The sequence below is a fragment of the Leeuwenhoekiella sp. CH_XMU1409-2 genome (genome assembly GCF_037029365.1).
Classification (GTDB): domain Bacteria; phylum Bacteroidota; class Bacteroidia; order Flavobacteriales; family Flavobacteriaceae; genus Leeuwenhoekiella; species Leeuwenhoekiella blandensis.
Genome location: NZ_JAYMEI010000015.1, coordinates 59,820 through 109,593, shown reverse-complemented (window position 1 = coordinate 109,593; position 49,774 = coordinate 59,820). Strand labels below are relative to the sequence as shown.

General features: G+C 40.8%; 41 protein-coding genes. 5 read left to right on the top strand and 36 right to left on the bottom strand.

Annotated elements, in window-relative coordinates; genetic code table 11:
- Positions 1-657: 657 nt before the first annotated feature.
- From WA338_RS15200 to WA338_RS15185, 4 genes are all read right to left on the bottom strand, one after another.
- Complete coding sequence (locus tag WA338_RS15200) at positions 658-1,080, bottom strand: response regulator (RefSeq protein ID WP_336094039.1); 423 nt, start codon at positions 1,078-1,080, stop codon at positions 658-660.
- Positions 1,046-3,274 (bottom strand): PAS domain S-box protein, encoded by a 2,229-nt coding sequence (locus tag WA338_RS15195; RefSeq protein WP_336094037.1) that lies wholly within the window; start codon positions 3,272-3,274, stop codon positions 1,046-1,048. Before WA338_RS15195 ends, WA338_RS15200 begins: the two co-directional genes overlap by 35 nt.
- A gap of 458 nt (positions 3,275-3,732) precedes the next feature.
- Positions 3,733-4,614, bottom strand: coding sequence for an RteC domain-containing protein (locus tag WA338_RS15190; protein ID WP_336094035.1), 882 nt, complete (start codon positions 4,612-4,614; stop codon positions 3,733-3,735).
- A 41-nt stretch (positions 4,615-4,655) separates the two neighbouring features.
- A complete protein-coding gene (locus WA338_RS15185) occupies positions 4,656-7,067 on the bottom strand; it encodes an aminotransferase class I/II-fold pyridoxal phosphate-dependent enzyme (protein WP_336094032.1) in 2,412 nt (803 codons plus the stop codon).
- 232 nt (positions 7,068-7,299) lie between these two features.
- Here WA338_RS15185 and WA338_RS15180 point away from each other — a divergent pair, with 232 nt between their 5' ends.
- From WA338_RS15180 to WA338_RS15165, 4 genes are all read left to right on the top strand, one after another.
- Positions 7,300-7,677 carry a DUF7793 family protein gene (locus WA338_RS15180; protein WP_336094030.1) on the top strand — a complete coding sequence of 126 codons (378 nt, stop codon included), beginning with the start codon at positions 7,300-7,302 and terminating at the stop codon, positions 7,675-7,677.
- A 30-nt stretch (positions 7,678-7,707) separates the two neighbouring features.
- A complete protein-coding gene (locus tag WA338_RS15175; RefSeq protein ID WP_336094028.1) occupies positions 7,708-8,613 on the top strand; it encodes a helix-turn-helix domain-containing protein in 906 nt (301 codons plus the stop codon).
- Positions 8,614-8,695: 82 nt separating this feature from the next.
- On the top strand, positions 8,696-9,133 hold the full coding sequence (locus WA338_RS15170; protein WP_336094026.1) for a MauE/DoxX family redox-associated membrane protein: 438 nt from the start codon (positions 8,696-8,698) through the stop codon (positions 9,131-9,133).
- 18 nt (positions 9,134-9,151) lie between these two features.
- Positions 9,152-9,502: a DUF6520 family protein gene (locus WA338_RS15165; protein WP_336094024.1), complete on the top strand. Its 351-nt coding sequence runs from the start codon at positions 9,152-9,154 to the stop codon at positions 9,500-9,502.
- Between the two features lie 60 nt (positions 9,503-9,562).
- Here the strand turns inward: WA338_RS15165 and WA338_RS15160 are convergent, their stop codons facing one another.
- The 3 genes from WA338_RS15160 to WA338_RS15150 are packed head-to-tail and all read right to left on the bottom strand — an operon-like array spanning position 9,563 to position 16,760.
- Entirely contained in the window at positions 9,563-12,382 is a 2,820-nt protein-coding gene (locus WA338_RS15160) for a M16 family metallopeptidase (protein ID WP_336094022.1), read from the bottom strand.
- A complete protein-coding gene (locus WA338_RS15155; protein ID WP_336094020.1) occupies positions 12,369-13,763 on the bottom strand; it encodes a RagB/SusD family nutrient uptake outer membrane protein in 1,395 nt (464 codons plus the stop codon). The genes WA338_RS15160 and WA338_RS15155 overlap by 14 nt, the downstream gene beginning before the upstream one ends.
- A 6-nt stretch (positions 13,764-13,769) precedes the next feature.
- Positions 13,770-16,760, bottom strand: a complete 2,991-nt coding sequence (locus tag WA338_RS15150) for a SusC/RagA family TonB-linked outer membrane protein (RefSeq protein WP_336094018.1) — start codon at positions 16,758-16,760, stop codon at positions 13,770-13,772.
- A gap of 2,284 nt (positions 16,761-19,044) precedes the next feature.
- Here WA338_RS15150 and WA338_RS15145 point away from each other — a divergent pair.
- Positions 19,045-19,524 carry a helix-turn-helix domain-containing protein gene (locus tag WA338_RS15145; RefSeq protein WP_336094016.1) on the top strand — a complete coding sequence of 160 codons (480 nt, stop codon included), beginning with the start codon at positions 19,045-19,047 and terminating at the stop codon, positions 19,522-19,524.
- 216 nt (positions 19,525-19,740) lie between these two features.
- On the opposite strand, the gene WA338_RS15140 is transcribed toward WA338_RS15145, so the two are convergent.
- From WA338_RS15140 to WA338_RS15005, 29 genes are all read right to left on the bottom strand, one after another.
- Positions 19,741-19,935, bottom strand: coding sequence for a hypothetical protein (locus tag WA338_RS15140; protein WP_336094014.1), 195 nt, complete (start codon positions 19,933-19,935; stop codon positions 19,741-19,743).
- A gap of 664 nt (positions 19,936-20,599) precedes the next feature.
- Positions 20,600-20,794 carry a hypothetical protein gene (locus WA338_RS15135; protein WP_273017088.1) on the bottom strand — a complete coding sequence of 65 codons (195 nt, stop codon included), beginning with the start codon at positions 20,792-20,794 and terminating at the stop codon, positions 20,600-20,602.
- 81 nt (positions 20,795-20,875) lie between these two features.
- Positions 20,876-21,070, bottom strand: a complete 195-nt coding sequence (locus WA338_RS15130; protein ID WP_009781075.1) for a hypothetical protein — start codon at positions 21,068-21,070, stop codon at positions 20,876-20,878.
- 464 nt (positions 21,071-21,534) lie between these two features.
- Entirely contained in the window at positions 21,535-21,741 is a 207-nt protein-coding gene (locus tag WA338_RS15125; RefSeq protein WP_273017090.1) for a hypothetical protein, read from the bottom strand.
- On the bottom strand, positions 21,731-21,973 hold the full coding sequence (locus WA338_RS15120) for a hypothetical protein (RefSeq protein WP_336094011.1): 243 nt from the start codon (positions 21,971-21,973) through the stop codon (positions 21,731-21,733). The genes WA338_RS15125 and WA338_RS15120 overlap by 11 nt, the downstream gene beginning before the upstream one ends.
- Positions 21,903-22,373 carry a DUF5675 family protein gene (locus WA338_RS18915; RefSeq protein WP_442913227.1) on the bottom strand — a complete coding sequence of 157 codons (471 nt, stop codon included), beginning with the start codon at positions 22,371-22,373 and terminating at the stop codon, positions 21,903-21,905. The genes WA338_RS15120 and WA338_RS18915 overlap by 71 nt, the downstream gene beginning before the upstream one ends.
- A 1-nt stretch (position 22,374) precedes the next feature.
- A complete protein-coding gene (locus WA338_RS15115) occupies positions 22,375-23,133 on the bottom strand; it encodes a hypothetical protein (protein WP_336094009.1) in 759 nt (252 codons plus the stop codon).
- Positions 23,134-24,909: 1,776 nt separating this feature from the next.
- A complete protein-coding gene (locus WA338_RS15110) occupies positions 24,910-27,303 on the bottom strand; it encodes a GumC family protein (RefSeq protein ID WP_336094007.1) in 2,394 nt (797 codons plus the stop codon).
- Entirely contained in the window at positions 27,303-28,100 is a 798-nt protein-coding gene (locus WA338_RS15105) for a polysaccharide biosynthesis/export family protein (protein ID WP_336094005.1), read from the bottom strand. Before WA338_RS15105 ends, WA338_RS15110 begins: the two co-directional genes overlap by 1 nt.
- A gap of 60 nt (positions 28,101-28,160) precedes the next feature.
- On the bottom strand, positions 28,161-29,507 hold the full coding sequence (locus WA338_RS15100; RefSeq protein ID WP_336094003.1) for an exopolysaccharide biosynthesis polyprenyl glycosylphosphotransferase: 1,347 nt from the start codon (positions 29,505-29,507) through the stop codon (positions 28,161-28,163).
- Positions 29,508-29,535: 28 nt separating this feature from the next.
- Entirely contained in the window at positions 29,536-30,297 is a 762-nt protein-coding gene (locus WA338_RS15095) for a glycosyltransferase family 2 protein (protein WP_336094001.1), read from the bottom strand.
- Positions 30,298-30,423: 126 nt separating this feature from the next.
- Positions 30,424-31,368, bottom strand: a complete 945-nt coding sequence (locus tag WA338_RS15090) for a UDP-glucuronic acid decarboxylase family protein (RefSeq protein WP_336093999.1) — start codon at positions 31,366-31,368, stop codon at positions 30,424-30,426.
- Complete coding sequence (locus WA338_RS15085; protein ID WP_336093997.1) at positions 31,365-31,922, bottom strand: WcaF family extracellular polysaccharide biosynthesis acetyltransferase; 558 nt, start codon at positions 31,920-31,922, stop codon at positions 31,365-31,367. The genes WA338_RS15090 and WA338_RS15085 overlap by 4 nt, the downstream gene beginning before the upstream one ends.
- A gap of 6 nt (positions 31,923-31,928) precedes the next feature.
- A complete protein-coding gene (locus WA338_RS15080; RefSeq protein WP_336093995.1) occupies positions 31,929-33,098 on the bottom strand; it encodes a glycosyltransferase in 1,170 nt (389 codons plus the stop codon).
- Positions 33,099-33,100: 2 nt separating this feature from the next.
- The gene (locus WA338_RS15075) at positions 33,101-33,931 is read right to left on the bottom strand and encodes a glycosyltransferase family 2 protein (protein ID WP_336093993.1); all 831 of its coding nucleotides are present in this window, start codon (positions 33,929-33,931) and stop codon (positions 33,101-33,103) included.
- Between the two features lie 26 nt (positions 33,932-33,957).
- On the bottom strand, positions 33,958-34,572 hold the full coding sequence (locus tag WA338_RS15070; RefSeq protein ID WP_336093991.1) for a DapH/DapD/GlmU-related protein: 615 nt from the start codon (positions 34,570-34,572) through the stop codon (positions 33,958-33,960).
- A complete protein-coding gene (locus WA338_RS15065) occupies positions 34,566-35,744 on the bottom strand; it encodes a hypothetical protein (RefSeq protein ID WP_336093989.1) in 1,179 nt (392 codons plus the stop codon). Before WA338_RS15065 ends, WA338_RS15070 begins: the two co-directional genes overlap by 7 nt.
- A gap of 71 nt (positions 35,745-35,815) precedes the next feature.
- Positions 35,816-37,099 (bottom strand): glycosyltransferase family 4 protein, encoded by a 1,284-nt coding sequence (locus tag WA338_RS15060; RefSeq protein WP_336093987.1) that lies wholly within the window; start codon positions 37,097-37,099, stop codon positions 35,816-35,818.
- Complete coding sequence (locus WA338_RS15055; protein ID WP_336093985.1) at positions 37,099-38,148, bottom strand: polysaccharide pyruvyl transferase family protein; 1,050 nt, start codon at positions 38,146-38,148, stop codon at positions 37,099-37,101. Before WA338_RS15055 ends, WA338_RS15060 begins: the two co-directional genes overlap by 1 nt.
- A 4-nt stretch (positions 38,149-38,152) precedes the next feature.
- Positions 38,153-39,430, bottom strand: coding sequence for a lipopolysaccharide biosynthesis protein (locus WA338_RS15050; protein WP_336094041.1), 1,278 nt, complete (start codon positions 39,428-39,430; stop codon positions 38,153-38,155).
- Positions 39,431-39,800: 370 nt separating this feature from the next.
- Positions 39,801-40,919, bottom strand: a complete 1,119-nt coding sequence (locus WA338_RS15045; RefSeq protein WP_336093983.1) for a GDP-L-fucose synthase family protein — start codon at positions 40,917-40,919, stop codon at positions 39,801-39,803.
- 36 nt (positions 40,920-40,955) lie between these two features.
- Positions 40,956-41,348, bottom strand: a complete 393-nt coding sequence (locus tag WA338_RS15040; RefSeq protein WP_336093981.1) for a GxxExxY protein — start codon at positions 41,346-41,348, stop codon at positions 40,956-40,958.
- Positions 41,349-41,403: 55 nt separating this feature from the next.
- Positions 41,404-42,516: a GDP-mannose 4,6-dehydratase gene (gmd, locus tag WA338_RS15035; protein WP_336093979.1), complete on the bottom strand. Its 1,113-nt coding sequence runs from the start codon at positions 42,514-42,516 to the stop codon at positions 41,404-41,406.
- Between the two features lie 50 nt (positions 42,517-42,566).
- Positions 42,567-43,592 carry a dTDP-glucose 4,6-dehydratase gene (gene rfbB / locus WA338_RS15030; protein ID WP_336093977.1) on the bottom strand — a complete coding sequence of 342 codons (1,026 nt, stop codon included), beginning with the start codon at positions 43,590-43,592 and terminating at the stop codon, positions 42,567-42,569.
- 1 nt (position 43,593) lies between these two features.
- Positions 43,594-44,454 (bottom strand): dTDP-4-dehydrorhamnose reductase, encoded by an 861-nt coding sequence (gene rfbD, locus WA338_RS15025; protein ID WP_336093975.1) that lies wholly within the window; start codon positions 44,452-44,454, stop codon positions 43,594-43,596.
- The gene (gene rfbC / locus WA338_RS15020) at positions 44,451-45,026 is read right to left on the bottom strand and encodes a dTDP-4-dehydrorhamnose 3,5-epimerase (RefSeq protein ID WP_336093973.1); all 576 of its coding nucleotides are present in this window, start codon (positions 45,024-45,026) and stop codon (positions 44,451-44,453) included. Before rfbC ends, rfbD begins: the two co-directional genes overlap by 4 nt.
- A complete protein-coding gene (gene rfbA / locus WA338_RS15015) occupies positions 45,023-45,907 on the bottom strand; it encodes a glucose-1-phosphate thymidylyltransferase RfbA (RefSeq protein WP_336093971.1) in 885 nt (294 codons plus the stop codon). Before rfbA ends, rfbC begins: the two co-directional genes overlap by 4 nt.
- 497 nt (positions 45,908-46,404) lie before the next feature.
- Positions 46,405-47,799 (bottom strand): nucleotide sugar dehydrogenase, encoded by a 1,395-nt coding sequence (locus WA338_RS15010; RefSeq protein WP_336093969.1) that lies wholly within the window; start codon positions 47,797-47,799, stop codon positions 46,405-46,407.
- 176 nt (positions 47,800-47,975) lie between these two features.
- Entirely contained in the window at positions 47,976-49,364 is a 1,389-nt protein-coding gene (locus WA338_RS15005) for a capsule assembly Wzi family protein (protein ID WP_336093967.1), read from the bottom strand.
- Positions 49,365-49,774 lie beyond the last annotated feature (410 nt).

Here is a 49,774-nt window from a genome sequence, read left to right as displayed (position 1 = left end):
TACTTTATCTGCATTTCTAAGAACGTAAAACCGTTTTTTATATCCGATTTTGGAGGCGCAAATATAGAACGATTATCTAACCCCACAAGCACTTTTTCAAAGTATTTTTAAATTAATTCACTACCCCCTTGTTTACAGTTGATTACATTCTTAATGTTTTTGAAAAAACTTCTGAATATACTCACATACTCAAAATAATAAAAGATCGAAGCAGCTTCTAAAAAAGCAAAATCAAGAATTTTATTGGATTTACTCGATGAACTGCACAGAAACTAATAGTTATTAGCCCAAAAAAACTTGGGTTAGGGATTGAGCGGCGTGTTTGAGCTCTTGTTGCGCAGTCGAGAAGCTTTTTAAAGTTTGCAGTAGCAGTGTTCAGTTGGCGGTTTGGTGTTTATTATTCAATAAGATCAGAGAATAAAGAGTAAAGAACAGAGATTTTAAAATATGAAAGTAGAAATACAAATATAAAGCGACCTCACTTCGAGTGGTTCTTGAACATCTTAATGCGAAAGGATGGTATCGAGAAGCTTTTCAAAATTTGCAGTAGCAGTATTCAGTCAGCAGTTTCAGTGGGCAGTAAGCAGTCAACCGCTTGAAATATTAAATAAGCAGATGCGAGGTGCTAATTAGCACTCTTATATAATGTCGATCTGATTATTGCTCTTCTTCCTTTTTATATTTCTCAAAAATTTCATTCATACGTATGGGTGAGATCGGTTTGATCACATAATCCTTCACGGTTTCCGAATAGCCCAAGGCCCGTTTCCGGTCTGCGCTGCTTACCGAGGAAGTTACAATATAAATGACGATTTCTTTTTGAGGCTTGATCAAGACAAACTCATCAAGAAAGCCCCAGCCATCCATAATGGGCATATTGAGATCCAAAAATATAATATCAGGAACTGCAGTAAGCGGTCCTGCTTGCATCAATAGCGTAAGAGCATCTATAGCTTCTTTTCCATTGGTATACACGAGAACCTCATCACAAAATGAGGCGCGTTCCATTAGTTTTTTAGCTCCAAAAATAAATATAGGATCATCATCAATAAGACAAACTGTTCGTGTATGCTTCTTCATAAGGTAAATATATAGTAAAGGTCGTACCTACGTCTATGGTACTTTCTACAGTGACCCGGCCTCCCATGGCCTCAATTTGATTTTTAGTTATAAACAGCCCGATTCCTCTAGAATCCTTATGCTTGTGAAACGTATTATACATCCCAAAAAGTCGCTCCCCATATTTTTTAAGATCCATACCTAAGCCATTATCTTCAATAGTGAGCATTATTTCCTTTGATTTGACCTCTGTACAAAATTTTATATACGAAGCCCTTTTCGTAGACCGGTATTTGATCGCATTGGAGGTGAAGTTCAGCAGGATACTTTCCAGATATGCAGGAATGGCCTTTACCACTAGGTTAGCTGGCGTTTGATCAACGATGCTTATGTTATTTTCTTTGATTACAGCACTAAGGGTGTTTGTAGTCCTCAATATGTACTCTTTTAAACATATTGTTTTTTGTATGGCATTTTCATTGGTTTGAATTTCGGTCACCTCATTCAAATGCGCAATGGTCTCCGCCAACTGTCCGGTTGCAGAATCCATCATTTGCATAAGTTCTTTGAGCTTACCATCTAGTTCCTCATTCAGAAATGCGACCAGCATATTTAAATTACCCGAATGGGACCGAAGATTATGCGAGACGATATGCGAGAAATTTTTCAACCGGTTATTTTGATCTTGGGTCAACCTCAGCACCTGCTTTAGATCATTTTCAGATTTGCGCTGTGTGCTTATGTCTGTAATTTGAGAGATAAAAAACAAGGGGACCAAGTCTTTATCTCTAACGACACTTACCGATAAAATTACCGTAACAACGCGTCCTGTTTTATGAAAATAGCGTTTTTCAATTTGGTAACTATCCCTTTCACCTGTACGTAAAGCATTTACATGACTCAAGTCTAACTCCAGATCTTCAGGATGCGTAAGTTCTTGAAAGGTCATCCCGCCCAATTCCTCTTTAGTATACCCTAAGATATCTGATATCTTTTGATTGATCTGCAACCAATTTCCTTCGGGGGATACCAAAGCCATACCAATAGGAGCATTTTCAAAACTAGATTTGAACGTCGTATCGATCAACTGCTTCTCTTGGTTTGTGGTGATAATCTCTGTAATATCGTGCATGGCCACGACCGCCCCTATGAGTTGCTCTTTTTCATCGTAAAGTTGATTGCCGGTAACCCTTACGTAGCGATTCTTGTCCGCTGTTTTGATACTGATGATCTCGTCTGGCCCCAAGACGTTTCCCTCAAGAACCTTCAACAATGGAATATCAGCCTCTTCTAAAAGGCTCTTGCCGTCGGCTTTATATAAACTGTAATATTGAGAAAGCTCTGAAGCGGAGACCGACTTAGAAGGTAACCCATGCCACTCCCTACTGGTTTTATTAAAATAGGTCAATTCTTTCTTAGCGTTACATGCTACAATGCCTACGTTAATGGAATCGAAAACCGTATTTTGAAAAGTCTGCTGGCGTTTTTGCTCAAACTGTAACTGTTTAAAATGGGTAAGGTTTGAAGTTTGCATAAGCAGACCGCCTATTTCCCCCTGATGATACCAGGGTTTTACTTGCCATCGCAAATAAAACGCGGCTCCTGTTCGGTCAAAAAACTCATCTTCCTCAGCTTGATGTATTTCGCCCTGAAGACATTTTCTATGTATTTCTTTCCAACGTTCAGGGATATCAAAAAGATCATAATGATTTTGCCCCTCAATCGCTTCAGGCAAATTGTAATCGATCAACCATTGGCGCGAAGCAGCCAAATAATTAAGCTGGGTATCAAACATCGCAATGGCACCCGGAGCTTGATCGATAAAGGTTTTTTTGATTACGGCACCCATACCGGTTTCATCTAAAGCCGTATGGTAGCCGGTCATCCATTCGGGACTGCCATCTTTCCAACTTACTACCTGCCCTTGATCTTTTACCCAAATGTAGTCTCCATTTTTTTGTCGTAAGCGCAGCGTACAAGTATATTGCTCTGTAGCACCATGACAATGCGCCTCAAGTGCACGCTGATAATTCTGCAGATCATCGGGATGACAAAGCCTTTCTTTGGTTTCACAAATCGCTGGGATATCATCTACCGAATACCCTAGCACTTCAGCCCACGCAGGACTATAATGCATTTCATGGGTAATCCTATTCCACTCCCATACACCGATACCGGCATCCCTTAAAATATGCGCGTAGCGCTGTTGGTTCATTTTCTCTAATTACAATAGCAGCTTCAAATTAAGGCATTTTTGGTAATTCTACACAAAAAAATTGATTGTACTATAAGTCAAAATACTCATAACCTCATATAAACATCTAGATTCACCCCATTCTGACTATAAATTTTATATGAAAATTCCTACGTATTGATTTAAAAATATATAGTGTCTTGATGTGTAGCACCTAGCATTTGCTGTTATCCCAATGTAAAATGAAGTATAGCAACATCTAGCTATTATCTTGGAGATATAGTCCTTGGGTAGGAATTATATCGAGAATTTTTTTTTTGAAGTCAGCAGTGGCAGTATTCAGTCAGCAGTCTCAGTGAGCAGTAGGCAGTCGTTATTGTCCTATTTGTTATTCTGGCTATTCTCGCACTGCCTGTCCCAATGCATATAGGGAATGGTATCGCGTGTTTTTAAAAACGCATCAATTCAATAAATTGCATTTAAGTGTCATCCTTCCGCATTTTATATTCCAACTTTAAAATCAGCTCTTCCAGAAACTTAGTCTTACTACCTTTTCGAGCTTTGATTTCGCCATACGTTTTATAAACCCCATCCAATTTAATATTAAAAAAATCCTCAAAAGAGGACACTATAATATTGAGATCAGACAAGCCGTGATTTAAATACTGCGACGCGTATAACGCATAAATGAGTTCAACCAATGCGGTTTTTGACCCAGACCAGAGCATGACATGATGCTTCTGAGGCAAATAAACAGCTTCACTATTGGGATTTATAGTCTTAAGAGCATCTCTTATATAATGAATAAGGCGGTACATCGCTTGTACTTGGGCCCAAAGCATATCGTGCGAACAGCTAAAATCAGGATAATCATAAGTATAGAGCATCGGGGTCATTGGAAAATTCTGCTGCGCATTGCGGGTAAAGAACTGATGATCCAGATAGGTGTGTCCTTCTTCCATATACCGTACAAAATTCATATTGCGGTTAAAGAACTTATTAATCTTACGCAACTCCTTTTTATAAAACCGGGTCTGGAAAGAAACTCCGGCCTTGGGTTTCCGCAGCTCACACGTACGCATTTCAGTAAAATAAATAAGATAACTCATCGGGCAGGGTTTGAGATGCTTAAAAAAATAAATCTCTTGAGGCACATCCTCAAAATCTTCCTGCTCTACGAGCTCCTTGAGACCAACCAGAGTTTTAGATGCTACTTCAATCCCCAGCTCTGCTTTTTTAAGGGGTTCAGGTATTACGAAAACCTGAGTTTTTAATTCTTGGTGAAAGTTTTGTAGCGCTGTAGCAAACATGGTAACATCAGTTAGACAGGTGAGTACATAAGAAGGCGTATGTATGTTCAAAGTTTAGGGGCTATAGGCATAAGCGTCAGATCGGTTAACTATTAAATGGGATGAGCCGTGCGCATCATCTCTAATTGCTCAAGAAAAAAGTTGTCATCGGTTTGCACAAAAGCCTGCTTAGGCAGTATAGTAGCCCCTAGTTTTCGCTTTTCAAAAGTAGCACTCATCCCAAAATCTACCTGCCTCATATTCAATCTCCGGGCTCTTAAAATAGTTTGATACAAGAGCTGTCTATAGATTTTAAATTCCTCAAAATACCGGTAATCCATGCCGATTAGACTGGGCACATAGGTGCCCGAATAATTTTTATAGCAAAACATAACACCCAGTAAGCGTTCATCTTCAACAGCCTTTAAAAGAATACATTCCCAATTGGGATGGCTGCGCATGGCTTCAAAAGCCTCAAGAGGATACGTAAAGGTATTCAATGCATGATTTTTGGTCTGGACCTGTAGATACAGCTCGTAGTACGTCTTTATATTTTTACGGCTAAACCGCTGAACCACTTTAGCTTTGACCAGACTTAGATAGGGCTCAATATCTTTCTTAAAATGCTTTTGTGAACGTTTGGAAAGATAGTACTTATAATCCTTGGCCTCTTTATGATGTAAATCCTGCAACACACAAGAATCGGGCATATCTATCGTAATATAGCCTTGATCCCGAATTGCTTTTGACCAGTTATAATTCAGATCAAAATCCCGCAGCACGGTCATGGAAACCTTCCAAGTATGTGCCAGATTTTCGATGTACTCCAAAAGTTGTTTTAAAGCCATTGCAGCTTGTGGGTGTTCCTCATTTAGGTACAGGTGATTTCCCTCGGTAAATAAGCAGCCCAATGATAATACCCGGGAAGTCTGTAGATAGGGATTGATTTTTCGCTGGTTTTCTAAATGCTGAGAAACCGAGGCTGGAGCCAGCATATCATTTTTCCAGAGGCTTTCGGTTAAAAAAGTCACCAATACTGGGCAATTAGCATCATCTACAATCTGTATATACCTAAAACGCCAGTTGTGCTCCGGTTTTTGATTTTGGGTAAAGCTTTGTTCCAAATAAGCAAGCCCATCCTGATTCAACATATTGGTTTTTCCAAGGGTTGAATCCCAGTGGGAGTAATCAGTCGCAGCAATAGTTTTAAATTCCTGAAATTGTAAATCCTGATTGTTGTTGGCAAAGGGTTTAAGATCTGTAAGATCCATCCGGAAGGCTTTCCCAACGCGAGAACGGGAATTGGACGTAGTCATCAAGGCGATATCATAAAAGGTCATTAATTGCTCAACCAGATGATCAATATCATCAAAAGCATTATGGTTGGAGAGGGTGATACGAAGTCCGGTGTTTTTAGCAGGCACAGCGGGAAATAATCCAAGGTTTACATAAATACCTGCTTCCATCAGGCGTTTTACAAGATAGTAACCTGTAGCAGGCAAGCCGGTTCCTATATAGAATACCGGCGAACTGTTTCGCGCGATGAGTGGCAAATGAGCTTCAACCAGTTGCTGGTTGAAATAGGCGATTCGCGTATTAAGCGCCTCCTGCAAATGATAGATCTCGTCAGATAAATGAATGTTTGCCGAGGCTATAGCTGCACCTAACGCACTAGGTTCTAACTGGGCTGAAAAAGTAAGGGGTCCCCCAAAGTTTTTGATCTTATTGTAGAACTTTTGATTAGAACAGACGAGAACGGAACCCGATGCTCCAAAGGATTTACTTAAGGTTCCAAATACCAACACATGTTCCGGGAGGGTTTGCATCTGACTCAATACATAGCCCATCCCGTTCTTACCTCTCCAGCTCATGCCATGTACATCATCAAAGTAGAGATAGAGCTGCGGGTATTTCTCAGAAAGTGCAAGCAACTCTTTAACGGGTGCATAATCGCCATACATCGAGTATACCCCATCGGCCATATACCATATTTTAGAAACTTTTGAAGCGAGTTTTTGAATCAGGCTTTCCAGCATTTCTAGATTGTTGTGGCGTACAAGCTGTACCGGTATTCCCCGTACTTTAAGGAGCTGCGCTGCATTTTGCACACTCCAATGCACCTGATGATCCAGGATAACGGCATCTTCATCCCGCACCACCGTGGGGATTACTGCCAGATGGCCCAGAGTACTGTTCTTGGTAATAATTACCGGATTTTTAAAGAGCAGCTGTAGTTTTTCTTCCAGTTCTTCATAAAGCGGATGCGAGATATAGGTTTTCGATAAGGGAAATTGGGTACCATAGCGCAAGAGGGCTTGCATAGCCCCTAATTTGATCCGGTTATTTTGTGCTAGACCTAAATACCCTGTGTTTCCAAAGTGACAGCAAGCCTTGCCTCCTACAGTAAGCCATCTGCCTGTAAGTTGCTTATCTTCGGCACGCAAATGTACAATACCTTCAGCTTTGGCTTCTGTGATCACCGTATCAACGGTATCCAAAAAATTGTTGTGTTTGATTTGAGCCATAATCAAGAAGTTTGGTTAGTTCATATCGAAGCTAACCAATTATTAACACCTTGAATATCAATGATAAACATTCATCGAGTATTACTCCTTTAAACTTTACTTTTTATCCCTGAGACTTTACTCTAACTCGAAAAACTTCAAGAATACTCCCCAATACTATAGATTAAATCCTTTATAATTAAGCATATAGCCAGCCTTTTTAATACATTTAACCTAATAAAACTTGTTCACTATGCGTCCTGATTACGAAAACGCGTATGCTGAATATCGGATTAAAACGGGAATCCTGTTTTTATACTATAAACCAGAAGTTTGCCTAAGCCTTAAGGCGGCAGAAAAGGTGGTTCAAGATCGTCTTGCCGTCCAAATGGGCGAACCCTATCCGGTATACTGCGATGTACGTTCTATTATCGATTCTGAGAAAGAGGCACGAGACTACTTATCTCAAAATGGCAATGCTTTGGTGCGTGCCCTGGCCTTTCGAATTAACTACCCGGTTACTGAAATAATGATGCAGTTTTATTTACAAAATGGTACAGATGCCATACCTACCCGGTTGGTAGTTGATATCAAAACGGCGTTTAACTTCCTAAGCAGCTTTCGAGAGTGATGATTGCTTTAAATAATTCCTTTCTTGCGTATGAACTACTTAAACACTCGTGCAAAACAAATCAAGACGATGATCTTAGAAATGGCCAAAGGTAATTTTAACTACCAAATTCCTCGTACAGGCGAAAACAATGAAACTGAAGCCATTGCAGCATCGCTCAATATGCTGGCTCAGGAATTGAGAGTCTCATACAACCCCTTTGTATTCAATGCGCCAGCTGACAGTATCTTTAAGGTAAGACACTATCTCTTTTTGATCAACCCAGAACATAGTATACTTTCTACAAATTTTGACCTTGATGCAGCGCCTACCTTCATCCATCAAAACTTTTTACACCTCTTAACGCCTCCTTCAAAAAAAACCTTTAAAAAGCGTTTAAAACAGCTGCTAAAAAAACAACACCCCAGTGTACCTTGTAGATTAGAATTACGAGCTTCAAACACGCTGAATATACCTCTAGAGTGTACGCTTTTTAAATTGCGCTACGATGCAGTAGCCGGAAACTTTCTGGTAGTGGCCTCCCGCATTCAAAGCCTTAACCCCTTACTGAAAGAGGATGCATTAAAAAAAGAATACCCGGTACGCAAGCTCGAGGCGCTCAAAAGCACGCGAGACATACAAAATATTCAGCAGGTAAAAGCTTATCTCCAAGACCATCCGGAAGATCGTATCGCCTCCTTAAAGATCTTGGGAGTACGCTTTGGTCTTAATGAATATAAACTCAAAAAAGGCTTCAAAGAACTTTATCAGACCAGTGTGTTTAAATACCAAATGCAACAGCGCTTACTTAAAGCCAGACATCTCATTAAAGTGACCACAGACCCCCTATCCAGTATCGCGTTACAAACAGGATTTAAGTCCTATGTGCATTTTGGGCAAGCATTTAAAAAAGAGTTTGGTGTAGCCCCCAGTCAGTACCGTAAAACACATCAATAATCCGGTATACTTGAGTTTCAATCCCACATACTTTACTGGTTTTTAGATAGATAAAATAACTTTAACTCATAAAGTTTTTATCATGTCTACAAGAAGACCTATCAAGCAAATTATAAGCCAGGGAGTAATAAGCTTCTTAATTTTACTATGGATCTATGCTGCTACGGTTAAGCTCTTGGAGTTTGAGCAGTTTAAAGTTCAGCTAAGTCAGGTAAGCTTTTTAAAACCGATTGCCGGGTTACTAGTCTATATCATCCCACTTGTAGAATACATCCTTGCTGCCTTGCTGCTGGTATGGCAAACACGCCGTCTGGGGTTAATAGGTTCTGCAGTATTGATGAGCGTATTTACAGTATATATAGTCGGGATGATCAGTTTGAGTCCACAACTGCCCTGCTCCTGTGGGGGGATCATCAATAACCTCACCTGGCAGCAGCATCTGCTGTTTAACATAGGCATTACTGCTTTGGCTATCACTGGTGTGTACTGTCACAGTTCCACGAATCCGCCCCATTTATAACAATAATAATATTTAATCATGCGCGTGATGATAAGGGGGAGCCGAAAACCTTCGAATTCGAGTAGGCATAATCTTTTAATACTTTTTATTATGAAAAAGTCTAAAATAATGATCCCGGTGATGACACTGGGGCTGGCAGTAGGCCTGGCTTTTGCCAATACCGCAAACCAGTCAAATGGATGGATTGACCTGAATGATACTCCAACGCAACTGGATACGGATCCTTGTGAGGGTTTGGGAGGTGAGTGTAGTGTTATTTATCAAGATGATCCTCAAGGACGGATTTTCGAGGTGTTTACAGATGAATCATTGACTACCCGTAAAGCAAGTAGTAATAATACACCTTATGTAATTCCGGGTACTCCTTAATCCAATTGGATTAAAACCGGCAAAATGCCTCCCCATAGCCGCTTCTATGGGGAGGTTATTTTAATTACTAATGTCGGGAACACCCTTCCCCATAAAAATATACTGATGCTCAGGGACCAGTTTTTCTTGTATCAAAGCCTGAATATCCCGAGGAGTCACCCCTTCTAAATAGGCTTTAACCATTTCTGCATCAGGAATTTGTAAACCCCATTTATAGTAGCGATATCCTTTATCTAAAATTGATTTACCCATTATACCCACTATATAAAATCTACTTTTAATCGCATCTAATTCCTTCTCAGATATAGGATGTTCTTTAAACCAGGACATTAACTCCTGCATGTCTTTGATCAGGTAATTTTCCATCCCCGCAACGGTAGGTATCATAATTGCGAAGTTGCCGCGCTGGAGATCAAGGTCGGTATAAGCTACGGCTTGAATAAGATACAAGCCTCTTTTTTTAACATGACGCAGTTCCCACAAGCGGGTATTAATTACATCCCGCATCAGTTGTAAGTTTAGCTGTGCTTTCCAGTCATCCCGGGCTACAGGATAGGTATACCGTATTTTAAGGTTCAGATCGGAAGGCAGTATACCGGGAATCGTATATACTTTTTCTAAAGTCCCTTGAGGTAAGGTATTTACCTCTTCCTCTTCCCGTTTTACCTGATTTATGGATACCGGCAAATTTCCCAAATAGGTTTCCAAAAGCGGTAGGACCTGCTCTTCCTTAAAATCTCCACTCAGCAGAAACACAAACTCCTGAGGATGTTGAAATAAGCGTTGATAAATTTGCTTTAATTCGGTCGCAGTAGATTGCTGTACCGCTTCATAACGTGCTAAAGCCGTTAATCCTGCGTTTGGCCCTTCCAGCTCCTTTTTACTTAGCACCTGCAAATCATTTTCTTCCCTGCCGTAAGGGGGTCTCTTATAAAAAAAATATTCGTCCTCTTTCCAATACTTAAAGGCTTCGGGATCTTCCCGGGGTGCCGACAAATACAAATGAGCCAGTTGTAACAAAGTTTCAAGACGTTCTGCCGGGGCTTTCAGTTTTATACCGGATTCTCCCTGATTTACATATAAGGCTTTTCCATAAATCATTCCCAAGTCGGTAAGCATGCGTTGCAATTCAAAATGGGTATAGGCACCCGTGCCCGAGGTATGAACCCACTCGGGTACAAGTTGGGCGTTTATAAAATCCTGTTTATTCAAGTTACTTGCACCTCCATTACGAAAGCCGTGTAACTTTAAGGGAGCACCTTCCTGTGGATAAAGTACGACCCGCGCTCCATTAGCCAGTTGTATTATTTGTCCTCCTAAAGCATCCGTATCTAAATCTTTTGAAGTAACACGAGGCAATCGGGCGATTAGGGAATCGGGTATTAACTTCGCTTTCAGTACCATATTTTCTTCCGTACCTACTCCATTTTTAGTCTGATCTAACCAACTGCGAAACTCATTCTCACTCAGCTGCAATACAGACGCAGCTTTGGGAGCCAGAATTCCTACATCATGAGGTCCGGCTTTTAAAAAGGCTTTTAATTCCGAATTTACAGTATCAGAAGACAGCTGGTTTAACCAGCGCTTCTTTAAGGCTAACTGGTCAAAATCTAGGGATTCCTCAGCTAACATCCGTTGATCATAAGTCCTCAATACCGATCCCAGAGCATTCGTATCCCTTCTATCAATAGCATTTAATTCTCTTTTTCGGTATTTGTGATACGCAGCCTCATCAACCCCCTGACTTTTAAGCTGATTAAGAGCCGCTATTACTTGCTGTAAAGCTTCCTTTTCCCTCCCAGTAAATACCCTAAAGTTCAGTCTCAAGGCTGGTAAACGCATTTCTTTATCAATTCCGAGGGTATAATTTAGCTTATACGTTTTAGCAATTTGACGCAGGTGATCCCCAATAAGATTATACAACATTTCATACATCCATTTGTGCTGTAAAGCTTTAGGTTCCGCTTTTGGAGGGATTTGGTTTCGCCAGTATAAATCGATTTTTGTTTCGGAGAGCTCCAGTTCATCAGTATCAAGCTGTTCCAATTGTATAAATTGGTTGGGGCTTTTTAAATACGCTATTTGGGGATATACCAGTTTTTTGGCCGTGGTTGCTTTTAACTTCCCGAAATAAGCTTTAATATCCTGCGCTGCCTGATCCAGGTCGGTAATAGGCCCCACCATCATCAGGGTAGCCCGCTGCGGGTGATACCAGTCTTTATAAAAAGAAGATACAGCGTCCCAATCAAAACCCTTGACGTGCTCATAATAGTACTCCGGTCGTACAGGTGGAGCATAAACTTTCGAAAGGTTCCAGAACAGGCGCTCTTCATCGTATCCTAGCGGACCATTTCTATGTATATACTCCTGATAAAAACTGCCGTGTTCTGCTGCTAGGTTTTCTGGAGTCGGTTTTAAACTGCCCCCAATTATTCGGCTTAGCAAATCCAACTCTGCAGTATAGATTTCAGAACCTACTTTATCAAAAAGGAAAAGGTAGCAGGTATGTCTGGCATGGGTATGTCCCTGCCATGGCAATTTACCGCTATGAACGGCATCCAGTAAAGCACCACCTTTGGCTGTAGCTTCATCCAAAAAAATTGCAAAGGGTAAATGCTCCAGATAATGCGAAATATCGGTTTGCCCATCGACTTCCAGCTCATGACCCGTATTTACATATAAATTCATAGATACGTTTTGTCCCTCCCAGGCTTCTTGAGAATGAATCAAATACCGCATCCCATTATCCAAAGTGCCCCTACGGACACCGGTTTCTATCGTCTCTGCTTTGGTTTGACCAAATGAAGAACTACATACCAAGAAACAGATCCATATCAGGCTTAAGAAATTTAATGATTTTAAACGTTTAATATCCTGCATTTTGAGTTAGTTTAGGGTTTTTTAATAATTCGGCTTCGGGAATGGGGTACAACAAATCGGTTTCCTGTATACCTTCCAGTACTTCCAGGGCCTGGCCGGTACGCTTTAAATCGAGCCAGCGATGCCCCCATTCACTAAAAAGTTCGTAATGGCGCTGCTGCATCACCTCTTTTAAAAGCTGTTCCTGAGTAAGTGCCGGGGTATAAATCAGTTCTTCCAGACCCGCACGTTCCCGTATGGCATTCAAATCAGCTACTGCCGCTTCCAGTTTTCCCTGCCAGATACGAGCTTCTGCCCGTATCAGGTACTGCTCGGCCAGGCGCATCAACATGGAGTATTCGCTTAAATCCCCACCACTGGCATCGTAGCGTATCTTGTATTTATAGGGATAGTAATAGGTTTCAGCAGCACTGTTAAAACTGCCAATCCAATCCTCTTGTCTTAGATCCCCGGCTTCCCATTCTTGCATTAAATTTTCGCTTAGGCTGACCGGGCTCCCGGTTGGCGTGATTCGGGTCAGCAGATTGCCATCACGGGTATGCGTAAACATGCCTCCCCAGCCTTCCGGTGATACCTGCCAGAGTGCTTCGGGGCTGTTAGCCAAAAACACGTTGTTTAGATCTTCAGGTAACTCATAAAGATCAGTCGCGGCCAGCACTTCACCGCTATAGGCCTCTGCCTGTTCCCAATTTTCCAGATACAGATGCACCCGCGCCAGCAGGCCCAGTGCTGTAAAACGGTTCGCCCCGGTACGTTCGTTATCAGGATAGCCACTATCCAATAGATCAGCTGCCCGGTTTAAATCTTCTAAAACGAGCTCGTAGACCTCAGTTTGCAAACTTCGGGCTTTTAAGGCATTAACGGTATAATCGGTTTGGGTAACCAAGGGCACATCTCCGTATAAATTGGTCAGATAGAAATAGGTAAATGCCCGTACAAAACGGCTTTCCCCTTCCAAAGCGTCTCGGGTATCCGGACTTAAGCTAGTGTTGCCCGCAACCCCCTCCAGAATGGCATTACACATATAAATGGTGTTATAAGCGCCAGACCATAAAGCCAGATTCAAACTATTTGTAGCTTCCAGTTGATGTGCGGCAAAGGCTTCCATCTCAGGTACTACATTGGTTACGGTATAGGTATCAGCAGAGAGCCCGCCCAAAAAACTAACACTTTGGTTACCTCCTGCTGCAAAGGCCGTGTTAAACAATTGGATATACACCCCGTCCATCGCCTCGCGGGCGGTGGCATCATCGCTAAACACAGTGAGACTGGTGATACGGTCATTGGGTACTTCAACCTCCACAAAAGGCTCACAGGCCCATAGGCACCACAATATCGGTAAGCTGAGGAATCTTGTATAATATTTTAAAGTAGTTCTCATAACAGATCAAAAATTAAGTTTAAGCCCCGCTGTCAGCATACGTAAAGCGGGTAAGGTGGTTCCGGGGTACTGGGGGTCTAGGCCGCGGTAAGTGGTCAGGGTAAACAGATTTTGCCCCTGTAGAAATAAGATGCAGGAGTTTATCCCCAGTTTTTCAGTAGGGAGCACATAACTAAGCCCCAGGGTACGCAGTCGTAAAAAAGAAGTGTCTGTATACAGTTTATCACTGGTCTGATATCTAAAGTTTGCCAACAGGGCACTTACTCCTACCGAGGCCTTTTGGATTTCTGCAATATCTCCCGGGTTTTGCCAACGCCGGTCGTAATCTTCCTGTAACATAGTACCCATTCTGCCGGGTGTTAATGCAGGATAATATTGCAGCCCGTCCTGTACTACAAATTCCCATAAAAAATCAAGGCTTACACGACCATAAGTAAATTGGTTCTGAAATCCACCAAAGAGGGTTCGGGTAAGATCTTGAACCACCACGCGGTCATCAGAGTTATACACCCCATCTTCATTGACATCCATAACCGTGTACAACCCCGTCTCCGGGTCTACCCCGGTATAGTCATAGAGTAACTGAATGTTAAGGGACTCCCCTACTTTATACATATTGGCATACGAACTTTCTTCTATTCCCGGAAAAGAAACCAGTCGGTTTTCAGGGATACTCACATTCAGCGAAGCCTGCCAGTTAAAACGCCCTGAGTTTAGATTTGTGAAGGCTTCAAACTCCCAACCCGTATTTTCTACCGTGGCATTCAGATTGGCCTGTACACTGGTAAAACCGGTGATAGCAGGCAGGTTATAGCCCACCAGTTGATTGGAAGAGCGGTTGCGGTACCAACTCGTATTCAGCCGTAGTTTGTCATTCCAAAAGCCCAATTCTAAGGCCAGCTCCAGCTTGCGGTTGCGCTCCCACGAATAAATAGGATTGGTCAATTGAGTGGGATACAAACCTCCCCCTCCCGGAGTGGCTGAATAGGTATCTAGATACCCGTAATCCCCTATTTGATCGCTTCCGGTAGACCCATAGCTCCCGCGTAATTTGGTAAAGGATAAAAACGGCTTTAGACCTTGCATCCAGCGTTCTTCACTCAGGATCCACGCCCCTCCTACGGCCCCAAAACTGGCAAAACGCCGGGACGGACCAAACCTGCTGCTGCCGTCCCGCCTTCCGCTAAGATTGAGATAATACTTACCGCCGTAATGGAGACCGATGCGCCCAAAAGCTGCGGCATAGGCATATTCCTGAATGCTATTCGCAATTACGCTTAGTTGCTCTGCTGCCTCCAGATTGCCCAGTAGCTGGTCATTTGCATAACCTGTACCAACGATATTGAGTGTGGTATTTTTGCGATGCTGAAAAGTGCTTCCCGCCAGAGCATCCAGATTAAACCTCCCCCAGGTATTGCGATAATTGAGTTGCGGCTCCACAATCCAAGATTGGCGCCCGGCTGTAATATGTAGGGAGCGTGAACGTGCATTCGCCCATAGTGCCGGATCATAAAACCGGATGGGTTGCTCGGTGAGCTCCTCGCTATTTAGCAGCGTATAGCCGGTACTGAGTCGCGCTTCCAGCTGCGGGGTGATGGCATAACTCAAACTCAGGTTGCTGATAAGCTGCTGTACCCGGGCTTCACTCTCCCGGTACAAAGTGGCAAGTGGATTACTCCAACTCGAGTCTTCCCAGTTTAACTCCCCGTCATCGGTATACAATGCCGGTGCATTGGGTGCCAGCGATAAGGCGGTACTTACAAAGCTGCTGCCGTCAAACTGTTGGTTATTATCACTACCAAAGGAGGTGCTGAGTTGTAACTTAAAACGTTCATCACTGCTGCGGTGATTGAGGCTTAGGTTAGCGGTAAGCTTATTATACCTAAAATCACCCGGAAAGACCGAGGTCTCCCGTTGATAACCTACGCCCAGGTTGTAGTAGGTTCGTTCGCTCCCCCCACTCACGCCCAGATTGACCCCGGTAGTTGCTGCTGTGCCACCAAACAAAGTTTCCTGCCAGTCGGTATACCGATCTGTGTCCCACAATAGCAAATCAGGGGAATTTGTTTCTGTAGGGGTTGTACCGTCATTGGCAAAGGCTTCCTGCCTTAGACTGATATAGTCTGCTGTATTAATCAGATCCAATTTACGGGGTACCACACCGGCACCGGTATAGACCTGCGCGTTGATGCGGGTCTTTTGATTCCCGCCTGTTCCTTTTTTGGTTGTGATCAGGATCACCCCGTTTGCTCCACGCGAACCGTAGATGGCGGTAGCATCGGCATCTTTGAGAACTTCGATGCTTTCAATGTTCGCAGGATTCAGGGTATTAAGCGGATCTATACCTGAGATAGTTGGGCTGGTTAGCCCGCTAAAGCTGTTAAGCGGTGCACTGTCTATAGGTACGCCATCAATAATATACAGCGGCAGGTTACCCGAGTTGCCAAAACCGTTACGCAAGCTGTTTTGCCCACGTATTTGAATCGCAGGTGCATTCCCCGGTACGCCGCTGCGTTGTACAATAGAAACCCCCGCCATCCTACCCTGCAAGGCCGCTAACGGATTAGTCACCGGCTGCCGCTCGATTTCCTCACCGGTCACCCGAGCGATACTTCCCGTTTGCTCCCTGCGCGTAGTGTTGTAATACCCGGCATTGATGGTCACCTCGTCCAAGTTGGTGATGTCCTGTTGCAGGACAATAGTAAATGTAGTTTGATTCCCTACCGGCAGTTGTAGTGTCCTAAACCCAAGATAACTGATGCTTAAGGTATCGCCAGGTAGTGCTTGAATGCTGAAGATTCCTTGCATATCGGTTTGCGTCCCCGTGTTGCTGTTTAAAAGTCGGATGCTTACACCCGGAATTGGGTTTTCTTGTGCATCGGTAACGGTACCGGATACGCTTTGTTGGGGCGTGGCCCAAAGTAGATTTCCTGTTGCCCAAAATAGGCAAACAAGTATCCACGCAGCCCCCGTAAGGCGCGTAGTCAAAATTTTCATAACTTCGTCGTGTTAAAATGAAACAATAGTTTTATTTAAGCTCACGCCTTCCCGCCGGACGCCAATCTCGAGGGAAGGCTTTTTTGCTTAGACGGCTTTGTAAAAGGCGTCATTCTAGTCCTGCCGTTAGGCAGGGTGTAGAATCTCATCCGGCATACTCCATGCCCAATGAGGTGATCCACTTTTAAAAACCAAGATTTCTCTTTCACAGACCTTGCGGTCTGCAGCTCTTTTTTATGGCTAATTCAAATGTTTTATAGTAATGTTCTAAAATTTATTTATTAAACTTTCTTTTCTCAGTATAGCAAGAAGTTTCCGTTGTCCTCTCTTGATTCCTTTCTTTTGCCTTGATGCAAAAGAAACAAAAGATCAAGGCTTATTTTTACATCCTTGAAAACTACGCAAACACCTTATCGTGCGGATGGCAAACCGCTGCGCTAAGCCATCCTCCACTGCCTATCGCTGCGGCGTTTGCTTGTTTTACTACAGATGTAAAAAGTAGGCCGTTGCCAAGAATGGAGCTAAGAATATCATTTTTAAGCCTTCTTTTTCTTCAGTATAGCATTCTCGTTGTCCTCGTCCTTAATCATCTCCTTTAACACTTTCACCAAGGTCGGAGCGGGAGCTTGAGGTTAACTCAACGTAAACCTTAACTACAAGCTATCCAAACCCGAAGGGTTAAGCTTCCTTTTGGTCAGTATAGCAAGGGGATCCCGTTAAAAATTTCTGAAGCCTTGGAAGAAATTTAGGGATACGCTTGCGGTTTTTGCGATAGCAAAAAATACCTATCCAAAAGGCGTCGTTTCTTTTGGTTCGTTTTCTTTAGACGAGTAAAGAAAATGAACAGAACTTGCTAAAGAACCTATACTTTCTAATAGCCGAAGGCTTTCTTTAAGCGACTATCTCAATTCAGGAAATTCGCGAGCTAAAGAAAATCAAAAAACATCCTATAAAAACTACTGCTAATGCACCTATGCTAATACAACACCTGTAATAGCCCGTGCTGCATGCACTGCACGCAACCCCAACCCAACTACCGCGTATTCTTAGGGAATGACCGGTAACCCACGGGTGCTTTAGCAGGATGGTGTGCTCCCGTTCGCACGTTTGTCATATGTTTTTTACTTTTAGATGATTAATACTATTTTACTTTTCAATTTGATGGACTTAACGTCCTGATTTTATAACCCAAAGGGTTAAACTAATGTCTTCCCTCGGTTCAGAATAGTCGCAAGGGCAGCGCGTTAAGAAAAGGTCTGGTAGACCTTTTTAACGAATGAGCCAGGTGGCGCGTTGGCTTTGGAATAGAATATTTTACTTCAAGTAAGAACTACTCTTAAAAAATCTTGAGCAACGACGCGGAGCTGACCAGGCGGTTTTCGCCTCTAAGGCGAAAAATTCCTAAGCGAGGGGCTCTTTTCTTTTGGTTCGTTTTCTTTAAACAGGCAAATCGACTTTAGGAGATTCACGAGCTCCCGTAAAATAAAAATCGCGCGAGTAAAGAAAATGAACAAAACATGCTATAAACCCATTACCTCTATTTTCTAACCTAAATACTAAGTAGCCTACCTCAAGGCGAGCCTCAGCATATTAAACCCTTTGGCGACGCCAATAAACAACCAAGTAGCAGCTAGAAGATCAAGGCTCACAAGACAGCATCTAAATGTATCATCCACTTTAATACATTCTTTTTAATTAAAAGGACCCAACGCAGCAAGCCAGCTCATTTCCCAAAATAGTCTTTAGGTGTATTCTTTGGGCTCGGTCCTAAATGTCTTGAGGACTGCTTTCCAAATACAGAAATCACAAAGACGCTAGAACATCCTTATCTTTGCACCAGTACTTTTGCATTTAATAAGGCTATCACTCCAGATAAAGCTGCTGTGCTTGTCTTGCGCTAATAACGCTACAAGCGTGCTAAAAACAGTACGCATTATGGCGTTATGATGTGCACCCGTTGGCACGTGTGTCATAGGCAAATTGATTTAAGGATGCCAAGGCAAACCGATTTTACTTCAGGCTACCACCAGCCGTGATAGCGATGCTCATTGGGGTTTTAGGGGAAGAATTAGGAGCTGCAGGGCTACAGGCTTTCTTTAATCACAACGTTGCTACCCGGATAGTCAGCGTTGAGCACTATAAAGGCTAAGAATCCTGTCGGCTTATGCATCAAAACAATAATGCAGCACCCTAATTATGAGGTAAATATATAATAAATCTACAAAACAACAAATAACAATTACAATATATTTTTTGTTGCCGTATAGATTGTTCAATTTGATCTATGTCAAGATATAAAGACGAACTCAACTTAGTTAAACTGGGGGCTAACCTGACCAAACAACGGGAGGCCTTAGAACTGTCTGTAGAAGATGTTTCTGAAATGACCGGTTTTTCTGCGCAAACCATTCGAAATATCGAAGCCGGTGAAGAGAGTTCCTTGTCTTATGTCATCGCCATTTGCCAAGCATTGGAGTTACACCCTACCCAAGCCTTTGACTTTCCGATTAAATTGGAACCTCGATATAAGTTATCTGCTGCGCGCGCCGAAAAAACACGGCTTACTCAACGCATCGAAGGCTTTGTCGCCGGTGACTATTTTAATGAAGGTCGCACAGCTAAGGATGTGGTCACCGAGTTGAATGAAGTCTATCATATTCAAACCACCACCTCGGCTGTCTCTGTTATTTTAAAGCGTAAAGTAAACGAACAATTACTTAAAATTGATCAAGCAGGTAAACAGCGCATCTATAAAAAGAACTGATGTTTTATTCCTGACTATTTCCTCCTATACCAGTGTATATAGGGATCTTCCCCCCAATCTATACCCTGTTCATGCGCTGCCTGTCCCAATGCATATGGGGAATTGCATCGCGTTCTCCTTCTTCTAAATTCATACTACTAAACAAACTACCCCCGTTGCCGCGCGATTGTATCGCGTACCCAAAATCTGAGCTTGAGGTACTGGAAAACCAAAATTCTAGTCTAAATAATCCAACAAATCTTCCACATTTAACCCGCAATAGGCCGCAAACTCATACACTGTTATAAACTGATGCGGCTCCTTTTTTAGATAGACCCTGATGTCTGCAAGCAATTGCCGCCCATAGCGCTCACTTTTTCCGGTGATACACTGTACATCTTTTGGAAATATACACAAGCCTTTGGTTTTCATAAGTTATCAAAGAACAAGTCAACCCGCAAACCTCCATAGAAAAAACCAGAATCTTCCGGTATACCGTTCGTAGTACCGTAAAAATTTAACAGTTAGATCATCAATAACAAACAAGGAATCAGAAGCAAGGAATCACAAACCAAGAACCCAAAACGATAAACCGAGAACAAGAAACAAGAAGCTGGATATAGTTCTAATTTTGAACTTTGAATTTTGAACTTGTTATCCATCGCTTAGGAAAAGACCTTTTTAAGCAATCGTTTCACATTCAAAGAGTACGCTTATGCACCCTTTTTTAACCGGCTACGTACTAAAGCTGCAGATGTCTCAGTATTTAAGAGCCCCTTTATTTTTTTCGCACAAAAGCACCCTTATTTTTACAAACAATTGATTACCAAAAGATTGCTTATTGTTTTGATTTATACGTACTTTAAGATGAGAGTGAGACACTTCTTCAAAGTGCGTATTTAAAGTTGGGTTACTTCTAAGCATTTGAAGTCTCACTCTTTTTTAAACCATGCTTTCACACCAGCACATTATAGAAATGATTCCACTTTTAAAGAGCCTATAAATTTGTAAGAACCTTGGACAAAAGGAATTATATAAGATGCTAAATAACCGAATTGCACGAAATTGCATCCCATACCCCTCACCAGCTATACGACTAATCCATATACACAAACAAATCTTCCACATTCAAACCACAATAGGCTGCAAACTCATGTACGGTAACAAACTGATGCGGCTCTTTTTTTAGATAAACCCTAATGTCTGCAAGCAATTGCCGCCCATAGCGCTCACTTTTTCCGGTGATACACTGTACATCTTTTGGAAATATACACAAGCCTTTGGTTTTCATAAGCGATCAAAGCACAAGCCCCCCAGCAAACCTCCCCTGTTCGTGCGCGATTGCATCGCGTACCCTTCAATAGTTACACGATTAATCCAAATACACAAACAAATCCTCCACATGCAACCCACAATAGGCTGCAAACTCATGTACGGTAACAAACTGATGCGGCTCCTTTTTGAGATATACCCTGATGTCTGCAAGCAATTGCCGCCCATAGCGCTCACTCTTTCCGGTGATACACTGTACATCTTTAGGAAATATACACAAGCGTTTGGTTTTCATAAGTGATCAAAGCACAAGTAACTCCACAAACCTCCTCAAAAAAAACCGGAATCTTTCGGTACCTCTTTCGTAGTACTGAGAAAAATTAACGCTTATCGGTATACGTTAAGAATTAAAAAGGCAAGCCTTACGATTGAACCTAGAATCAAAACACACTACTTCACCTACGCGCTGCTCGACTATCCCTTCGACAGGCTCAGGGTGACAACTCGAATGGACAAGCAGTTTACAAAGACTTAAAAGTTCATGCTAAATACCTACCTGCCGCCGACTGAGACTGTTTACTCATTCCGTATGCGTCAAAATCCTAAACCTTGAGCTTTAAACTTTGAATAGTGAATCCTTCACCCTAAAATAAGAGAGAGCAAACAGCAAACAGCAAACAGCACATAAAAAAACCCTTCTTCCAGACCTAAACCTGAAAGAAGGGTTAAATACATCAGGTAATCACAAGACTGCGATCCCTAGTTAGAGTCTCTTTGCTTTAAAAACCATGCTTTCATATGCTTGAACAATCCTTTTAAAACCAAAGAAACCACAAAGCTCACACAGGCACCTACACCCGCTAGTACTACTGCTTCAAGCAGCTTGTCGCGTTGCAGGCTGGGAAGGGCTGCGGCCACCATTCCACTCAGGGTGCCCAGTTTTAAAGAAACACTGCTACTGCGCATCGGCTTCCCTGGGCTTCGCTTCCGCTAATCCGTCTGCAACCACTGCCTGACTTACTGCAGTAGCTACACTTCCGGCAACTACCGCATAACCGGCAATACTCAGCAACACAGCAGGGAGTGCTACGGGAGCTGCGAGCAAGGCCGCACCCCCACTGGCCAGACTAATCCCTACCGTACGCAGCATCCGGAAAAAACGCGGCGTGGGTTGCCGATAACGTTCTAAGATATTCATGAGTGTTATAGGTTATCGTTAAATATACAGCCTCCTGTTCCTCCACCGCTTCACAGTAGAGGAGCAGTAAACGTTCCAGCGCAGGCTTGGCATGCATTCCTTGCGCAATACCCGTCAGCTCCAGCACCGGCACGATGCCCCCTTGCAGTTCATGAAGCCCATTCTTGTCTGCGTGCAACAGGATTTGCCTGCACCCGGGCACATCGCTAAGAGACAGATGATGCCCATACTGCTGCGACAGGCGTGGCAGTACTTCGTACCGCCCTTCAGGAATACAGGATAAGGCTTTACTACTATCCTGCCAGGGCTGCTCCATACAAAAACATACAAACCGCCCATGCACCTGCAAGACCCCATGCGTTCCCTTCGGGTAGTAGCTGCGGTGTAGTACCCACTCCATCTTAAGCCGGTTGAGCTACCTGCACTACCGCCATGGCGTTATACGCACCATTTTGAAGCGGATACATACTGCCATTGACCTCCTGATAAAACTCAATGCTTAAGGCCTGTACCACACTCCACGTACTGCCTGCTGTGATATTTACCTCCAGATCGGTAGCAGCGACTTCCGCATTTTGATAGGGTAAAATCCCGGTAGTCACGGTCTTAAAGAGCGACGTCTGTGCCTCAAAATCGAGTTCGCTTACTCCACAACTCAGCTTGTAATGCGTAGCCCCTGTGGGTGCTGCGATCTGTACCTTCGGATTGTAGGCCTCCAGCGTCAGTCCCACCGCTCCGGTAGCCCGGTCGTAGCGTACACTAAAGGGGGTAACCAGTGTGGTGCTTAACGGACTGTTGGCATTAAATTCAAAGCCGTTTAGAAACCCCAGTTCCCCATCGGTCAGGTTGCGTTCCCCGCGCACAGAGGTAGCATCGGTTTTGATGATCGCAAGCAATTGCGTAGTCAATCGGCTCACGACCTTAGGGTCTTTTGCCTGTTGCATCATGACCTGCATCGAATTGCGCAGCAGTTTTCCGCCTTTCCCGGCACGTCCAAATTCGGCCCCGTTCTCCCGGGTACGCTGAAAGGCAGGATCGGTAGCAATACGCTTGCCATCAACGCCTCCTTTAAAACGAGCCATATGCCCGTCTCCACTTTTGTAAAAGGCAATATCCCCGATAGTGCCCTTCAACTTGATAATTCCAGCTTGTTTAGCCATAGTAAAAAGATTTAAATTAGGTCACAAAGTAAACAGGCTTACACGCTGAAAACCAGTAGCGATGTACATCGGTGCCGATATTGCCGATAAAGAAGGTTTCTGCCGAATCTGCCGGTATAAAAATGCATAGTGTAAAGTCACTTCGAGTGATTCTGGAGCGCCTAAGCGCGAGAGGATTGTTCCCGAAAGCTTTCGGGAGAGAAGTTGTTCTCAGTTGACAGTCTCAGCAGGCAGTAGGCAGTCGTTATGCTGCTATTTGTTATTGCTGACTTGTTATTCTTGGGGTACGTAGAAATACGAAATACCTCACACACTGTCACTTCGAGCGCAGTCGAGAAGTTTTTTATTAATAAACAGTAGCAGTTCTCAGTCGGCAGTCACCCACATGAAATACAAAATCAGAAAAATAAGGAGATTCTCACGCTGCCCATCCCAATACTTATGGGGAATGGTATCGCGTGTTTTGGAATCGGAAATCATGTCTCGTGTGTAATACGAAAAGCACCCCTCCTTGTTGAGGAGGGGTGGCAGCAAGGCGCACATAGTGCGCAGCAGCTGACGGGGTGGTGTTGCCCCGTATGTACTAGAACCACCCCTGCCCTACTACGCGGGCTTTCCCCTCCTTTAAAAGGAGGGGAGCTTTGTTCTATTCTTTTTTTGGATCCTTGTGATGAGATGCTGAAACAATCCCGATGCTTATCGGGACAGTATGACAGCTTGTATTCATAAAAGTTAGACGCATCCATACCCAAAGGGTTTAATCTCCTTTTGGTCAGTATAGTAAGGGCATCCCGTTAAGAATTTTTGAAGCCTTGGAAGAAATTTAGGGATGCACTTACGGTTTTTGCGATAGCAAAAAATACCTATCCAAAAGGCGTCCTTTCTTTTGTTACTTTTCTTTGGAGAAGCAAAGAAAAGTAAGAAGTTAGAATCACTCAAACCAAGGATACGAGGTTCACGAGCACCCCTTAAAATAAAAACCCTGCGAGCTAAACCGAGGATACAAGGTTCACGAGCTCACGTAAAATAGAAATCAAGCGAGATAAATCGACGCTAGGAGATTCACGAGCTCCCGTGAAATAACAAACCCGCGAGTAAAGAAAATGAACAGAACATGATTTAAAGTAACTAGTATTCCAATGGTAAACTATGGCTCAGGCAGGGCAACTCCCAGTCAACTCCTAGGCATCCCCTAGGATGGTGTATGAAGAGTGTATGAAAACGCCAATGCAAACGCAGAGTTTTAAGAATTCATTAACAGCTCTGCTTTTTTGCTTTAATGCCCACCCCAAAATAAAAAAAACAAACAAAACCTATCGACTAGACGCTATAGGCTATGAGCGATCATAAAAACAACAAACAGAAAACAATAAACCTCAAACGAGCCTATCGACTAAAACCTATCGATTAACAGCCATCCACTCGAAACAGCAAACAGCAAACAACAAACAGAAAACAATAAACCCCAAACGAGCCTATCGACCAAAACCTATCGACTACAAGCTATAACCTGTTACCCAAACTTCAACCCGAAACAAAAAACTCAAAACAAGAAACAAGAAACAAGAAACAAGAAACAAGGAATAATAAACAGAAAACAATAAACCTCAAACGAGCCTATCGACTAACAGCTACATGCTAACCCTCACCCCAAAACAGCAAACAGCAAACAACAAACAACAAACAATGAACAGCAAACCACAAACAAAAAAAAGGACACTGATTACAGCATCCTTTTTTAAATCTATCGACTAATAGCTCGTAGCTATAGCCTATTTAAAAACTCTTTTTAAACCGTTCCCACAACGAAGGTTTGCTTTGCCCATAAGCATAACCATATTTATTCCCATAGCCAAAATTGGCGGTTTTTACATCATTGATCACAAAACTGATATCATGCAACTTCCCGTCGTTTTGAACATCTATAGCAAAGTTGAGCAATTTCTTTTCGGTATACCCAGCCCGGGTTACATAGAGGATCAAATCAGCATATTTACTGATCAGGAACGTATCGGCAACCAGCATGGATGGTGCGGTATCAACGATCACATAATCATACTGCTCCCGTAATTCGTGGATCATGCGCCCAAATTTAGCTTGACGTAACAATTCTGAAGGATTGGGCGGGATACTTCCTGACAACAAGAGTTTCAAATTCGGATGGAATTTAGAATCACTGATCAGGTTTTGTAACTGATGATCCTCGTTTACCAGATAATCACTGATCCCCAAGAAGCTTTTAGACTCAGTATCATAGCGTTGCAACTGAGGATTCCGTAAATCTGCCCCTATTATGACTACTTTTTTCCCCGTATTAGCCAAGGTAACCGCCAGGTTGATCGAGGTAAAGGTCTTTCCTTCCCCTTTTACTGTAGAGGTGGTATAAATACAATAGCCTTTGCCTTCATTTTTAGCATTCACCAACAAATACTGCAGGTTAGTTGTCATAATACGGAAGGACTCTGCAAGTACCGACCGGTCGTTCTCCTCAACCAGATCAGATTCCCCTTTTGAGATCCGCGGCAACTCACCAACAATAGGTATAGCTCGAGTGATTTTCTCCAGATCTTCACGGCGTTCGATCTTATTATTCAATAGGCGCCGTATATAAAAAATCGAAAAAGGAATAATCAACCCAATTAAGAAAGCTGCTATTAAAACAATTTTTGGCTTTGGAGATAAAGGTATTTCTGATGTATAAGCCGAATCTACAATTTTAGCCTTGGGCGAAGTCGCGGCTAAAGACAAGGAATTTTCTTCCCGTTTTTGCAATAAAAAGATGTATAAGGCTTCTTTAATTTCCTGCTGTCGGGAAATATCCCGGAATTGGCGTTCTTTAGCCGGTACTTTAGCAATTTCAGAGCTAATCAAACCACTCTGCTGGCGTAAGCCGCGTTGTGCGATCTGCAAACTGTTTACGGTGCGTTCCAGTCCCACCATGATGGTTTGGCGTAGCTGCTCGGTTTGCTGATTCAATCGGGTTACCGTGGGATTGAGTTTAGTAGCCCCACTTAAAATGCGGTTGCGTTCCAATACCAATTCATTATAACTGGCGATCTGGGCATTCACCGACTCGCCTTCTAGTCCGATATCTGCCGGTAACAGCCCGGAATCAGATCCCTCCTCCTGTAAATACTGAATGATAGACTGCGCAACCGAAAGTTGGGTTTGGATCTCTTGTTCCCGCTTACGATAATCGCTCGCATTTTCCACGATCAATTCTGATTCAGCTTCAATATTGGTCAGGCTGTTTTGCTCCTTAAAACTTTCCAGCCCTACTTCTACGGTATCCAGCTCCCCACTGATGATAGCCAAGCGCTCATCGATAAATTTTGCGGTGTTCACAGCCACTTCATTTTTATCTTCAATGGCTTCCTTATTGTATTCAAAGATCAATTGATCGAGAATATCCTGGGCTTTTTGCTTGACCGGACTCCCTAAATTGAATTCTAAAAGCGTGGCATTATCATCGATCAAATTGATTTGTACGGCTTCCCGATAGGTATCCGCAACGTGCGCTACAGCTTGTATTTTTACCAAAACCCGTTCTTTTGAATCCGGTTTACGGGTGTCTCGGATGATGACCGTTGCAAAGGGTAAGGTAATCAGTTCATCGATTTGAACTTCTAAAATTTTTCCACTCTCCGTAAAGGTAAGTTGAAGTGCATTGGGGCTCTGCCCGGGTTCTAAACTAAATTGATTCAAATCTGCCTTGGCAGCTTCGGTCAATGCTTCCTGATGCAAATTGACTACTTCTACTAAATAAGGCGTATTTAAATACAATTCATCTGCTTTAAGTCCATCCAAATCGAAGTAACTCACATTCAATTTTAAAGCGCGAACCGTATTGATCATGAGACGTCGGGATTTTAACAAACCAATCTCATTTTCAATACTATTGGTACTCATGCCGCCTAAAAGTCCAAGGTCGGCAAACTCTGCAGCTCCGGCAGGTAGACTGCCACCTTTACTCTCCTCATCTTTAATGATTACACTTGCAACTGTATTAAATACAGGAACGCTTAATCGTAAATAGAAAAAGGCAATAATTAAACAACTAATTACTCCTAAGACAAACCAGGGCCAATACCTCAGATATTTATCCAATTCTTCTCTTATATTGATTTCTTGTTCTTCCATAAAATTACTATGAGAGTCAGTCTGCGACATTATCTGGAAATTAAAACGGCTAATGAAACTAACACAGAAGCTACTGATATATATATTGAAGCATTTCTGTTATAACTGGCAGATTGTTTTTGTGGTCCATTAGGCTCCACGTAAACGACATCATTTTGTTGTAAATAATAGTATGGAGAGTTAACCACCTCATTCTCTGACAAATCTAAATAGGCTTTAGTAAGCCCCCCTTTTTCTTCCCGCATCACCAACACATTATCCCGCCTACCATAAATAGTCATATCACCTGCAAGCCCCAAGGCTTTGGGCAAACTAATGTACTCGTCATTAATAGGAAAGGTTCCGGGCTTTATTACTTCGCCCAATACTGAAATCTGAAAATTTGCCAAACGTACATTCACAATAGGGTTTTGAACGTAATCTGAAATCATTTTTTCTAAAAGAGCTGCAGCTTCTTTTCGGGTAAATCCTCCAACAACAACATCTCCTAAAACCGGAAAATGAATAGCGCCGTTTTCATCAACTAGATAATTTTGTAATTGGGGCGTACCTACTGGTCGCATACCTCCATCAAGCACATTGCCTATCCCAACCACAGGTAAGTTAAAAGGAAGTGCGGCCTCCTGCTCTTCTGCAGAGACACTCACACGTATTTGATCATTCGGCTTTATTCGTAGTTGCGGGCGATCTAATTGCTGTAAATGATAAATACTGGTCGTATCACCTTCCATTTCCGTTTCGTGTAAATAGACAATTTCTTTTCGGGAAATACAACTGCAAACACTATGAAACAGTACGAATACTATAAGCCCTTTTATAATTTTCATGTATGGTTAATTTTGGTCAAAAATAAGATTATCTTTTAAAGCAGAAACATTTAATTCGGTTTAGTAGGCTTTTTCTTCACCCTGTACAGCATTCGACACCGTTTTGATGATGATCTTAAGATCCAACCACAAACTCCATTTTTCTACATAAAAGATATCCAAGCGGGTTCGGTTGACGATATCAGCCTGCTGCACGATCTCTCCTCGGTAGCCGCGTACCTGCGCCAATCCGGTAATCCCGGGTTTCACAAAGTGGCGTACCAAATACTTATCTACCGAGGTTTGGTATTTTTCGGTATGCACCTCCATATGAGGCCGGGGTCCTACCACACTCATATCCCCCAGCAACACATTGTAAAACTGCGGCAGTTCATCAATACTGGTACGTCGTAAAATACTTCCCAGCTTCGTAACCCGCTTGTCATTTTTGGTCATCATTTTGGTATCGGCATCCGCCGTCGTGGTCATGGAACGGAATTTATAACACCAAAAGACCTTACGATTCACCCCATGCCGTTTTTGTTTAAAAAATAAGGGTTCATTGGAATCAAAACGCTGCAAAATATAAACTAACGGACTCAACCATGACAATACTCCTAGGATCACAAATACTGCAAATACCATATCAAACACGCGCTTAAACACCTTAGCATACGGGGTTTCCAGTGGCAATTCCCGCAAATTAAGTACAGGTACATTGTCGTACAATTCGATCTTCATTCCCCGGGTAAAGATCTCCTTGTTATCGGGAACGATCTTCAACTTGATCAAATTGTTATCGGCAAAAGCCATCAGATTGAACAGTTGGGCCTGAGATAAGCGCGAAGCGATACAAAAAATCTGATGCACATCCCGTTCCTTAATATACCGAAAACACTCTTCTACTTTTCCCAGATAAGTGGCGCTCTTGGAGTCGCTGTTGTCAAAATACCCCAGATACCGGTAACCCAGATCGGGTTCATCAAACACCTTCCGTATTTTCTTCAGATTCCGGTCCCGCCCGATCACCACCACATGCACCGCATTTCCGCCGGTTTCCCGATAGCGGGCGCGAGCATAATAAAACAAAACCCGGTAGCTGATTAAACACCCGAATAAACCCAGTAATACATGAGTATGATAGGCAATAGACCCCATTTGAGTTTTACTCAGACTAAACCACGCAAAATAAGCCAGCGTAAATAAAATATACAATTGCAGCGGCTTATGCAAATTGGTGAAAAAACGTTCCTTCCGGGAGGTAGGATAATAATCGATCGCATAGGCACTCAACAACCACGAGGCATTATAAAACAGTATGGAATATACATTGAGATACAAACCCGGTATAAACCATGCTAAAAACCCATTTAGTAAAATTAAATGGATCAGGATACTTACGGGTACAATAAGGGCAGAACGCTTCATAAGAAAGTTGCGGAACAAGTTAAAATGTTTATTCAAACTTTTTAAAACGAGGCAGCAGGTATTGTGGTATTTTACGGGCGATTTTAAAGGCTAAGGTAAGTATTCCCCAAAGCGGATACTGCCGGATAATCTGTAAATCTTCTTTAGATTTTTGTTGCTGCAGAGAAGCGGTGGTACTTTTTCCACCCAAACGCATTTTCACCAGCCAATCGTTGATAAAATAGGTTTTCAACTTCGGATTACTCAACCAGCGCAAGGAAATCTCATAATCACTTGCAATCCGATACTGCTCCTCGTACAAACCATATTTGGTAAACACCTCTTTTTTAGCATAAATCGTTGTATGCAAAGGCACCCACCCGTATTTAAGATAGCGTGGCTTAAAAGGCTTGGCTTTATAGATACGCTTCACCACATCGGGCTGCTCCCGATCTACAAACATGCCATTCCCATAGACCATATCGGCACCACTCCTTTGAAAGGCCTGCGCGATTTCGCTAAGCGTACTTTTTTTAGGATAAAAATCATCCGAATGCAAGATCCCGATAATATCCCCGGTAGCGGCACGAATCCCTTTATTCAGGGCATTGTATAGACCTTTATCCGGCTCTGAAATATAATACCCCAACCGATCCCGATAGTTTTCAATAACTGCCTGCGTACCGTCGGTTGATCTGCCGTCGATGACCACATGCTCTACATCAGGATAATCCTGTGTTATCACAGCTTCGATACACGAGGCGATTGTCGCTTTATTATTATAGACAATGGTAATAACTGAAATCTTCAAAACAGATGTTTTATATTAACTGAAATAACAGGCAAATATATTCAATACTCCAAGTGGAATACTTCTAAATACTTGATATTGATTTGAAAAGATCATTAAATTGAATATTAATGAAACAAATAATTGCTATTGAGCAGACAATACGTTTTCGAAATAGGTAATGCTTTGTTGAAGCCCTTGTTTCAAACCTACCTGAGGCTCCCATCCGTCCAACAGCTCCCGGGCCTTACCAATATCCGGTCGCCGCTGTTGCGGATCGTCCTGCGGTAAAGCTTGGAACACCAGTTTCGAGGAAGAGCCCGTTAGTTCTAAAATAGTCTGAGCCAACTGAAGCATAGTAAACTCCGTAGGATTCCCCAGATTCATAGGTCCCGTAACTGAGGCATCGGTTTGCATCAGAGCGATCAATCCAGCTACCAAATCATCCACATACTGAAAACTTCGGGTCTGACTCCCATCTCCAAATATGGTCAGATCTTTCCCTTGTAACGCCTGTACGATAAAATTAGACACCACCCGCCCGTCGTCGATATTCATATGCGGACCATAGGTATTAAAAATACGTGCAATCTTGATGGCCACTTTGTTTTGCGTGTGATAATCCATAAACAAGGTCTCCGCACAACGCTTGCCTTCGTCATAGCAAGATCGGGGGCCAATGGGGTTTACATTTCCCCAATAACTTTCGGGTTGGGGATGTACGGCTGGATCACCATAGACTTCAGACGTACTTGCCTGTAAGATCTTCGCTTTAACCCGCTTGGCCAGCCCCAACATATTAATTGCCCCCATCACCGAGGTCTTGATCGTCTTGATGGGGTTGTACTGATAATGTACCGGAGATGCAGGACAGGCCAGATTATAGATTTCATCCACCTCCGCATAATACGGCTCGGTCACATCATGCCGTACCAATTCAAAATACGGGTTGCTCAACAAATCAATGATATTGCGCTTACTCCCCGTAAAATAATTGTCCAGACAGATAACTTCATTACCTTCGGCTAACAAGCGCTTACATAAATGTGAACCGATAAAACCGGCACCACCAGTAACTAATATTCGTTTCATGAGAGTTTAATTGTTCTCTTACGTAAAGCTTGAGCAGGATTTCCCTGATAAATCATATATTCTTCTAAATCTTTTGTAGCTACAGAGCCAACAGCCAAAACCGCGTGACTTTTACAACGTACTCCGGGACAAACAGTCGCTTTTGCTCCGACCCATACGCCATCTTCTAGTTGAATGGGGGCATTTCGATAATCAAAGCTTGTTTGTGTATAATCATGATTTCCTGTAAGTAATAACGCACCCTGAGAAATACATACATGATCTCCTATATATACTGCGTCTAAGTTATCTATCCAGCAATTTTCTCCCAACCAAACATGATCACCAATAGTTAATTTCCATGGAAATTTAATACTCACACCCGGTTTAATTACAAAACCAGTTCCAATCTGAGCACCAAATAGTTTTAGAAGCTGTTTTTTAGGAGCCATAAATGGAAACCAAGAGGATTTTAGAACAACTGCATTAAGTGCTAGCCAGCATAATTGCTTAAGATTTCCTGCCTCTTTATTAAAGGTCGTGTTGTCAAACTGATCTAATCTGCTGGTCATCATAAAACACTATTCTTGGAATACTTCCATAAGATTATTAGCAAAAGCTTGCGTTGTGAATTTATCAATATACGTTCTGTAAGCATTTTCACCCATTTTTTCACGTTCTCCCGAAGCCATATTAGACCATCTTTCAAACAATTTTACAGCCCCCGCAACACTATCACTTTCTACTAAACCCGCTCCACCATCGGCAATTTCTCTCCAAATATTAATCTGATTACTTATCAAAACAGGCTTCGCACAAGCCATAGCTTCTACAACAGCAATACCAAAATTTTCCTGATGGCTTGTCAAAACAAAGGCTTCACATTCATAAAATGCACCCCATTTGGCAGCTCCCTGAAGCATCCCAGGAAAGTGTATTTGGGTTTCTGTATTTGTAAGACGCAGTAGCTTTTCACCAAAATCAGTATTCATACCTGGACCTGCAATAACTAAGTCTGGTATTGATTTTCTTTTTGATTTTAAAATTTTATAGGCTTCAATCAAATTATCAACACCCTTTTTGGGATGAATACGGCTTAAAAATAGCCAATAAGGTTTTTTTTTAAGAGTCGGACACGCTTTATAAAATGCATTTACTTGTGCTTGATTTAAACTTGGTGGTTCTTGTATACCATAGCCTACATTAATTTCAGCTTTAGGTTTGTAATCGGTAAAAGTATTTCGCGCAAGAATTAATTCTTGCTCACAAGTGAAAAGTATACCACTAACGCCATTCACAGAAGACTTTTCAAATAATCTCCAAAATATTCGGTTTCTAAATGCTTTTAATTTTCGATCACTTGCCTTTTGAAAATAAGGATCGAGCATACCATGAGGCATTATGTACATAGGAGGCACAGACACGCCTTTTTTCTTCAAGCTACTCCAAACCTTATAGGCCCCATAACTACTGTACTGCCATAAACCGTGAATAAGGACTGCTTCATATCTATGTAAATTATCTTTTAACCATAAATCTTGCTTGAAAGTAAAAGAATATTTAGTACGAGAGGGACCTACAGCGTGGATTAAAAAATCATCATTACCTAAGAAATCAGACTCTGGATCATCTACCGATAGGACTTCAGTATCAATCCCTAAATTACGGAGTGCGGGTACACTATTTCGAATACCTTGACAAGGACCTCCGTATGACGGGTTCATGGTGACAATGACACGTAGTATTTTCAAAATCAGGTATATTTATTTTTAAACAGAAATGTATTCAATTTGTCTGGTATTAAATTAAGAAAATGCTGGAATACAAAATATATTGATGCTTTTAAAGTGGATTGATATTTTTTTCTGTAATAAAAATTTATAAAGGGATTACTGCCTAAAGGAGAATACAAAATTTTGAAACGCTTTACAATATGCACGCCATTTTTACGCTCCCTACAAATGCTATTTGCATAACCCAATGCAACTGCTTCTCTCGTACTTAAAACTTCAAAACCATTTTTAATTGCTCGTAGACCATATTCCACATCTCCTAAATCGTGATGAAAAATTGGATCTAACAATCCAATAGTATCAGGTATAGATTTTGGAATTAAAACAACGTTTCCGTTCAAATAGGTAATATCTTGAAGAGTTCCAGAAACTTCTATAAGCTTTTTATTTTTATCATACCCCCCGTAAATTATATTACCGCTTCCCTTATCAAGAATAAGACCAGATATAATAGCTTTATGATCCTTCAATTTCGAACAAAACAATAGCTCATCAATAGCCTTTGATAATAATTCAACATCATCATTCATCCAAAGATAAAAGTCAAAATCATATTTAAATGCATGTTTCCATGCTTCTAACATCCCTCTACTCCAAAATAAATTACCGTTACCATTTAAGATATTTACATTTGGAAATGATCTTTTTACAGCCTTCGATGTACCGTCAATTGAACCATCATCAACTAAGAATATTTCAAAAAAACCCTTATCTATACTATATAGCGAAGTAAGGCAATCAAGGGTTTTCTGTTTCCTATTAAAACAAGTTAAAAGTACAGCTATCCTCATAATGGTAAATTCTTTGTGTTTAAATTCTACCCCTTCTGTAGATAATAATCCACATTTTGTATTTGACTTATGACCTTTGCTGGATTACCTGCTGCAATAGACATTGGAGGAATTGATTTGGAAACAACAGAACCTGCTCCTATAACAGAACCTCTGCCTATCGTGACACCTTTCAAAATTATTGAACGTGCCCCAATGAAAACATCGTCCTCAATTTTTATTGGTTTAGAAATTATATACTCATTTTGATTCCTAAGATCAGGATGAATGGGGTGCGCATCGCTATCTGAAATTAAAACGCCGCTGCCGATTAAAACATTATCTCCAATATGTATATTAGAACCTGAGATGGTAGCTCCAGAAATTCCTACGTTATTACCAATTTTTATAATAGCGTTCGGTAAAATAGCTTTGATAATTACTTTTTGAAATACTCCAATTGAATTTTTCTCAGGTTTGCTACATAAAATTAAATCTTTACCAAGGGTTATTTTTGCCTTAGAATGTTTCTGAACAAGTGGAAATCCCCATAATCTCCAAGACCAGTCCCAGCTTCCTAGATACCAATAACAATAAACAAAATCTAGAGGGATTTGTATCGAATACAAAAGTATTCGAATAATTTTCTTAAAAGTTACCAAACAATTTTTCTTTTTTGTTGCTTTTCATCAGACTTGAGTATACAATAACTCATTCCAACTACTAAGCTTATTACTAAAACCTTATCAAATCTAAAAAACGTGCCATTAAAATTTAAAGATAAAATAAGATATAGCCATAAAATTTTATTCTTTACAAATTTCAATAATAAAATTAGAATGAATATAGATATTACGCCATATTGAATTATCAAACCAAAACCAGCATTGTCTATTATTGACATAAGTTCACTATAATTACTAACACCAAAAAAATTAGCATTATTCACCATATCTTTTAAGATAAGGTACGGTTCTAGAAATCTAATATTAGAAGATACATCTTCATTTGAAAGTATTGCGTAAATCCGACTCTGCAATTCTTCTGAAAGATAAATACTCAAGGTAAAGACTATTCCAGCTGCTATCAAAAATCTAATTTTTTTCAGAATATTACTGTTTGAATAATATAGGAAATACGCTAATGTAGTAACTAAAATAGCTAACACCCCAGATACTGCTTGAGATATTAGAACAATTCCAAAACAAACGAATATAACTTTAAGTTTAAAGATTTTATTAAATTCGTTTCTAAATAAGATAATTGTAAGTATAGACAGCGTTATCCAAGATGTATAAGAAGGTTCTCCATAAAAAGAAGTAGGCCTATACCTAGTACCAAATCTCAAAGCTTTTTCGGATCCAGATAAAGTAGCCTCATTGATCACAAAAAAATCAATTGGCAGACCAACGTAAATACCTCGTGAGAAAAAAATATACTGTGAAATAACTAAAACAAGAATTGTTGTAAGAAATAAAAGAAAAAAAACTTGAACTTTTTTTATATCAACTACACATTGCTTTAAATAAAGACTTATTACAATAATTCCTATAAAACACAATAGTTCTCTTAAGGGAAGTAATATATCACGGTATGAAAAATTCTCCTCTGCTACAACTAAACTAAAAACCTTGATAAAAAAAAATAAACTTCCAAATATCAAGAATTTAGCATTGAACCCGAAAAAAAATTTTACTGAGAATGCACTTAGAAAAGATACTAGAAATAAAAGAAAAAAAACAGAAATGTAATACGTAAATCCTAATTGCATAAATGGCAAAGAACACAAAATAAGAAATAATAGAGCATTAGGTAATTTTATTCTATTTATCATTCTTGCTATTAAAAAATTAATATTTTGACTGAACTACTAATTTTACGCCTCGCTTTAAGCCTATAAAAAATTTAGGAATCTAAAATAGAGTCAGTCAATATATAATTATAAATTTCTAATAAGCCCTCTCTTATCTTCTTTCTATCATGTCTAATTTCAGCCTGGTTTTTTCCTTCCTTACTCATTTTAATATTTTTATCTGGATTACACTTATACTCTGTAATCTTAGAAGCTAACTGGTAAATATCATTAGCTGGTACTAAAATACCAGAAAAATTATTTGTAATAATGGACGATATACCACCCACATCAAAAGCTATTATTGGAATCCCCAAAATTTGCGCCTCGCAAACACTATTGGGACTATTATCAATATAAGAGGGATGTACAAATAAGGATGAACTTAGTAGAATTGATTTTAACTCATTCTTCCCTTTTTTTCCGAGAAAAAATAAATTATTATTTTTAGCTTTTATTTTTAGTTTTTTCTCAAAAAAGCGCAGAATATCCTGATCTTCACTAATTCCTAATACTTTCCATTCAAAGTCAATCTTTACTTCATTTTTTAATAATTCAGCTGTTCTTAATAAGATATCAATACCTTTATACACGGTAGGAGATATTGTGGAAACTAAAGTAAGTTTTTGCGGATTATTAGGTAAAGAATTTTCGTCGAAATTGTAAAAATCAGTTCTCAGCACCTCATTTAGATGAAAATATTTAGCTTGAGGAGCTAATAGAGATACTAATTGATTATCCCAATTAGTCCTCCCCATCAGATATTTTGCATTACGATAATAAATTTTCTCCCTACAACCTTGCCTTTTAAATTTTTTTAAGTAAAAAGGAGGGCTTGTCCCGAAAATATTTTTCAGAAAAAATATTTTACTAAAAAGAAAATCATATTTGTTAACATTCGGTGGATAAAAGGCTTGAATATATGGGTTTATTACCCCTTGAATATGAATAACAACAGGAACAGAAACAGATTCTTGTATCTGAGCAAAAACCCCCTCCGTACCAAATATTTGAATCACGTCAGGTTTAAAATCTTCTACAACTTCTATAAATTTTGACAAATAAATTTTTGAATTTTCTAACTCACCTTTCCAATTCTTAAAGATAGTATGAAAAGGTTTTTGCCGAAAAGTATTTCTTTTTATAGGGTAATAAATTGTGTTGTCCTTTCCAACCCTCCTGCCAGAATCTTGATTGTGAAAAAAACATATACCCAAATCAATTTCATCACTTTCACTTAATAAAGTTTCTAAAGATTCGATCCATCCACCACCATTATAATGATGTTTACCCTGATCATATAGGGATGCTGTATTACTAAACCATAATACTCTCATTATTTATTAGATAATATACTTTGCTTCCATTTATTGATATTGTCGTTTGGCAATTGAATATCAGTAGTATACTCTTTCTTAATAAAATCTTCACAATCATCAACATTTTCACGCTTTATAACATTAAGATTTACATCTCTACCTATTTCAATTGCTCTATTATCAACTGCCAAAATTAAGGTCCTAACATTTTTCTGAAGAGCACGAACTCCTGCGTGCAGTCTAGTACCTATGTAATCGATATTTGGTTTTTGTAAAATAAGATTATAAGCCTCTATATTAGGGGGTATTAATTCAATATTTGTAAACCCTGAATCTATTTCATTATAGTAATGTACGTCAGCCATTCCTTGAATCCATAAGTAGACCTTTTCATAATTCTTAGAAAGAATTTCTAACATTCTATAGTCTAATTCAGAGTTTTTATGATAAAATGTCAATGTGGTAACAACTACGTTACCTTTATTTATTGGAACAAGCTTACATTTATCTGGAGTTAACCTCCAGAGAGTAGGGCAAGTTGTGTTTATAACATTATCAATACCTATACTCTGTAATTTATCAACAGTATACTGATCCCTAGCTGAATGTAAAACTTGTTTATTAAATACAGATTTGTAAAGGTTTTCTGTATAAGTATTTATGTCACTTTGATATTGCCACCATCCGCAACCCATTAAAACAGTCTTATTATTCAAAAATTTCTTGTGCCCATTATGAATTTTCCATTGATGTCTTTCTTCCATATTTGAAGAAAGTAGATTCGTACCGGAAATAAAAAGCAAATCTTTTTCTCTCATAAAAGCTTTTGAGTCAAATGCGGTATGAATTTGCGTTGGAAAATCAGTAAAAAGACCATCAGGATATAAATCTCTAAGCTCTTTATAAACACTATCGTAAATTATTAAATCTCCCAAATTCGATGTCCCTATTGAAGGATTAAGAATTCCTATATCAGGAAAAGGTTTTTCTAAATTATTATTTACCCCCTTAAGATGTGCCCTTAAGAAACTTTTAGTGTAATTTTTTAAAAATATAATATTTTTCATAAAGTTATTTATTCCAAATCCCTTCGGCATTATTATTAATTATTTTATGGTATTGAAGCGGTCTCAATATTACCGAATAGCTTAAACTAAAACAAGTTGCTAAAATTACTCCAGTTGATCCCCAACCGAGATATTTTCCTAAATAGATACTTAATGGAATATTTATAGCCATGGAAATTAAGGAAGTAATTAGTTGAACTTTTATTTTCCCAACTCCATTAATAAAATTCACGTAAATCATATTAAATGTTAGCAATAGTACAAATAATGCCATAGCCAAAGATAATTTTAATGGTACGTGTATATTATCTCCTATCCAAAATTCATAAAACCAATCAGCAGTACAAACCATACCAGTAAGTACAAAAGGAACAAGTAACCATATTTTTTGAATATTCTTAACTGATTTTTTGATCCAATTAAAATCCTTCTGTGAATAAGCTTCTGTAAAAGATGACCAATAAGGGGCAATTATAATTGTATAAATCATAGTTATAATTGAAAAGTATTTAAAAGCGACATTATAAGGCACTACTTCTTCTGGTCCAAAAAGCTTACTAATTATAAAATTATCGGTTGAAAATAATATCATAGCGGCTATTTGTACAATAAAAAATCTAAACCCTAGCCCTGTTATTTCTTTCAAATATTTCTTTTTCCAAAGAGATAATTTTGGCTTAAAAGCTTTAAAAGTTGTCCTAAAAGCGAAAATATTAAGCCCTGCTAAAATTATTACTGGCAATGCTGAAAAAGCAACTCCAAAAACAAGTAAAGAACTTTTATCCATTTTAGTTAAAAGCCAAATTGCAAATAAAGATAATGCCTGTCCAAAAAATTGAACTTTTACCTGAATCGAATGATTTTGATCAGCTTGATATATACTTGTAATTAAACTAACAATAAGCCTAAGTGCGAAAAAACTGAAAACAATGGGTAATAAAATCGTTAGCTCATTTTGTAAATCCGATTTTGCATTAAAAATTTGTGCCCAGTTTATAAATTGATTTACAATAGTAAAAATAATTACAATAATTAAGCTAATAATACCAATCGTGTAATAAGCTGTGCTTACAAATGCCTTAGCATCTTTAAAGTTTCCAAGCGCTTTGGCCTCCGCAAATTTATTTCTAAGTCCATTACCTAAGCCTATATCAAAAAAAGAAAACCAACCAATAAAAGAACTTATAGTTAACCAGACACCGTAATTCTCGGTATTTAGATAACTTATTGTCAGAGGAACTATAAGGAAACTTGCTAAAATACTTCCCATTTTGTAAAACATAGACCACCCAATGTGATTAGCTATATTTTTAGTTCGGTAACTAGTTATACCAAAACTCCTGTACAATTTAAAAATCTGATCTCTAAAAATCATAAATTTTTCCGTATTAAACACGTTAGACAAAAATAAATAATAGAAAAATTTATTTTTCCAAATAGTGTCAAAAACATTAAAATAGGTCTGTTACTATACATTAATACTTCTTCTTAAACTTTCTCTTCTTATGTATAATTAACTAACTATTGTGTGGTATTGGATTAAGACAAATTTATTAAATTTTAAAACCTTTTAACAATTAAAGAGCCAATTAAAGAGCCAATTAAAGAGCCAATTAAACTTTTTTATTTCATAGTATAATGGCAAACATAATTTAAGCTTTATACCAACTATAAATTTTTTCAACTCCATTTTCTAGTGTTACATCAAACTTCCAACCCAATGCTTTCAATTTTGAGACGTCCGTCAGTTTCTTCATCGTTCCATCCGGCTTATCAGCATTAAAATAAAGCTCTCCTTTAAAACCAACGGTTTCTTTAACAAGATGTGCCAAATCATAAATTGATACATCTTCTCCGGTACCGATGTTGATATGGGTGTTTCGCACTTCCCTTTTATTAGGGTTTAGCTCCTCGACTGCGCTCGGGGTGACATCAGCAAAATCGCGGTTTTCCATAATAAAGACACAGGCATCGGCCATATCCTGACTCCATAAAAATTCGCGCATGGGTTTGCCTGAACCCCAGATTTCTACGGCCCCCACCCGGCCTTCCCCAATGGGAGAGGAGAAGGTTACTCCATATTTTTTAAGAATATCTAGAATTACTTCTTCCGTGGCATTGCCATCCACGCCTTCAATCGGCAGCTTATTCAGATCAGCTCTTAGTGTTTTCCAATCGTTTTGTTCCAAGGCTTTACCCAGATGCATTTTGCGTATGAGCGCAGGTAAGACATGGGACTTCTCCAGATCAAAATTATCGTTAGGCCCATACAGATTGGTGGGCATAACCGAGATAAAATTAGTCCCGTACTGCAGGTTATAACTCTCGCACATCTTGATCCCGGCAATCTTTGCAATGGCATAAGGCTCATTAGTGTACTCTAAAGTATCGGTCAACAGATAGTCCTCCTTCATCGGCTGCGGACAGTTTTTGGGGTAAATACAGGTACTACCTAAAAACAATAATTTTTGCACCCCATGTACATAGGCCTGATGGATCACATTATTCTGAATCATCAGGTTCTCATAAATAAAATCAGCCCGATAGGTATTATTTGCTACAATTCCTCCTACTTTAGCTGCAGCGAGAAACACATAATCCGGTTGCTCGCTTTCAAAGAAACTAGCTACCGCCTGTGCATCCCGTAAGTCCAGTTCACTACTCGTTCGAAATATCAGATTGGTATAGCCTTTAGCTTCCAAATTTTTAACAATCGCTGAACCTACCAGGCCACGATGGCCCGCAACATATATTTTTGAATTATTTTCCATAGTATAATTTCGCGGATTTACCCGGATTATCGCGGATTAGTCACGCATGCTGTTTGTGTTGATAAAACGTTTCCACCTTAGGCCTTTCGCTCCAAAGTTGACTAACAACCCCAATTCCATACGGGTCGCTTTCAGGTAATTTATAGTTTGAGCAATCATCGATTCAGTAAGTATAGCAGTAGCTTTTAGTTCAAGCACGATATGCTCAAAGCATACAAAGTCGGCTACAAAAAATTTATTCAGTTTCTGATCCTCATAAAACACCTCTATCTTATGTTTAGTCAAAAATGGAATGTTTCGATTAACCAATTCACGCGCCAGTGCTTCCTGATAAACCGATTCCAGAAATCCGTTTCCTAATGATTTATGAACCTGCATACAAGCACCTATAATCGCGTAACTCTCTTCTTCATAAATCAACTTCCCCATAGTACCCAATCAATAAATCCGCGTAATTCGTATTTTCTATCCGTGTAATTCGTGTTTACTCAAAATAATTTAAAATACGGTACCCGCCATCCTTCAAGTACTGATCTTTTTTCATCAGTTTGAGATCACTTTGCATCATATCGTTTACCAGGTCTTTAAGATCATACTCCGGTACCCAGCCCAGTTTCTCTTTGGCTTTTGTAGCATCTCCTATCAATAAATCTACTTCGGTAGGTCTAAAATACTTAGGATCTACTGCCAGTACTTCTTTCCCGATTTCCAGTTGATAATCTGGGTTGCTGCATGACTTCACATAGCCTTTCTCATCCACACCTTCACCTTTAAACTCCAGTTCAATCCCTGCGTGACCAAAGGCCATACGCACAAAATCCCGAACTGGTGTAGTTGTATTGGTTGCAATTACCCAATCTTCCGCTTCATCTGCCTGTAGAATCATCCACATCATCCGCACATAATCTTTGGCGTGACCCCAGTCCCTCTTTGCATCCAGATTCCCTAAATAGATTTTATCCTGAAGTCCTAAAGCGATACGCGATGCCGCACGGGTAATTTTACGGGTTACAAAAGTTTCTCCACGAATCGGCGATTCATGATTAAATAAAATTCCGTTACACGCATACATGCCATAGGCCTCTCTATAGTTTACCGTGATCCAATAGGCATACATCTTAGCCACCGCATAAGGCGAACGTGGATAGAACGGCGTAGTTTCCGTTTGTGGAACTTCTTGCACTTTCCCATAGAGTTCTGAGGTAGAAGCTTGATAAATACGGGTTTTATCCCCCAAGCCTAAAAGTCGTACCGCATCCAGAATACGCAAGGTACCCAATCCGTCTGCATTTCCTGTATATTCAGGAACTTCAAAAGAGACCTGCACATGACTCATCGCGGCGAGATTGTAAATCTCATCGGGTTGTATTTCTTGAATTAGACGGATAAGATTCGTACTGTCTGTCATATCTCCATAGTGTAGAATAAAATTTCTATTTTCTACATGTGGATCTTGATACAAATGATCGATACGATCGGTATTGAATAAAGAGGCCCGTCTCTTGAGACCATGTACCTGATATCCTTTTTTTAATAAAAATTCGCTTAGATAAGCGCCGTCTTGTCCGGTCACCCCGGTGATTAATGCTACTTTCATAATTGCTAGATAACTAAGTTGATCAGCGTATAAAACTGCTGTGATTTATGTTAATTGTCGTCAAATATATTTAAATAATACTGAACCGTCTTTAATATTCCGGTTTCAAAAGTTTCCTGAGCCTTCCACCTCAGTTGGTTTTCAATTTTGGATGCATCAATAGCATATCTGCGATCGTGCCCGGCACGATCGGCCACATAATGGATCTGCTCCACATAACTCCCCGATGCTTTAGGCTGCATAGCATCCAGTAATTCACAAATACGTTGGGCAATTGCGATATTGGGATACTCGTTACGACCTCCAATATTATAAATTTCACCTGCAATCCCCTTATGGTATACCAACGCAATGCCTTTACAATGGTCTAAAACATACAACCAATCCCGGATGTTTTTGCCGTCTCCATAGATAGGTATTGCTTCTCCTGCTAAGGCTTTACGGATGATGGTGGGAATCAGCTTTTCTTCATGCTGCTTTGGGCCGTAATTATTCGAGCAATTGGTGATTACCGTATTCAACCCATAAGTGTGGTGATAGCTCCGCACCAACATATCTGAAGAAGCCTTGCTGGCGCTGTAAGGGGAATTAGGCGCATACGGGGTTTCTTCTGTAAATAAACCCGTAGGACCTAAGCTGCCATATACTTCATCTGTGGAAATGTGATGAAAGCGTGCATTTTTAAACGCTGCTTTATACGCAAAAGGAGCTTCCATCCAGTAGGTATAAGCAACATCCAAAAGCGTAAAGGTTCCGGTCACGTTGGTTTCTATAAAAACCCCGGGGTTTTTAATGCTATTATCTACGTGAGATTCAGCGGCAAAATGGATCACCCCGGTAAATCGGTATTTTTCAAACAGCTTCTCTACTAAGGCACGATCACAAATGTTTCCATGCACAAAGGTATATCTAGGATGCTGCGCTACTTCGTTTAGATTAGCTAAACTTCCTGCATAGGTCAACGCATCCAAATTAACGATATGCACCTCGGGGTATTCTTCCAGATAATACGGGATAAAATTAGACCCGATAAATCCGGCACCCCCTGTGATCAATAGCGTATCGTTTTGTTTCATTCTAGCTTGCAGGCTTAAGTTGCTTTATACAGGTTTCCAGACTTGACCTCCAATACGGGATAGGAACTCCAAATTCTTTCTTTAATGCATGTGTATCCAATACCGAGTAGGAAGGACGCTTTGCTTGTGTGGGGTAGGCTGAAGCAGGTATCGGCCGAACATCACAGGACAAGCCGGCCAGCCTCATAATTTCTATCGCAAAATCATACCAGGAGCACATCCCTTCATTGGTATAATGCAAAATCCTAGTCGTAGTTGATCGAAAACCCAATGCATACTTCAGTATAAAATCGGCCAGATCTCCTGCATAGGTAGGACTACCCACTTGATCGTCCACTACATTTAATTGTTCTTTCTCTTGCCCCAATCGCAACATGGTTTTTACAAAATTTTCTCCAAAGGAGGAGTATAACCAGGAGGTACGAATTATGGCACAATCAGGCACTTCAAGAGCCAGCAAGGCTTCCTCTCCCTCTCGCTTGGATGCCCCATAGGCATTTACAGGATTACAAACAGCGTCGGTTTGATAGGGTTGACAAGCTTCCCCGTCAAAAACATAATCGGTTGAAATGTGTATCAGTCGTATCCCATGTTTTTTACAGAGCGCTCCCAAAGTCTTTACCGCCGTTCCGTTTATGGCAAAGGCCTTTTCTTTATGTATTTCTGCGGCGTCTACAGCGGTATAGGCCGCACAGTTGATCACTGTTGTAATCTGCTCTTCTACCAATAGCCTTTCTAAAGCAGTACTATCGGTGAGGTCTAAGGCTTTTTTGGACTTTAAAAGAAACACTACTTCTTCAGGCTTACGCAAAGCAAGTTCGCGTCCCAATTGTCCCTGAGCTCCTGTGATCAAAACCCTCAAAGGCTATATAATTTAGAAGATGCTTCAAAATGATTTGCCTGCTCAAAAGATGGAAGCAAACGGTCTTTTTCGGAGGTAAGCACCGCTTCGGCAGGCAACTGCCAGTCGATATTGAGCTGCTCATCCTTATAAAAGATTCCGGCTTCGTGCTCCGGAGCATAATACTGATCGCATTTATAGGCAATAACAGCTTTTTCTGAAAGTACTGCAAAGCCGTGGGCAAATCCGCGCGGCACGAGCAACTGATGTTTGTTTTCTGCTGAAAGCACAACAGACACGTGCTTCCCAAAGCTAGGGGAATCCCTTCTTACATCTACCGCTACATCTAAAATCTTCCCATGCAGTACGCGTACCAATTTGGTCTGAGCAAAAGGCGGAAGTTGAAAATGCAGTCCACGTACGACCCCATAGGTTGACATCGACTGGTTATCCTGACAAAAGTTGATCGTAAAGCCTAAAAAGGCATCCAATTGATCCTGTCTGAATGTTTCTGTAAAATACCCCCGTGCATCCTCAAACACTTTAGGCTTACATAAAATCACATCGGGTATACTACATCGCTCGTAGATCACACTAAAGGTTTTTCTGCTTTACGGATCAAATATTGACCGTATTCATTTTTATTAAGGGGTGCTGCCAGTTCTAATAGTTGCGCTCTGGAGATATACCCGTTATCAAAAGCGATCTCTTCGATACACGCCACCTTTAAGCCCTGACGTTTCTCAATAGTATGTATAAAATTGGAAGCTTCAAGCATAGATTCGTGAGTCCCCGTATCTAACCAGGCATAACCTCTGCCCAAAAGCGCCACCTGAAGTCGGTTTTCCTTTCTGTACATTTCATTCAAGGTGGTGATCTCTAATTCTCCACGTGCACTGGGTTTAACCTGCAAAGCGTTCTTCACCACATCATTGGGATAAAAGTAAAGCCCGGTCACCGCATAATTACTCTTGGGCACTTTAGGTTTTTCTTCGATACTCAAAACCGTTCCGGAACTGTCAAAATCAACCACCCCATAGCGTTGTGGGTCGTTTACATAGTATCCAAATACCGTAGCTTCCTGTGTGGTCTCTACCCGGGTTACGGCACGCTTCAGTTCTTCTGTAAAGCCATGACCATAAAAAATATTATCTCCTAAAACCATACACACCGAATCTTGACCGATAAAGTCTGCACCGAGTATAAAGGCCTGTGCGAGGCCATCAGGACTGGGCTGCACTTGATAATCAAGATACAAACCTAAGCAAGAACCATCACCCAAAAGGCGCTTAAACTGCGGAAGATCTTCAGGGGTAGAAATGATCAAAATCTCACGAATCCCGGCCAACATCAATACCGATAAGGGGTAATAGATCATTGGCTTATCATACACATTCAACAGCTGTTTGGATACTGCTTTGGTTACAGGATACAAACGGGTACCTGTTCCTCCTGCCAGGATGATGCCTTTCATTAAAACAGTACTGTTTTTATCATTTAAAAATTTCTTGTCAGTTCGAGCGCAGTCGAGAACTCTAAGTAATAAAAATCCTGATTAAACTAAAACCGTTACTCTAAAAAACTTCTCGATACAAATTAAGCTCCATTAACACTCCGCCTAATTCACTCGAAGTGACAAGCCTGTCAGTTGGAGCATGTCACACTGAGCTTGTCGAAGTGCAGTCTAGAACTTTATTCCCTATCGACTAAAAGCTAAAGACTAAACGCTTTCGAAGTGACAATCTGTGTCAGTTCGAGTGATGTTGGAGCGCCTTAGCGCGAGAACATCGTATCGAGAACCCTACCCCGAATCATAAATTAAACAGCCTTACTCCTAAGACTTCTCGATACAAATTAAGCTCCGTTAACACTCCGCTCAATTCACTCGAAGTGACAAACTACGTTTTTTAGAAAAAGTTTATAGAATTCATCTCCCTTCTCCCTTTGGGAGAAGGGTCGGGGATGAGGGCTCTAACTCCCTATAGCATAGAATTCAAAACCTATCGCCGTCAAGGCCTCTTTATCCAGCAAGCGTCGCCCGTCAAATAAGAAGGCTGGTTTTAACATGCTTTCATAGATCGCTTCCCAGTCTAGGGCTTTAAATGCATCCCATTCGGTCATCACCGCAACCGCATGAGCAGCTTCGCAAGCCTTCTGCGCTGAATTCACAACGCTGATCAACTTACGGTTTTCTGCTTCTGAACGCGTACCCAGATAATCCAGATCAGCCAGGATTTGTTCCTGAGTCACTTTAGGATCATACACCACGATCTCGGCTTGCTCATTCAGCAAATAATCGGCCACATAAATGGCTGCCGACTCGCGGGTATCGTTGGTATCCTTTTTAAAGGCCCAACCTAAGAGCGCGATTTTCTTTCCGGAAACCGTATTGAATAAAGTCTTGACGATCTTGGCAGCAAAACGGCGTTTTTGATGATCGTTCATGAGGATCACCTGCTCCCAGTAATCAGCCACTTCATTCAAACCAAACGATTTGGCGATATACACCAAATTCAGGATATCTTTTTGAAAACAAGAGCCTCCAAAACCTACAGAAGCTTTTAAGAATTTAGGACCTATGCGGCTATCCATCCCAATAGCTTTGGCTACCTCCTGCACATCAGCTTCCGTCACTTCACAAAGTTCAGACATCGCATTGATGCTGGAAACCCGCTGTGCTAAAAAGGCATTGGCGGTCAATTTAGACAGCTCAGAAGACCACACATTAGTAGTCAAAATATTATCATCAGAAACCCAATGCCCATATACATCCACCAAGGCCTGAATCGCTTCGCGACCGGCTTCGGTATCTAGATCTCCTCCTATAAGTACGCGATCAGGTTTATGCAAGTCGGTTACCGCGGTACCTTCTGCTAAAAACTCAGGGTTTGACAGAATCTGAAAGTTTACCCCATTTCCGGTATTGTCTAAAATACGCTTTAAGGCCTCTGCTGTGCGTACGGGCAAGGTCGACTTCTCGACAATGATCTTATCATTCTTAGCTACGCGCGCGATCTGCCGTGCGCACAACTCAATATACTTCAAATCCGCAGCCATGCCTTTACCCATTCCGTAGGTTTTGGTGGGCGTATTTACTGAAATGAAAATCATATCGGCTGCATCGATCGCAGCATCTACATCCGTTGAAAAAAACAGGTTACGGCCTCGGGCTTCTGCCACTACTTCAGAAAGTCCCGGTTCATAAATGGGAATCTTTTCTACATCCGGGTCGTTCCAGGCCGCAATACGTTTTTCATTGATATCGACCACCGTCACATTAATTTCCGGTGATTTCTGGGCGATGATCGCCATGGTAGGTCCGCCCACATAGCCGGCACCAATACAACAGATGTTTTTCACTTTCATAAAGAGTATTCTTAATTTCATTCCCTTGAAGAAGGGAATCTTTCACTTTTAAACTTTATTTCCATTCCCTTGAAAAAGGGAATCTTTTACTTCGATCTTTATTTTTCTATTCCCTTGAAAAAGGGAATCTTTCACTTTTAAACTTTATTTTCTATTCCCTTGGAGAAGGGAATCTCTCACATTTTAAACCGATACGTATACCCCAACCCTACACCCAGCGTATTTTGGGTACGATCGCTCCAATCTACCCCTAGGGTTCCGGTAAACCTTCCAAAAGAAGTGCTATACCCCAGTTCGCCATAACTATATAGCGCGTGCTCCCGGGGTTGATAAGGAGTATTGTAAGTCCCCAAATTGGTTACATAGCTTAACTTTCCACGATACTGAAACTTACCCAAGCTCCCTGTAGCGCCCAAATGCACTACATAACTGCGGTCATTTACATTACTTTGGCCATACCCCCCGGGTATGATAAACGGTAAGCCAATGATGCGATTCTGATAGTTCCATCCGGTTTGATAAATCCCGTTCCAAAAGTAGCTATCTCCACCACTCAAACTACCACCATTGCTATCATCTCCATAACGCCCACTTTGGGAAACGGTTTGTACATATTCCAAGTCAATAGCATCCAACCAAGAGATTCCTTCGGGTTCTAAATAAGCCCCCCACACCCCATCAGGAAAGTTACTGAGTTCGATCCCCGAGGTGTCTTCAAAAATGCTTTGATGATAGAGTCTCAAATAAAAATCAGCTCGCGTCATCTCATAGGCGAGTTCATACGAACCTAACCCATTCCCTAGGCTGTTGATCTGATCCCCCACAAAAGCACCTGAATCTCCAGAGCCTCCTTGCCCAAAAAAGATATTGATCAGGTTTTTAAAGTCAGCAGGCTGCTTTCCATACCTCGGCGATGTACCCCCAAACTGCACATAATGCTTCATACTTCCACTTAGTCGATCTCCGGGAGAAAAGACTAAGGCCAATTCTAAACTTTTATGATGCACCTGTGCGTTAGACACGTAGCGGTCTTCTTCCAGAAAATAATGTCCAAAAGTAGCCGAAGCCTCAAACCACTTAAAGATCTTTAGCGGCTTTAGCATTTGGATATACACTCCCGGTAGGGCTCTTGCATTATTGCTCCACATGATATCCCCGTCTACACTCGAAATCCCACGCAACTTACGATCCCGGTGTTTTAAACCGGCATTGATCTCCAACCAGTCCCAGGTATAGGTTGCGTACAGTTCATCGGCTTTAACACCGTCATATATGCCATCATTTGCCAACAATCCACCACCTATTTCGAGGCGATTGTTTTCGTTAAATTCAGTAACAAAAGAAGCTTGTGCCAAGGCCAGAACCCCGGTTTGTGCATCCAACCTACCGTATTGATTGCTATACATCCAAAATGGGTTTTCATTACCCGTAGCTGCAAGTCCCCGCCCGGTAAGTGTAAAATTAAAGCCTTCTTGCTCCTCCTGCTGCGCTTGCCCCTGCATTGAAGCAGAACCCAGTATAAGCAGTAAAACCCAAACCAATTGATATATTCTAATACTATACACTATTTAAATCGTTATGATTCTTATTAATTCTCAATTGTGTTCGAAAAGACAAGCTATGTCAGTTCGAGTGATGCTGGAGCGCCCTAGCGCGAGAACATCGTATCGAGAACTCTTTGCAATACAGATCCCGATTAAACCAAAACTACTACTCCAAAACGCTTCTCGATACAAATACCACAACCTTAGCAGGTTTCGGCATTCACTCGAAGTGACAACCCGTGTCAGTTGGAACGTGTCACACTGAGCTTGTCGAAGTGCATCCCGAAAACTTTCGGGAGAGAACCTTACTCCCTATCAACTACAAGCTAAAGACTAAACGCTTTCGAACGGACAACCTCTGTCAGTTCGAGTGATGCTGGAGCGCCTTAACGCGAGAGCATAGTATCGAGAACTCTTTATAATACAGATCT

Coding starts and splice junctions, on each gene's coding strand:
- WA338_RS15200 (WP_336094039.1), bottom strand. CDS start 1,080: ATGAAGAAGCATACACGAACAGTTTGTCTTATTGATGATGATCCTATA.
- WA338_RS15195 (WP_336094037.1), bottom strand. CDS start 3,274: ATGAACCAACAGCGCTACGCGCATATTTTAAGGGATGCCGGTATCGGT.
- WA338_RS15185 (WP_336094032.1), bottom strand. CDS start 7,067: ATGGCTCAAATCAAACACAACAATTTTTTGGATACCGTTGATACGGTG.
- WA338_RS15180 (WP_336094030.1), top strand. CDS start 7,300: ATGCGTCCTGATTACGAAAACGCGTATGCTGAATATCGGATTAAAACG.
- WA338_RS15175 (WP_336094028.1), top strand. CDS start 7,708: ATGAACTACTTAAACACTCGTGCAAAACAAATCAAGACGATGATCTTA.
- WA338_RS15170 (WP_336094026.1), top strand. CDS start 8,696: ATGTCTACAAGAAGACCTATCAAGCAAATTATAAGCCAGGGAGTAATA.
- WA338_RS15165 (WP_336094024.1), top strand. CDS start 9,152: ATGCGCGTGATGATAAGGGGGAGCCGAAAACCTTCGAATTCGAGTAGG.
- WA338_RS15160 (WP_336094022.1), bottom strand. CDS start 12,382: ATGCAGGATATTAAACGTTTAAAATCATTAAATTTCTTAAGCCTGATA.
- WA338_RS15155 (WP_336094020.1), bottom strand. CDS start 13,763: ATGAGAACTACTTTAAAATATTATACAAGATTCCTCAGCTTACCGATA.
- WA338_RS15150 (WP_336094018.1), bottom strand. CDS start 16,760: ATGAAAATTTTGACTACGCGCCTTACGGGGGCTGCGTGGATACTTGTT.
- WA338_RS15145 (WP_336094016.1), top strand. CDS start 19,045: ATGTCAAGATATAAAGACGAACTCAACTTAGTTAAACTGGGGGCTAAC.
- WA338_RS15140 (WP_336094014.1), bottom strand. CDS start 19,935: ATGAAAACCAAAGGCTTGTGTATATTTCCAAAAGATGTACAGTGTATC.
- WA338_RS15135 (WP_273017088.1), bottom strand. CDS start 20,794: ATGAAAACCAAAGGCTTGTGTATATTTCCAAAAGATGTACAGTGTATC.
- WA338_RS15130 (WP_009781075.1), bottom strand. CDS start 21,070: ATGAAAACCAAACGCTTGTGTATATTTCCTAAAGATGTACAGTGTATC.
- WA338_RS15125 (WP_273017090.1), bottom strand. CDS start 21,741: ATGCGCAGTAGCAGTGTTTCTTTAAAACTGGGCACCCTGAGTGGAATG.
- WA338_RS15120 (WP_336094011.1), bottom strand. CDS start 21,973: ATGAATATCTTAGAACGTTATCGGCAACCCACGCCGCGTTTTTTCCGG.
- WA338_RS18915 (WP_442913227.1), bottom strand. CDS start 22,373: ATGGAGTGGGTACTACACCGCAGCTACTACCCGAAGGGAACGCATGGG.
- WA338_RS15115 (WP_336094009.1), bottom strand. CDS start 23,133: ATGGCTAAACAAGCTGGAATTATCAAGTTGAAGGGCACTATCGGGGAT.
- WA338_RS15110 (WP_336094007.1), bottom strand. CDS start 27,303: ATGTCGCAGACTGACTCTCATAGTAATTTTATGGAAGAACAAGAAATC.
- WA338_RS15105 (WP_336094005.1), bottom strand. CDS start 28,100: ATGAAAATTATAAAAGGGCTTATAGTATTCGTACTGTTTCATAGTGTT.
- WA338_RS15100 (WP_336094003.1), bottom strand. CDS start 29,507: ATGAAGCGTTCTGCCCTTATTGTACCCGTAAGTATCCTGATCCATTTA.
- WA338_RS15090 (WP_336093999.1), bottom strand. CDS start 31,368: ATGAAACGAATATTAGTTACTGGTGGTGCCGGTTTTATCGGTTCACAT.
- WA338_RS15085 (WP_336093997.1), bottom strand. CDS start 31,922: ATGATGACCAGCAGATTAGATCAGTTTGACAACACGACCTTTAATAAA.
- WA338_RS15075 (WP_336093993.1), bottom strand. CDS start 33,931: ATGAGGATAGCTGTACTTTTAACTTGTTTTAATAGGAAACAGAAAACC.
- WA338_RS15065 (WP_336093989.1), bottom strand. CDS start 35,744: ATGATAAATAGAATAAAATTACCTAATGCTCTATTATTTCTTATTTTG.
- WA338_RS15060 (WP_336093987.1), bottom strand. CDS start 37,099: ATGAGAGTATTATGGTTTAGTAATACAGCATCCCTATATGATCAGGGT.
- WA338_RS15055 (WP_336093985.1), bottom strand. CDS start 38,148: ATGAAAAATATTATATTTTTAAAAAATTACACTAAAAGTTTCTTAAGG.
- WA338_RS15050 (WP_336094041.1), bottom strand. CDS start 39,430: ATGTTTTACAAAATGGGAAGTATTTTAGCAAGTTTCCTTATAGTTCCT.
- WA338_RS15045 (WP_336093983.1), bottom strand. CDS start 40,919: ATGGAAAATAATTCAAAAATATATGTTGCGGGCCATCGTGGCCTGGTA.
- WA338_RS15040 (WP_336093981.1), bottom strand. CDS start 41,348: ATGGGGAAGTTGATTTATGAAGAAGAGAGTTACGCGATTATAGGTGCT.
- gmd (WP_336093979.1), bottom strand. CDS start 42,516: ATGAAAGTAGCATTAATCACCGGGGTGACCGGACAAGACGGCGCTTAT.
- rfbB (WP_336093977.1), bottom strand. CDS start 43,592: ATGAAACAAAACGATACGCTATTGATCACAGGGGGTGCCGGATTTATC.
- rfbA (WP_336093971.1), bottom strand. CDS start 45,907: ATGAAAGGCATCATCCTGGCAGGAGGAACAGGTACCCGTTTGTATCCT.
- WA338_RS15010 (WP_336093969.1), bottom strand. CDS start 47,799: ATGAAAGTGAAAAACATCTGTTGTATTGGTGCCGGCTATGTGGGCGGA.